45 protein-coding genes (1 of these 45 running past the window's edge) are annotated in these 57671 nt (G+C 49.3%); 27 read left to right on the top strand and 18 right to left on the bottom strand.

Features of this window, described 5'->3' with window-relative positions; translation table 11 throughout:
* The first annotated feature begins 72 nt into the window (after positions 1 to 72).
* A complete protein-coding gene (locus CBR65_RS07640) occupies positions 73 to 1977 on the top strand; it encodes a lytic polysaccharide monooxygenase (RefSeq protein ID WP_232461385.1) in 1905 nt (634 codons plus the stop codon).
* 284 nt (positions 1978 to 2261) lie between these two features.
* Entirely contained in the window at positions 2262 to 3575 is a 1314-nt protein-coding gene (locus CBR65_RS07635) for a sensor domain-containing diguanylate cyclase (RefSeq protein WP_087466306.1), read from the top strand.
* Here the strand turns inward: CBR65_RS07635 and CBR65_RS07630 are convergent.
* From CBR65_RS07630 to mobA, 6 genes are all read right to left on the bottom strand, one after another.
* Complete coding sequence (locus CBR65_RS07630) at positions 3572 to 4177, bottom strand: DUF1287 domain-containing protein (protein ID WP_087466305.1); 606 nt, start codon at positions 4175 to 4177, stop codon at positions 3572 to 3574. The two genes, CBR65_RS07635 and CBR65_RS07630, sit on opposite strands and share 4 nt — an antisense overlap.
* Before the next feature lie 13 nt (positions 4178 to 4190).
* A complete protein-coding gene (locus tag CBR65_RS07625) occupies positions 4191 to 4490 on the bottom strand; it encodes a TraR/DksA C4-type zinc finger protein (protein WP_087466304.1) in 300 nt (99 codons plus the stop codon).
* A gap of 153 nt (positions 4491 to 4643) precedes the next feature.
* A complete protein-coding gene (locus CBR65_RS07620) occupies positions 4644 to 5024 on the bottom strand; it encodes a VanZ family protein (RefSeq protein WP_232461384.1) in 381 nt (126 codons plus the stop codon).
* 8 nt (positions 5025 to 5032) lie between these two features.
* Complete coding sequence (locus CBR65_RS07615) at positions 5033 to 5887, bottom strand: universal stress protein (protein WP_087466303.1); 855 nt, start codon at positions 5885 to 5887, stop codon at positions 5033 to 5035.
* Positions 5888 to 5900: 13 nt separating this feature from the next.
* Positions 5901 to 7385 carry a SulP family inorganic anion transporter gene (locus CBR65_RS07610; protein WP_087466302.1) on the bottom strand — a complete coding sequence of 495 codons (1485 nt, stop codon included), beginning with the start codon at positions 7383 to 7385 and terminating at the stop codon, positions 5901 to 5903.
* Between the two features lie 313 nt (positions 7386 to 7698).
* Positions 7699 to 8319: a molybdenum cofactor guanylyltransferase MobA gene (gene mobA / locus CBR65_RS07605; RefSeq protein WP_087466301.1), complete on the bottom strand. Its 621-nt coding sequence runs from the start codon at positions 8317 to 8319 to the stop codon at positions 7699 to 7701.
* Between the two features lie 377 nt (positions 8320 to 8696).
* On the opposite strand from mobA, the gene CBR65_RS07600 reads away from it, so the two are divergent.
* The 17 genes from CBR65_RS07600 (at position 8697) to tadA (ending at position 34541) form a co-directional block, all read left to right on the top strand.
* Complete coding sequence (locus CBR65_RS07600; protein ID WP_087466300.1) at positions 8697 to 10148, top strand: catalase; 1452 nt, start codon at positions 8697 to 8699, stop codon at positions 10146 to 10148.
* A gap of 187 nt (positions 10149 to 10335) precedes the next feature.
* Positions 10336 to 10980, top strand: a complete 645-nt coding sequence (gene pdxH / locus CBR65_RS07595) for a pyridoxamine 5'-phosphate oxidase (protein ID WP_087466299.1) — start codon at positions 10336 to 10338, stop codon at positions 10978 to 10980.
* Between the two features lie 74 nt (positions 10981 to 11054).
* Positions 11055 to 12038 carry an NAD(P)H-quinone oxidoreductase gene (locus CBR65_RS07590; RefSeq protein WP_087466298.1) on the top strand — a complete coding sequence of 328 codons (984 nt, stop codon included), beginning with the start codon at positions 11055 to 11057 and terminating at the stop codon, positions 12036 to 12038.
* A gap of 21 nt (positions 12039 to 12059) precedes the next feature.
* Positions 12060 to 13265 carry a CaiB/BaiF CoA-transferase family protein gene (locus CBR65_RS07585; protein WP_087466297.1) on the top strand — a complete coding sequence of 402 codons (1206 nt, stop codon included), beginning with the start codon at positions 12060 to 12062 and terminating at the stop codon, positions 13263 to 13265.
* A gap of 23 nt (positions 13266 to 13288) precedes the next feature.
* On the top strand, positions 13289 to 14452 hold the full coding sequence (locus CBR65_RS07580) for an AraC family transcriptional regulator (protein ID WP_087466296.1): 1164 nt from the start codon (positions 13289 to 13291) through the stop codon (positions 14450 to 14452).
* A 180-nt stretch (positions 14453 to 14632) separates the two neighbouring features.
* Positions 14633 to 15676: a glycosyl hydrolase family 18 protein gene (locus CBR65_RS07575; RefSeq protein ID WP_087466295.1), complete on the top strand. Its 1044-nt coding sequence runs from the start codon at positions 14633 to 14635 to the stop codon at positions 15674 to 15676.
* An 86-nt stretch (positions 15677 to 15762) separates the two neighbouring features.
* The gene (locus CBR65_RS07570) at positions 15763 to 17208 is read left to right on the top strand and encodes a sulfotransferase (RefSeq protein ID WP_157672010.1); all 1446 of its coding nucleotides are present in this window, start codon (positions 15763 to 15765) and stop codon (positions 17206 to 17208) included.
* Between the two features lie 585 nt (positions 17209 to 17793).
* Positions 17794 to 21036: a TonB-dependent receptor gene (locus CBR65_RS07565; protein ID WP_232461383.1), complete on the top strand. Its 3243-nt coding sequence runs from the start codon at positions 17794 to 17796 to the stop codon at positions 21034 to 21036.
* Positions 21037 to 21147: 111 nt separating this feature from the next.
* Positions 21148 to 22659, top strand: a complete 1512-nt coding sequence (locus tag CBR65_RS07560; RefSeq protein WP_087466293.1) for a tryptophan halogenase family protein — start codon at positions 21148 to 21150, stop codon at positions 22657 to 22659.
* A gap of 10 nt (positions 22660 to 22669) precedes the next feature.
* Positions 22670 to 23686: a cupin-like domain-containing protein gene (locus CBR65_RS07555; RefSeq protein ID WP_087466292.1), complete on the top strand. Its 1017-nt coding sequence runs from the start codon at positions 22670 to 22672 to the stop codon at positions 23684 to 23686.
* 36 nt (positions 23687 to 23722) lie between these two features.
* Complete coding sequence (locus CBR65_RS07550; RefSeq protein WP_087466291.1) at positions 23723 to 25225, top strand: tryptophan halogenase family protein; 1503 nt, start codon at positions 23723 to 23725, stop codon at positions 25223 to 25225.
* Between the two features lie 505 nt (positions 25226 to 25730).
* Positions 25731 to 28847, top strand: coding sequence for a TonB-dependent receptor (locus CBR65_RS07545; protein ID WP_157672009.1), 3117 nt, complete (start codon positions 25731 to 25733; stop codon positions 28845 to 28847).
* A gap of 77 nt (positions 28848 to 28924) precedes the next feature.
* Positions 28925 to 30451, top strand: a complete 1527-nt coding sequence (locus tag CBR65_RS07540; RefSeq protein ID WP_087466289.1) for a tryptophan halogenase family protein — start codon at positions 28925 to 28927, stop codon at positions 30449 to 30451.
* Between the two features lie 21 nt (positions 30452 to 30472).
* Positions 30473 to 31570, top strand: coding sequence for an acyltransferase family protein (locus CBR65_RS07535; RefSeq protein WP_087466288.1), 1098 nt, complete (start codon positions 30473 to 30475; stop codon positions 31568 to 31570).
* 356 nt (positions 31571 to 31926) lie between these two features.
* Positions 31927 to 33591: a glycosyl hydrolase family 18 protein gene (locus CBR65_RS22265; protein WP_198300902.1), complete on the top strand. Its 1665-nt coding sequence runs from the start codon at positions 31927 to 31929 to the stop codon at positions 33589 to 33591.
* A gap of 160 nt (positions 33592 to 33751) precedes the next feature.
* A complete protein-coding gene (locus tag CBR65_RS07525; protein WP_087466287.1) occupies positions 33752 to 34006 on the top strand; it encodes a DUF1653 domain-containing protein in 255 nt (84 codons plus the stop codon).
* Positions 33999 to 34541 carry a tRNA adenosine(34) deaminase TadA gene (gene tadA / locus CBR65_RS07520; protein WP_087466286.1) on the top strand — a complete coding sequence of 181 codons (543 nt, stop codon included), beginning with the start codon at positions 33999 to 34001 and terminating at the stop codon, positions 34539 to 34541. The genes CBR65_RS07525 and tadA overlap by 8 nt, the downstream gene beginning before the upstream one ends.
* Positions 34542 to 34671: 130 nt before the next feature.
* Here tadA and purB read toward each other — a convergent pair whose 3' ends face one another.
* The 5 genes from purB to CBR65_RS07495 all read right to left on the bottom strand — a co-directional run bounded on the left by purB (position 34672) and on the right by CBR65_RS07495 (position 39349).
* Positions 34672 to 36051 (bottom strand): adenylosuccinate lyase, encoded by a 1380-nt coding sequence (gene purB, locus CBR65_RS07515; RefSeq protein WP_087466285.1) that lies wholly within the window; start codon positions 36049 to 36051, stop codon positions 34672 to 34674.
* Positions 36052 to 36142: 91 nt separating this feature from the next.
* Positions 36143 to 36793 (bottom strand): high frequency lysogenization protein HflD, encoded by a 651-nt coding sequence (gene hflD, locus CBR65_RS07510; RefSeq protein ID WP_087468968.1) that lies wholly within the window; start codon positions 36791 to 36793, stop codon positions 36143 to 36145.
* 17 nt (positions 36794 to 36810) lie between these two features.
* A complete protein-coding gene (gene mnmA, locus CBR65_RS07505) occupies positions 36811 to 37926 on the bottom strand; it encodes a tRNA 2-thiouridine(34) synthase MnmA (protein WP_087466284.1) in 1116 nt (371 codons plus the stop codon).
* An 86-nt stretch (positions 37927 to 38012) separates the two neighbouring features.
* Positions 38013 to 38453, bottom strand: a complete 441-nt coding sequence (locus CBR65_RS07500; protein ID WP_087466283.1) for an NUDIX hydrolase — start codon at positions 38451 to 38453, stop codon at positions 38013 to 38015.
* 137 nt (positions 38454 to 38590) lie between these two features.
* Entirely contained in the window at positions 38591 to 39349 is a 759-nt protein-coding gene (locus CBR65_RS07495) for a pseudouridine synthase (RefSeq protein ID WP_087466282.1), read from the bottom strand.
* 260 nt (positions 39350 to 39609) lie between these two features.
* On the opposite strand from CBR65_RS07495, the gene CBR65_RS07490 reads away from it, so the two are divergent.
* A complete protein-coding gene (locus CBR65_RS07490) occupies positions 39610 to 41835 on the top strand; it encodes an NADP-dependent isocitrate dehydrogenase (RefSeq protein WP_087466281.1) in 2226 nt (741 codons plus the stop codon).
* Between the two features lie 255 nt (positions 41836 to 42090).
* On the opposite strand, the gene cspD is transcribed toward CBR65_RS07490, so the two are convergent.
* Positions 42091 to 42330: a cold shock domain-containing protein CspD gene (gene cspD, locus CBR65_RS07485; RefSeq protein WP_087466280.1), complete on the bottom strand. Its 240-nt coding sequence runs from the start codon at positions 42328 to 42330 to the stop codon at positions 42091 to 42093.
* 336 nt (positions 42331 to 42666) lie between these two features.
* On the opposite strand from cspD, the gene clpS reads away from it, so the two are divergent.
* Entirely contained in the window at positions 42667 to 43041 is a 375-nt protein-coding gene (gene clpS, locus CBR65_RS07480; RefSeq protein WP_087466279.1) for an ATP-dependent Clp protease adapter ClpS, read from the top strand.
* A gap of 62 nt (positions 43042 to 43103) precedes the next feature.
* Complete coding sequence (clpA, locus tag CBR65_RS07475) at positions 43104 to 45398, top strand: ATP-dependent Clp protease ATP-binding subunit ClpA (RefSeq protein WP_087466278.1); 2295 nt, start codon at positions 43104 to 43106, stop codon at positions 45396 to 45398.
* Between the two features lie 94 nt (positions 45399 to 45492).
* Here clpA and infA read toward each other — a convergent pair whose 3' ends face one another.
* The 4 genes from infA to ppnN all read right to left on the bottom strand — a co-directional run bounded on the left by infA (position 45493) and on the right by ppnN (position 48951).
* Complete coding sequence (infA, locus tag CBR65_RS07470) at positions 45493 to 45711, bottom strand: translation initiation factor IF-1 (RefSeq protein WP_049722125.1); 219 nt, start codon at positions 45709 to 45711, stop codon at positions 45493 to 45495.
* Between the two features lie 118 nt (positions 45712 to 45829).
* Complete coding sequence (locus tag CBR65_RS07465; protein ID WP_087466277.1) at positions 45830 to 46537, bottom strand: arginyltransferase; 708 nt, start codon at positions 46535 to 46537, stop codon at positions 45830 to 45832.
* 206 nt (positions 46538 to 46743) lie between these two features.
* Positions 46744 to 47481, bottom strand: coding sequence for a leucyl/phenylalanyl-tRNA--protein transferase (gene aat, locus CBR65_RS07460; RefSeq protein ID WP_087466276.1), 738 nt, complete (start codon positions 47479 to 47481; stop codon positions 46744 to 46746).
* A 48-nt stretch (positions 47482 to 47529) separates the two neighbouring features.
* Positions 47530 to 48951: a nucleotide 5'-monophosphate nucleosidase PpnN gene (ppnN, locus tag CBR65_RS07455; RefSeq protein ID WP_087466275.1), complete on the bottom strand. Its 1422-nt coding sequence runs from the start codon at positions 48949 to 48951 to the stop codon at positions 47530 to 47532.
* Positions 48952 to 49225: 274 nt separating this feature from the next.
* Between ppnN and CBR65_RS07450 the strand changes: the two genes are divergently transcribed.
* The 3 genes from CBR65_RS07450 to CBR65_RS07440 are packed head-to-tail and all read left to right on the top strand — an operon-like array spanning position 49226 to position 51593.
* Positions 49226 to 49585 (top strand): helix-turn-helix transcriptional regulator, encoded by a 360-nt coding sequence (locus CBR65_RS07450; RefSeq protein ID WP_087466274.1) that lies wholly within the window; start codon positions 49226 to 49228, stop codon positions 49583 to 49585.
* Entirely contained in the window at positions 49572 to 50918 is a 1347-nt protein-coding gene (locus CBR65_RS07445) for a type II toxin-antitoxin system HipA family toxin (RefSeq protein WP_087466273.1), read from the top strand. The genes CBR65_RS07450 and CBR65_RS07445 overlap by 14 nt, the downstream gene beginning before the upstream one ends.
* Positions 50919 to 50936: 18 nt before the next feature.
* Entirely contained in the window at positions 50937 to 51593 is a 657-nt protein-coding gene (locus tag CBR65_RS07440; RefSeq protein WP_087466272.1) for an alpha/beta hydrolase, read from the top strand.
* Between the two features lie 79 nt (positions 51594 to 51672).
* On the opposite strand, the gene CBR65_RS07435 is transcribed toward CBR65_RS07440, so the two are convergent.
* Together CBR65_RS07435 and CBR65_RS07430 are read right to left on the bottom strand one after the other, a co-directional pair.
* Positions 51673 to 52839: a glycoside hydrolase family 105 protein gene (locus CBR65_RS07435; protein ID WP_087466271.1), complete on the bottom strand. Its 1167-nt coding sequence runs from the start codon at positions 52837 to 52839 to the stop codon at positions 51673 to 51675.
* Between the two features lie 146 nt (positions 52840 to 52985).
* Positions 52986 to 54065 (bottom strand): beta-N-acetylglucosaminidase domain-containing protein, encoded by a 1080-nt coding sequence (locus tag CBR65_RS07430; RefSeq protein ID WP_087466270.1) that lies wholly within the window; start codon positions 54063 to 54065, stop codon positions 52986 to 52988.
* Positions 54066 to 54463: 398 nt separating this feature from the next.
* On the opposite strand from CBR65_RS07430, the gene pgi reads away from it, so the two are divergent.
* Positions 54464 to 56119, top strand: a complete 1656-nt coding sequence (gene pgi, locus CBR65_RS07425; RefSeq protein ID WP_087466269.1) for a glucose-6-phosphate isomerase — start codon at positions 54464 to 54466, stop codon at positions 56117 to 56119.
* Between the two features lie 331 nt (positions 56120 to 56450).
* A protein-coding gene (gene edd, locus CBR65_RS07420) for a phosphogluconate dehydratase (protein WP_087466268.1) crosses the window boundary here: on the top strand, positions 56451 to 57671 show its 5' portion. It continues 597 nt past the right edge of the window; 1221 of the gene's 1818 nt are visible here — the first part of the coding sequence; it begins with the start codon at positions 56451 to 56453; its stop codon lies beyond the right edge, outside the window.

Here is a 57671-nt window from a genome sequence, read left to right as displayed (position 1 = left end):
ACTACGACGTGTGCACAAGGAATGGAAAGCGGCTTCAATCATCATTCATTAAAACAGAAGAGGATAACGAAGATGCTAGAAAAAAAAATAACACTCGGGCTCTTGTCTCTCGTGCTGTCCGGCACGGCCCTCGGTCACGGTTTGATGTCAGAACCGGCCTCGCGTAACTGGTTATGTGGTGCTATCACCAAACCGGATCAGGCCCCCGCTGGTAGTGCGTGTGCGCAAGCATTCGCCAACGACTCCAACGGCGGCTATCAATTCATGAGCGTGTTAACGCACGATATTGGCCGCAAAGGCGGACGCTCAAATAACGTGTGCGGCTTTGACAGCGAAACCTGGCAAGGCGGTGCAACTCCCTGGGACAACCCCATCGATTGGCCGACGCAACCCGTGTCTGCCGGCCCACTGACTATCACCTGGGATATTTCCTGGGGGCCACACTTTGATGACACAGAGGTGTTCAGTTACTGGATTACCAAACCTGACTTTCAATATCAGGTAGGGCGTGCATTGACCTGGGATGATTTCGAAGAAGAACCTTTCTGTGATCTGCCTTATAACGATGCCAACCCCAATGGCAACCCTAACGTTACGCCGGATAAAGGCGCTGCCTTGTTCCATACCCAATGTAATATTCCGGCTCGTTCCGGTCGCCATGTAATCTACGGCGAATGGGGACGCAACCAGTGGACCTATGAACGTTTCCACGGTTGTATCGACGTGTCTTATGGTGGCGGCAATCCCAATCCGGTGGTTGCGGATATCAGTGCTACGCCATCTAACTCAACGTTTGCCGGTGCTGGCACAATCTCATTGAGCGCCGCAGGTTCATCGGGTAGTAACCTGTCTTACCAATGGAGCATCGATGCCGCAAATCCATCGCTTTATAGCTTCAGCAGCACCACGTCGGCCACCACGACATTGACGCTGGCTGCGCCCGCAGCACAAAGCAATGTCACCGTGCGTTTACAGGTAACCAGTGGCAGTACTACCAGCAACGATTCATTTACCTTTACCCATGTTCCTGTTGCTGGCGCGAGCTGGGAAGATCTCGGTGCCTTGACGGCGACGTCCAGAACCTTGGCTGTGGGCGATCGTGTCAGTGTGCGTTTGGTGCGTGATGACGGTACTGATGTTTACTTGCCAGCTTCACCGCTGGTGATCAGTTCTGCCACCACATCGGCGACTGCCTGGCCTTATGCGTTGGCGCAGGCTGTTAACAACGCTGCGGATGACGTACAGGTTGGCGCGTTGAATTCCAGTGGTGACGTGGTGCCGCAACAAAGTGCAACAGGCAACCGTGTGTATGCTGAAACGCCTTCTGTTTACGCCAATGCCTTCCTGCAAGTGGAGAGCACTAACAGCAGCTCAAGCGTGAGCTCCTCCAGTGCACCGGCATCCAGCAGTTCCAGTGCCGCTACAGGCAGTCAATGTAACTGGTATGGCACCCTTTACCCGCTGTGTACCACCACGCAAAGTGGTTGGGGTTGGGAACAAAACCGCAGCTGTATCGCCGCCAGCACCTGTAGTTCACAACCGGCGCCTTACGGCATTGTCGGCGGTGGTACTTCATCGACGCCCGCTTCAAGCTCGCCGTCGAGTTCGGTTGCATCCAGTGTTGCAAGTAGCGTTGCCAGCAGTGCCGCAAGCAGTTCTACCGGTAACACAGGTGGTAATTGCGAATATGTGATCACCAACGAATGGAGCGATGGATTCACCGGTGCTATTCGCATTTCCAACGATGGCAGCAGTGCCATTAATGGATGGAATGTCAGCTGGAATTACACCGACGGTTCACGCGTAACCAGCAGCTGGAACGCGAATGTATCGGGCAGTAATCCCTACACCGCCACCAACATCAGTTGGAACGGTGCGATTCAACCGGGGCAAACTGTAGAGTTTGGTTTCCAGGGAACCAAGGGCGGTTCCGGTAATGCCGCTACACCGACAGTAACTGGCTCAGTGTGCAACTAAACCTGACGGTTTGAAAAAACTCCCGCTCCGGCGGGAGTTTTTTTATCCGGGCACAACAAACTCGCAAAGATTGTTAAATTTTCCGACAACGAATTTTCGTTAATAGAAAAATACATTAACTCAATCATACGCTTAGCTCACTCCGCTGCATTTGTTAAAACGCGGGGCGTAACTTAAGAGTTCTCATAGATCCTCAAGATGATTATGATTGCCGGAACAATCAGTAACAGACGGTAGCAGGCTTACTGATTTTTCCACCCAGCGGTGAAATGGAATCATAGCGATTGAGACACTATTCAGAACCCGGCTTTATCTTCAGTATTCCTATCATTGTTTTTGTGATCGTTGTGTTATTGGCTGAGATTATGCTTTCGATGCATCAGCATAGTCTGGCAAAAAGCGATCGCATTGACGCATTGGCTTTTGCCACCGATTTGCGCACCCGCAGTGAACAACACTTAAATCGTGTATTGCATTTAACCAGTGGCTTAAGCAGTTACTTCGCTGTGCGCCACGACAACCTTAAACAAACTGAAGTAGAAGACATCCTGCGTATTGCCTACCAGACCACATTGCATGTGCGCAATTTCGGCGTTGCTGTGGGCTATAAGATCACCTATCTCTATCCGCTCGAAGGCAATGAGCAGGTGGTTGGTATGGATTATCGCTCGCAACCGGATCAATGGCCGGCGGTAGAGGCTGCCATTGTCAGTCGTAAAGCGGTCATGGATGAACAGGTTAAATTGTTACAAGGTGGCCTCGCCATGATTTATCGCGAGCCAATTTTTATTGAAGGTAATTATTGGGGATTGCTATCTACCGTCATAGACTCCGATTCGTTCCTCGCTGATACCTTTGGAAAAATTAATCAAACCACATATCAATTTTCTGTCAGCAGTTCGAAAGGACACAGCCTGTGGGGCGATGCCAGTTTATTTAAAGACGCAGATGCCGTTGTCATCACCTCTGAACGAGGGTGGCGTTTTGCCGTGAAGACACTTAACAGCGAAGGACGTCTCTCCGACGGATTGTTGCGTCTTGCCGGTTGGGTATTCGCGCTGATGATTACGATTGGTTTGTACAGTGTGCTCGCACATCGACGCACCTTGGCACATCTGGCATTGCATGATCCGGTCACCGGCTTGCCCAATCGCACCTTGCTGAATGATCGCATTGAACATGCGATGTTATTGGCTCGCCGTAAACCGGAAGATGGTTTGGTGGTGGTGTTTATTGATCTGGATGATTTTAAAATTATCAACGATACCTACGGCCATCGTACCGGTGATTACGTGTTAAAAACGGTGGCGCAGCGTTTGGAAACCTGCGCACGAATAGGGGATACCACCGCACGTTGGGCAGGCGATGAGTTTGTGGTGTTGGTAGAAAGTTTGAATGGCAGCGAGATTGATCCCTTGCTGGAGCGTTTGGCCAAGGCTATTGCTGAACCGATTTATCACGACGGGCATCGTTTACAAATCTCAGCGTCTTTTGGTTATGCTGTTGCATTCAAAGATGCCGATACCGCCGCTGATCTGGTGTGGGCCGCAGACCGGCGGATGTATGCGCACAAGACCCGGCGCAAGCAGCGTATCTAATAGGTGGTGTTATCTACACCATAGCGATAACGACCGGTAATGTCATAACGAAACAGGACATCTTCCAGCTGCGGGCCGGCGCCGACATTGTGCACAATTAACGGCCGCTCACCATCGGCTGAGAATTGATTAACCACAATACCGATATGCGGCAAATTGCCTGGTAACATCCAGGTAACAAGGTCGCCCGGCTGATAGTCGCGGCCGTGTGTAGTGATGGGTAAAACTTGCCCGTGCCGGGTAAAAAACGTTTGCAGGTTGGGCACGCGGCGGTGATCGATGTTACGGTCTGTGCGCGTTTGGTTCCAGATACGTTTGGCGGGGTATTTGTGGAAATAATCGCGCATGTCTTCATGAACCAGACGTTGCAGATCAATGCCTAATTTGCGATAGCTGCGGATGATGACATCGGTGCACACGCCATACTGCGAAGGCACGTCGCCGTTAGGGTATGCGATTTTGAAATAGGCACCGTTGTAAGTAACCTGGTGTTGAGTTCGCGCTATGGCGGCTTTGACGAAAGCATCAGTTAATTCATTGGCCATGACAAGCGGGCTGAACGTGAAAGCCACTATCAACAACCATGAATAGGGTTTTACCATAAAGTGTTGCCGGTTATTTGGTGCACTGGCTGCAGTGGGTAATCGAAGGATTTGTTTCCAGACGACGCATATCAATATCCTCATTACATTGAACGCAACGACCATAACTGCCATTAGCAATACGTTGTAATGCCGCGTCAATTCTGGCGAGCTCCTGCGTGCGACGAGATTGTGTTCCCTGAGCCATTTGCTGTCCCTGGGTAGCATCCATCCCAACAGTTGTTTGATCCAGCTGGGCTTGTTCTAATTCTTGTAATTCCTCCTTGTGTGCCAGCAGCATAATCTTGAAACGGGTTTGTTCTGCAATGTTCATGGTCTACCTCTTGATTATTTGAAATGGCTAGTTGAAGCGGTACTTCAAATGGCTACCTCAACTTGAAATGGCTACTTCACGAAGTTGTTTCAAGTAGTTGTTTCAAGTAGTTGCTTCAAATAGTTACTTCATTTAGTCACTTCATAAACTCGGCTACCTCACAAACGGTTTTGCCCAGACCGGAGCAATACGTTTCAGCAACATGAATAGTACCAGGCCCGCGACTATACCACTGAAGTTGGCAAGAATATCCAGAACACTGAATGTCCGTGGTGGTAAAAAATGCTGGCCAATCTCAATAGCGATGGAATAGCCCAGTAAAAAAACAGCGCGTTTCCAATAAGGTGTGGTAGGCCAGGCAAAACTAATGGACACGCCCGCCACCAGATAACCACAAAAATGCATCAACAAATCATTGAATACTGGAACCATGCTGCCAGGATTGGAACTCAAACCCAGCACCGTATAAATAGCCAACATAATCCAGAACTGAATGTGACACAGCGGACGCCATATCCTTAATAATATTTCCATACCCATCCCTAGCGCAAAATCATCAGTGAGATACGTGTTTTGCGAATCATCGCGGTGGTCGTGCTGCCTACAATCATGTGGCGAATGCGTGAGTGACCATAGGCGCCCATCACGAGTAAATCAATAGCCTCGCGTTCCTGATATTCCACCAACACGACTTCCGGATCACCGGGGATAATATCAGCGTGAGTGGTAAAACCCGCTGCATCTAATTGTTGTTGTGCATCAGTCAGTGACGCGCGCAATGCGTCGTCTTCATTGCCGACCATGACCAGGTGACAGGGCAGCTCGCGCAGTAAGGGGCTGGCGGCGATCATGTCGACGCCTTTGCGCATCGTCGCGCTGCCATCGAAAGCCAGCATAAAATTTTTCGGTGGAATAAACGTTTGCTGCGCAATCAAAATCGGTTTGTGCAATGCACGAATCACATTCTCTACATGGCTACCGATATGGCCATGGGCAGATTCCGTATCGGCACCACGTTTGCCAATCACCAGCATCCGAATTTCTTCTTCAATATCTTTTAAGGTGCTGAGCAAGTCGCCATGGCGCTGGCGGGTTTCTATATTCTGGATGCCCAGCGCCAGGATTCGTTCCCGGGCTGCGGCTAATAAATGTTTGCCTTGTTCCATGGCGACTTTTGCCCGCTTCTCATCAAGCAGTGCCAACTCCTGCAATAAAGCTTCCTGCGCACCAAAACCAATACTGCCGCTCAGGTTCTTGCGACCTTCACCGTGGGGTTCATCGAGGGCATGCAACAGGGTCAGGGGCGCTTCCATCCGGTGGGCGGACCAGGCGGCATAATCGCAAACGGCTTCTGCGTAACAGGAGTCGTCGATACAGGCAATAACATTCAAAGACATGGCTTTTATCCTTTTAATGACCCATCAGGCGTTCAACTGCGTCGGGCTTATCGTGGACAGCGAAACGGTCAACTAGCGTCGCGCTGGCTTCATTCAGACCAGTGATTTCGACGTCAGTGCCTTCCCGGCGAAATTTTATAACGACTTTGTCCAGCGCGCTGATTGCGGTGATATCCCAAAAATGCGCGCGATGTAAATCGATGGTGACGTTATCAATGGCTTCCTTAAAATCAAAACCGCTGACGAATTGTTCAGCCGAGGTAAAAAATACTTGCCCGATGATCTGATAAGTCCTGTGGCTGCCATCTTCCGACAGGCAGGAACCGACATACAGGATATCGCCCACCTTGCGTGCAAAAAACAAGGCGCTCAGCAAAACCCCCACTAACACACCTTGCGCCAGATCATGGGTCATAACCACAACGATAACGGTGGCGACCATCACAATGCTGGAGCTTTTGGGGTGCTTGCGCAAATTGCTGACAGATGACCAGCTGAAGGTGCCGATGGATACCATAATCATCACCGCGACCAATGCGGCCATAGGAATCCGGGCAACCCATTCATCCAGAAAAACCACCATGATCAACAACAGCACGCCAGCGGTGAAGGTAGATAGCCGCTGACGTCCGCCGGATTTTACATTGATCACCGATTGTCCGATCATCGCACAACCGGCCATGCCACCCAGCAAACCGGAACCGATATTCGCCACACCCTGACCGACACACTCACGGTTTTTATTACTCGATGTATCGGTCAGATCATCGACAATGGTGGCGGTCATCATGGATTCCAGCAAGCCCACCACTGCGAGGGTCATTGAAAAGGGAAAGATGATGGTGAGGGTTTCCCAGGTGAGCGGTACATCGGGCAGTAAAAATACCGGCAGGCTATCGGGCAGTTCACCCATGTCGCCCACGCTACGGATATCCAGCCCCATGTACATGGCGACACCCGTGAGCACGACAATGCATACCAAGGGTGACGGAACGGCTTTGGTGACGTAAGGAAAGCCGTAAATAATAACCAGCCCGGCCGCCAGCATGATGTAGACCGGCAGAGTTGCGTTCTCACCGGTAATCTCTGGTAACTGCGCGAGAAAGATCAGGATGGCCAGCGCGTTTACAAACCCCGTAACAACCGAGCGGGAAACGAAGCGCATCAGACTGCCCAATTTTAATAAGCCCGCGATAATTTGTAATACGCCGGTCAACAACGTGGCGGCGAGTAAGTATTGCAGTCCATGTTCCTTCACCAGCGTCACCATCACCAGGGCCATGGCACCGGTAGCGGCTGAAATCATGCCGGGACGGCCACCGACAAAGGCGGTAACCACCGCAATACAGAACGAGGCATAAAGACCGACTTTAGGGTCGACGCCAGCGATGATAGAAAATGCGATAGCTTCGGGAATCAGGGCCAGAGCAACCACAATACCGGCGAGCAGATCACCACGGATATTAGAAAACCAGGTATTTGATAAAGCAGTAGACATACAACATCCAGAAAATGAATTAAATCGGTTCAAAGCCCGGCGGCGCAAATCATGCGTGGCGGAGGAAAACTCGACGCAGCGGAGCGTCAGGCAGCGATCAGATTTTTAGAATGACAAAAGACAATACGCGCGGCGTATAACCGAGCGATGACAAGAGAGGGCAGTGCAGAACAACTCAGGGCGGAGTAACAGCCGGCATGAATAAAATCTCTTTCGAAAACGGATGCCAGTGGCAGGCAGATAAAAACGGGCGCGATTTTAACGGAATTAATGGGGCATGTCAGTCAGAAGTTGACCGGCAATGGCATTGCCGTTACTGAACGTGGATCAATTGCGCTTCTGCGCTGTACAAGTCTTGCGGCGTATTGATATTAAAAAAAGGATCGTAGCTCGCAGAGGAAAAATCTACATATACGGGAGCAAAATCCTCTATCCACTCCTGTAGACGGGGTGCATCGCCTTTTTGCAGTCGCTGTTCCACTTTGCCCAGCATGGAGGCGTGCCACAGCGCAAATATCGGATGCACGCGACCATTGGAGCGGGCGACGACCAGTCGTGAATCCCCGGCTGCAGCCAACAGTTGTTGCACCATGTCTCGCGGAAAAAAGGGTGTATCACAGGCGAAACTGGCGAGCCATTCGTTATTCGGATTGCGTTCGTCCATAAAGGTTAACGCAGCGTGGATGCCGGCAAGTGGGCCGGGGAAATTGGCGAACAGATCGGCAATAACGGGCAAGCGGCTGCGCGCAAAGCGCAGGCTGTTGCCATTGGCATTAAGAATAAGTTCACTGACCTGGGGTTGAGCGCGCTCAATACTGCGTTGCAGAAGCGTTTTTCCACCGAGGGGCAAAAGACATTTATCCCCGCCTCCCATGCGTTTGGCGAGGCCTCCGGCGAGGATCACGCCTGTAATCAATTGGTTATTATCTGTCATGGAAAGCTTCTATTACCGCACCGCAATGGTGATGAATTGCACGCCATGATTATAGTATGGCTCTGTCATCAAGTGTAGCTGGATAAGCGCAAGTGTATCCTTATCCATGTGCTTCAGATCAATATTTTCACTTTTCTTTCCCTGGCCTCGTATAAAGATTGACTTCGCTTTTGCCTTGCGATCAGCGAGCCGCTATACCTTTTCTGTTGGCAATCACTCGCAAGCATTCATCAGCAAAAACTATCTAAACGATACTTATTATTAATTTTTATAAATACAACCCAAGCCGTAGGATGAGTTCGTCAGACACAACTCTGTTTAGCAATGCAGGCGACTCCTATGAATCCATCAATCCAGGCAACCGTAAGGATATGACCATGAGTAAAACGACCTTAACGACCTCGTCAGGCGCTCCCGTAGCCGATGACAACAACAGCATCAGCGTGGGTGAGCGTGGACCATTGACCTTTGACAATCACTATTTATTTGAAAAGCTCGCGCACTTTAACCGCGAACGTATTCCGGAGCGGGTGGTGCATGCCCGGGGGACCGGTGCCTACGGCCAGTTTACGCTGACCAGGAGTTTGAGCGACTACAGCATCGCGGACTTTTTGCAGAAGGTCGGCGAGAAAACTGAGGTATTCCTGCGTTTTTCCACCGTAGGTGGTGGCCAGGATTCCAGCGATTACGCCCGTGACCCGCGCGGCTTTGCGGTGAAGTTTTACACCCGTCAAGGCAATTACGACATCGTGGGCAACAACACGCCGGTGTTCTTCCTGAATGATCCGATCAAATTTCCGGATTTTATTCACTCGCAGAAGAAAAACCCGCGCACCAACTTGCCCGACCCGGCAGCGGCCTTTGAATTCTGGGCCAACCACCCACAATCTTTGCATCAGATGACCATCCTGATGTCTGATCGCGGTATTCCGGCGTCTTACCGTCACATGCATGGCTTTGGCTCGCACACCTTGAGCCTGTGGAATGCCAAAGGTGAGCGTTACTGGGTGAAATGGCACTTTAAAACCAACCAGGGTATTAAAACCCTGACCGATGAAGAAGCGAGCACGTTACCGCCCTTCGGTGCGCAGAAAGATTTGGTGGATGCGATTGATCGTGGAGATTTCCCGAGCTGGGCCGTAAAGATCCAGATCATGCCGGATACTGATGCAGAAAAGTATCACTTGAACCCCTTTGATTTGACCAAAGTCTGGCCTTACAAGGATTACCCCTTGATTGAGATCGGTCAGTTGGAATTGAACCGCAATGTGCAGAATTACTTTGCCGAAACCGAACAAGCTGCCTTTGCACCGAGCAATCTGGTGCCGGGAACCGGTGCTTCGCCGGACAAGATGTTGCAGGCCCGGTTGTTGGCCTACCAGGACGCACACCGCTACCGCGTGGGTGTAAACGTTAATCAAATCCCGGTAAACGCGCCCCGTTGCCCGGTGCACCATTACCAGCGGGACGGCTTTATGGCCGGCTGCCCCATGAGTAACGGCAGCCAGATCCAGACCAGCGGTGCGAATTATTATCCGAATGATCGGGCAGAGCAGGGTGATCCGGCGCCGAATCCGGCCTACCGTGAACCACCGCTGCATTTGTCTAAAGGTGCGGTGACCACCTATGACCAATCGGACGTGGATTACTACTCCCAGGCGGGCGACCTGTTCCGGGTAATGAATGCGGATCAGAAGCGCCAGTTGGCCAACAACATTGCAGGCGGTTTATCCCAGGCTAATGCTTCTATCCAGGAGCGGATGCTGGCTTACTTGAATAAGGCCGACCCTGAATACGCTGCGATGGTAAAAGCCGCGCTGACTGCCTGACCCCTGTTCTATCGACGAGCCTTTGGGCGCACTTGCAAGGGTGCGCCCTTTTTTAAAAGGTGCGCCCTTTTTTATTGGGCGTGATAATTTTCACTGAAACAGAGCAAGTCTCTGTGCGGCACCGATTGGAATTTGCCGGGCAAGGCGATTACTATGCTGGCTTCATTCAGAGTGAGGCAGGTAAGTAATGGATGTCAATCTGGAAAATTTGCGCCGTGAATATCTCAAGGGTGGCTTGCATCGCGATCAATTAGCCGATGATCCGATTGAACAGTTTGAGCGATGGATGACTCAGATTATCGCCACAAATATTCCCGACCCCAATGCCATGACAGTGGCAACCGTTGATGCTGATGGCCAGCCCTCCCAACGTATCGTTTTATTGAAAGGCCTCGATCAGCGCGGGTTTGTGTTTTACACGAATCTGCGCAGCCGCAAAGCGCAGGAATTAAAACAGAATCCGCGTATCAGTTTACATTTTCCCTGGCATTGTCTTGAGCGCCAGGTGAAAGTCTGCGGCCTTGCCGAGCCGCTTTCTACAGCCGAGTCGTTTAAATATTTTGTCAGTCGCCCGCGCGACAGTCAGTTAGCGGCTTGGGCTTCACAACAAAGCCGACCCATTTCGTCGCGTGCATTGTTGCTGCAACAATTTGAGGCCATGAAAAATAAATTTGGTAAAGGTGAAATTCCCTTGCCGGATTTCTGGGGCGGTTATCGCGTTAAACCGCAGCAAATTGAATTCTGGCAAGGCGGCGCCCACCGTCTGCACGACCGTTTCCAATACACCCGTCAAGCCGATAATAGTTGGTCCATCGAACGCCTCGAACCCTAACGAACTGTAGGTCGGATTAGCCAACGGCGTAATCCGACACCTCAACCGCCTAACTAATATAATTCAACACTGCCATGAAATATATTCATTTCCAAAACCCCGGCGATGCCGATGTTTTACAGTTAAGCGATATGCCCGCGCCCACCCCGACCGCTGGCGAGGTATTGATTCGTGTTGCTGCTGCGGGTGTTAATCGCCCGGATATTTTGCAGCGTCAGGGTATGTATCCGGCGCCTCGGGGTGCATCGCCTGTATTGGGTTTGGAAGTTGCTGGTGAAATAGTTGCGTGTGGCGAAGGTGTGACCCAATGGGCGGTGGGCGACACGGTTTGCGCGCTGGTAAACGGCGGGGGTTATGCAGAATATGCACTCGCACCCGAAGCACAATGTCTGCCCATTCCTGCGTCGTTGTCGCTGCAGGAAGCCGCTGCCATACCGGAAACGTTTTTTACGGTATGGCACAACCTGTTTCAGCGTGCGCGCTTGAAGGAAGGCGAAACATTATTGGTACACGGTGGCAGCAGCGGTATTGGCACCACGGCGATTCAACTGGCTTATGCAAAAGGTATCCAGGTTTTTGCAACCGCCGGTAGCGAGGAAAAATGCGCGGCTTGCGAGCAATTGGGGGCCAGTAAAGCGATCAATTATCGCGGCGCAGATTTTGTTGATGACATCAAACAATTGACGAATGGACGCGGTGTCGATGTGATTCTCGATATGGTGGGCGGTGATTATATTCAACGCAATATCGCCGCCGCTGCCCATGACGGTCGGATCGTCAACATTGCCTATCTCAAGGGCAGTAAAGCCACCGTGGATTTTATGCCGGTGATGCTAAAACGGCTCACCTTGACAGGCTCCACCTTGCGCGCACAATCACCGGCTGTAAAAGACACAATTGCGCGCGAGTTATTTGAATTCGTGTGGCCGTTAATCGAAAGTAACAATATCAAACCTGTAATTGCGGTAAACTTTCCATTGGCGCAAGCCGCTGCGGCACATCGATTAATGGAGTCGAGTCAACACATCGGCAAGATTGTGTTGTTCAATCAACAATAAAAATTTTCCGGACGCTTCATTATGACAACAACCTCTCGCCGTCCGCTCGACGGCATTCGCGTGATTGAAATGGGTCAACTGCTGGCAGGGCCTTTTGCCGGTTGTATGCTAGCTTATTTCGGTGCGGAAGTGATCAAGATTGAGCCACCAAAAACCGGCGATCCTATTCGTGGGTGGCGAGTCGTTGAAGAGGGGACATCACTCTGGTGGCGCAGCCTGGGCCGCAATAAAAAAAGTGTGACACTGGATTTGAAACAGGATGCCGGGCGCAAACTGGCGAAGCAGTTGATCGACGGTGCGGATGTGGTTATTGAAAATTTCCGCCCTGGTGTCATGGAAGACTGGGGCCTGGGGCCGGCAGACTGCAAGGAAAAGAATCCCGGCCTGGTGTATGCGCGCATCTCCGGTTACGGACAGGATGGACCCTATGCAAATAAACCCGGCTTTGCGTCTGTGTGTGAAGGTATCAGCGGTTTTCGATACGTGAATGGTTTTCCGGGGGATGCGCCAGTTCGCCCCAACTTGAGTATCGGGGATACCATTGCCGGCATTCATGCCGCTCTGGGAATCACCTTGGCGTTACTCGAACGGGAGCGTTCCGAGGAGCACACCGGACAGGTGATTGATGTTGCCTTGTATGAAGCCATGTTTAACCTGATGGAAGCCGTTGTGCCGGAATATGATGGCGCAGGTGTGGTACGACAAGCGTCCGGGACAACCGTGACCGGTATTGTTCCGACCAACACCTATCGCTGTCGCAATGGTAAGTATGTCGTGATCGGTGGTAACGGCGATTCTATCTTTCAACGGTTGATGCAAATCGCCGGTCACCCGGAGATGGCAACTGACCCGCGTATGGCCAACAATGCCGGTCGCGTTGCCCATGAAAAAATCATCGATCAAGCCCTGGCAGACTGGTGTGCGCGTCACGACTCGGAAGATATTCTTGCATTGTTGGAGCAGGCAAGGGTGCCTGGTGGGCCTATTTATAATGTGGAAGATATGGTTGCCGATCCGCACTTCAATGCGCGCGGGCTTTTTGAGCAGGTTGAAATCAATGGCAAGCCGCTAAAAATTCCTGCCATACTCCCCAAACTTGAGCGCACACCAGGGCGCACCGACTGGCCGGGTGCAGCCGTGGGTAGTCATACCGACCATGTGTTGCGCGACCTTTTGCAATTGGAAGAAGCAGACATTCAGGCATTGCGCGCGGGAGGTATTATTTAACCTGCCGTTACTGGAAGAGAGTGATGATTGAACTAACGCTGTTTAATATTAATGATATTACCGTTATCTTCGGCGGCTTTCTGTCGTTGGTGCTGGCATTGTTATTGGCGTGTCAGCGTCACGAAGGGAGGATTAAAAAGCGTTACTGGATGTTGCTGGCTGCGTTTTTTATGCTCAGTGTCTTCCTCGCTGTTGATACCTTGATGTACTGGAACATCAACATCCGCACCTTCTTATCTTCCGTCTCTACTGATTTTTTCTTTTTGTTCGGTTTTGCTTTTTTCCTGCAAGGTCCCTTGTTGTATTGGTTTACCCGCGCCGCCATCTATCGCAATTTTTCCTTGAAGGCTTATGACGCACTGCATTTGATTCCTGCACTGGCTTATCCCTTTTATGTGTATGCGATTTATCACCAGTATGATCATGACGCGAAGCTGCGCTATGTTTATGACTGGTCATTGGTTACCTCGGACCCTTACTTCGAAGGCCTGGTATGGGCGCAGCGTTTGACGGTTTTTTTCTACAGCGTGTTGTGTGTGTTGCAGTTGTATCGCTATGTGCGCCGTCTGAAAAGTACCCACTTTTCGCTCAACCAGGTGGATCTGCAGTGGCTCAAGCTGTTATTGATTGGCTTTCTTTGTGTGAATGCCTGGGTTGTGCTGACCTTGCTGGAATCACGTTTTACAAACCTGGGCTTTGATAGCCCTATGGGTATAGCGGAGAGTTACATCCGGTTTATTTACGTTAGTGTATTGATTGTGTACCTGTTGCAAAACTCGAAAGGCTTTGCCGAGATTCAGGTTGAGCACACCATCAGCGATGCGCCGGTGATCGATGTGCCTCATCAGCAGCAGTTGCTGGATAAGTTGCTGCAGTATATGGAGACCCAGAGGCCCTATCTTGAGCCCACGATAACCGTCGAACGTTTGGCGCAACGCCTACAGGTATCCCCCAAGCTGTTGTCGAGTACCATCAACAGTCAGTTGCACAAGAATTTTTTCGAGATGATTGGTTCCTATCGCCTTGATGAAGCGAAGAAACAATTAGCCGATCCGCAATACCGTGACCTTTCCATCAGCGAGATCATGAAGAACTGCGGCTTTAACAGCAAATCGGTGTTCAATCAGGCCTTCAAAAAGAATGTCGGGGTCACGCCCAGCCATTATCGTCAGCAATACCTCAATTAGCTTGCTCTTCCGCCTCAGGCTGTTCTATCGCGCAGGTAATACTTTCGGTTTTCGAGGTTCTAGTTTCGGCTGCGTCTGGCGAGCCGCTTGATTCTGATGTTATGGTTTCTCGCAGACGCACTGGTGGGGCTATGGCCACCAGAAAGTTTTTCTCGAAGGCGGTTACCTCGGAGGCTGTACATGATAAAAATGATCATAAGAACACTGGGCTTGGTGGCAAGTATGGTGATACCGCTGCATGGATCGGCGGATGTGCGGGTCATTGGCTATATGCCAAGTTTCAAAAACCTCACGGCAACAGTTGATACAACAGACCTCAGCAAGCTGACCCACATCAACATCGCTTTCCTGAATCCTGATGTGCAAGGCCAATTGGTTGCCGATGGACATATGCGTTGTATGCCAGGCGTCGATGGTGAAAGCACACCGGTTGAAGACATTCATTATCTTGTTGATAAAGCACATCAAGCGAAGGTTCAGGTGCTCGCCTCGGTAGGTGGCGGTGTCATTCCCGCGTGCTCGGGAGACTGGATGACACAGCTGGAGCCCAAAAATCGTAAACAGCTGATCCAGAATCTTGTCGACTATGTGGAACAGTTCAAGCTCGATGGATTGGATATCGACCTGGAAGGTGCGCTGCTAACGTCGATAGACAACGCTGGCAATTACACCCCTTTTATTCAGGCATTGTCGGTCGAACTTAAGAAACGCAACAAGCTTTTGACCTGCGCTACTGCATCCTATGACGGTGGGATGGTTCCCGTTGATTCCTTGCCGTATTTTGACTTCGTCAATCTGATGTCTTACGACGCGATCGGTCCGAGTTGGGGTACCCCCGGTATTGAACATTCCAGTTATGACCAGGCTGCCGGGCACATCGCTATCTGGAAAGCGCGTGGATTAACAAAAGACAAACTGGTATTAGGTGTACCTTTTTATGGATACGGCTTTGGTCGCTTTCGGTCCGATTATGCTTACAAAGATATCCTCGCCCAATTTGGTACAGACGCAACGGCGTTGGATCTCGTCGGCAAAGCCTGTACAGGTTGCAGTTACATTACCTACAACGGCAAACCTACCATTCGTAAAAAGACTCGTCTCGCGTTGAAAGAAGGGGCGGGGGTGATGATTTGGGAGATGTCCCAGGATGTGCAAGGTAAACACAGCTTGCTAAAGATAATTGATGATGAAATCCAGCGTTATCACGCTGATTCAGCACAATAAGCCCGTCACTGATGAAGCAGTCTTCGGTAATGGATTGGCAGCAACTCATATTATTCAGGTTATCTGAGCAGGGTAGGGCTGTGCGAATGCCGTTACACCAGGCTTTCAGTTTGGCAGAAAAGGCTGTCGCGGAAGGCCGTCGTGAAGCAGAAATTTTTATCTACCAACTTCTTAAGCAGCAGCCCGGTTTCAATGAAGCATACGCCGTCTATGTTGACCTTCTGGAGCAGGCGTCACGACATGACGATCAGGTCGGTTTATGCCGCCGCTGGATCAAGGAGTCACCACAACACATCCCTGCCTATATGAGCCTGAGCCAGGCAATGCACCGATTGGGAAACCACGCCGGTGCGATTCAGGCGGCGGAAGGTGCCTTGGGTGTGAGACCGGATGATGTGCGTTTACTTAATCATCTGGGTGTTCTGAAAAAGGAAGCCGGTGAATTGGATGAAGCCTTAACGATTTTTAATCGCTGTATCGCGCAGCAATCGGACTTTGCTCCAGCCTATTGGAACAGAGCGGATTTATATAAAACTATTTCATCCGGAGAAGTGGCTGAAATGGAGGCTTTGTATAGCCGTGCGCATTTGAAGGATGAAGATAGGATTTATCTCTCTTATGCCCTGGCGCATGGATTGGAACGGCTGGAGGACTTCGAGAGAAGTTTTTACTACCTGACAATCGGTTCCCGACTCAAGCGCCAGTCCCTGACATACAACCACGCGGCTGCGATAAAAGAACTAAAAGATATTCCGCAATACTTCGCCCCGTCATTATTTCACGATCAGCAATCTAATTTGAAAACGGCGGCACCGATTTTCATCTGCGGCCTGCCACGCTCCGGTACCACATTGGTTGAGCAGATTATTTCCAGTCACCCCGATGTAACCGGTGGTGAAGAATTGATGGCTTTATCCAGGGCCGTTGCCAGTGTTCTGCAAACCAAAGTAATGAATTTACGTTATCCCTTATGGACGACGCACTTCAACGCAGAGGACTGGAAACAGATTGGCATAGAATATCTGGCATTGACGCAGCGCTTACAAAAAACAAAACACTTCACCGACAAAATGCTGATGAACTACAAAGCCTTAGGCGTAATTCATCTGGCTTTACCCAATGCAAAAATAATTCACTGCACCCGAGACCCGCTGGACAATATGTTCGGCTGCTACAAACAGTTGTTCGACAAAGGGCTCCGATTCACTTACGACCTTGACGAACTGGCCGATACTTACGAGGCCTACGCCCAGGTGATGGCTCACTGGAAAACGCTGTTTCCGGCCAACATCATTGATGTGCGTTATGAAAGCCTCGTTACCGACCCGGAAACTGAAACACGCCGTCTGCTCGATTTTATCGGCCTGCCATGGAACCCGGCATGCCTGGATTTCTATAACAATAAACGCCCTGTCTACAGTGCCAGCAACAGCCAGGTTCGCCAACCCATCTTTACCTCATCCATAGGTCAATGGCGAAACCATGCGGAAGCATTTTCCAGTATAAAAAATCGACTCAACCTACCCGATTGAGGTTGCTGATAGGGTTTCGTTAAGGTGCATCGACCAAAAAGAGTGGTGCACCAAACTCGTACAACATTATCTCGAATGTCTCTTTTTGAAGCACGTCGAGTGCTTACTATATTTGTAATCTTCTTTTTTCATAGGCAGCAATTAGTTTGTTTTCAACTTCATTCGTTGCAGTTGGTAACACTGCTTGTAGAGAGTGCGCTTACGCTTTTTTTGCACCAAGTTACAACGTTGTCCGTTTGACAAACTATTTCTTCATTAAAATTTCCACATCCTAAAATTAATTTGCATATAGCCTCATACAAACTACGCTAATTCAAGGGATTTGATGCGACCATTCACTCGCAAAGCCGTTCCATAGCGTCGCAATATTCCTGTTGACAACGTTGTCCGTTAGGGGGTAAAACTACAAGAAGTGATTGTGATGACAAAGTTTTCGTTTTCATGAAGCTCTGTTTGTCACCGCCCACTGTTAAATGTTTCCAATCGTAGCGGCGGGTAACACTAAGGTCTGACAGAAAGTTTGGGGGCGCCTTGGTCGAATGACTGAGAGCAATTATTAAAAAAGTTAGATTTATAGGACCAACTATGGCTATGCAATTTAAAAAAAACCTGCTCAACCTGGCTGTCTGCTCCGCAGTCGCCGGTTTGGCTCCGGCAATGACATTCGCTCAAGAAGCAGAAGTCGTTGATGAAATTGTGGTTATGGGAATGCGCAGCAGTATCGAAAGCGCCCAGGACCTGAAACGAAATGCTGACACCGTCAAAGACGTGATCACCGCCACTGATATCGGTGCACTGCCCGATAAATCAGTAACCGAAGCATTGCAACGTGTGCCCGGTGTGACGATTGAACGCTTTGCCTCTTCTGATGACCCCAAGCACTATGCCGATGAAGGTACTGGCGTATTGGTGCGCGGTCTTGATCGTGTTCGTTCAGAAATTAACGGTCGCGATGCATTCAGTGCGAACCCTTGGGGTGGCCTGAGCTACGAGGATTTTCCCGCAGAATTATTGGGTGCAGTGGAAGTTGTTAAAAACCAGACTGCCGACCTGATCTCTGGTGGTATTGCGGGTACTGTTAATCTGATTACCCGTAAGCCGTTTGATTCTGATGAACAAATTATTTCATTCAATGCAAAAGCCAACTATGGCGATTTTCGTGAAGAAGTTACGCCGTCGTTCTCTGCACTTTTCTCAGATAGTTGGGAAACGAGTGCGGGTAATTTTGGTTTCTTGCTTGCAGGTTCGCATTCCGAATATAAAACTCGTGGTGACGGTGTTGGATTGGGTAACTTCCAGTCGCGCGGGGTTGATACAACCACCGTTTATGATGAATGGGGTACTCCTCAAGTAGGTATTACGCCCGGCACTTACTCACACCCTTGTGTTCCAAACTCCTCTGATTGGCGTAATTGCGATAACCTGGGGTACCCTGATGGTATCCAATATTCTGCTGCTGATGCGCCTTATGAAGGCACAGGGCTTACGGGTCAACCGGAGGGGGTAACTTGGTACACGCCTTCTCAGTATCATATGAGTACCGCTGAGAATGACCGCGAGCGTACCGGTTTTACCACCTCGCTACAGTGGGCTAACACCGATGAAACCATTGTTGCCACTCTGGAGCATATCAACTCCAAAGCCTCGTTGGAGTATGATGAGCGCCGTGTCGGTCACGCTGCCCAAGGCTTCAAAAGCTTTATGGGGAGTTCGCATGATTGGCTGGATCAACCGGGTGAGGGGCGTCCCAGAACCTTCGATGCCAATAATCACTTGACGTCGGGTGTGGGTGTAAGCAGCAATGCTGAAGTACCACTCTTTTATATCACTCGTTGGAACTACACCGAAAATACGGTTGAAGATACGTCGTTCAATCTGACCTTAAGGCCTAATGATCGCCTGACAATCGGCCTTGATTATCAGCACATTGATTCTGAAAAATTAGTTCATAACTACAGTTTGTCCGGTCAGACGCGCGGCGGCGCAGCTGCTTCGGGTACGCTGTTACCCTTCTTCCTCGATTTGCGTGGCGATCTCCCCACTATCGAGTACTTGAATAATACGGATTTTACCGGCTGGATCAATGAAGGCGCTCTGGAACCGGAAGTGTTTATCGGTTCGGGCATGCAACAGGAAGAACTCAATACTGCTAAATTAGACAGCTTTAAAATTGATGTGGAATATGCCCTGGATGGTGTCGTCACTGCTGTTAAAAGCGGTGTTTATTACTCCGATAAAACACTGACAGTGCGTGATACCGAGTATGCTGGCTGGTCAGCCATTGCCACCCCTTGGGTTAATGATCAACGTCCTGCGTCAGCTGCGGTAAACCATCCTGAACTGTACGAAAGAATTGACTTCTCAGATTTCTATAACGGCGAAGTCCTACAGGGTGATCTACAGAGCTTCCTGTTCCCTCGCGTCGATTTGGTAAAAAACTACGCCCAAACACTGCGCGACGGTTGTGCAGCTGGTTGGTCTACCGTGGGTGATGTTAACGGTAACGCTGCGGACGGGAGCGGCGGCTGTGCCATTCCTTATGAAGATATGGCAAGTCGTAACGGTACTCATTTTGCGCCGTATGATATAAGCGAATCGAACGAGGAGCGTACAGAATTTTACCTGCGTGGTGATTTCGAGTTTGCGGATCTTGCCGTACCTGTTAAAGGTAATGTTGGTCTTCGCTATGTTAACTATAAGCTGGAATCTACCGGTTATACGGTGTTGCCGCCCGAAACCAGTCGCGGTAATGCGCAAACGGCCGCAGCCCTGCTAGCCGAATACCCGAGCGTTTATAACCTTGCTGGTGGTGAGGCGCAATTAAGTACGGTTGACGGTACAGACTACGATACGGTTTTACCGAGCTTGAACCTGACCTTTGGCATTACTGATGATGTAGTAGTTCGCTTCGGTGTATCCAAAGGTTTGTATTACCCAAGCCTGGTGGATACTCGCAACCGGGTGATCCTCGGCCTGGATGTTGATCCGCTGCTTCAAGATGAGTCTCTGCCGGAAGAAGAGACCACCAACCCGGTTATTGGTATCGAAAGTGTGTCTCTGACCGCTCAGGCCAGTAACCCCTATCTGGAACCGGAAGAGTCAGTCAACTTCGATTTGAGCACTGAATGGTACTTCGCTCCGGCGGGCTCAATGAGTGTTGGCTTGTTCCACAAAGACCTGGATAACATCATCCGTAACAGACAATTTGATCTAGGCTTCACTCACGAGGGTGAAGAGAACATTGTTTCTGCCTATGGTCCGGCGAATACCGGGTCGGGTACGATCCGTGGTGTGGAGTTCTCCTACTCGCAGTTCTACGATATGTTGCCAGGTGCCTGGAGTGGTTTAGGTTTGCAGTTTAACTATACCTACATTGACCAAAATGATCTGGAAGATCCTAATGGTGCGATAGCGCCGACCACTCGCTTTAACGCCGCTGGTGAGCCGATTGTTGATGAGCGCAATACCTTCCGTGTATTTAGCGGTTTGCCGTTACAAGGTTACTCTGACGAAAACCTGAATATTGTGGGTATGTATGAATACAACGATATCTCATTCCGTCTTGCGTACACATGGCGCTCTGAGTACCTGTTGACGTTGCGCGAGTCTGAGGACTTCGCACCTGTTTACGCCGAGGCGTCAGGCATGATGGATGCGAGCTTGTACTACACCATCAACGATAACTGGAAAGTCGGTATCGAAGGCAGCAATTTGCTGGATACTGAAACAAAAACCAGGTATCAGATGAACCAGGAAGGCTTAGAAACTGATGCGTTAAGCTTCACCACTGACCGTCGTTACGCCTTGAGTGTCCGTGCAACTTTCTAATCTGTTATTTTTAATAGATTAGAAATTCGGTAAAAAGCGCGCAGTAGCAATACTGCGCGCTTTTTTGTCATAATCGCCACAGATAAATAGTTCGCCGAGTGGAAGCAGGCTATGCAAAAAAATCCCCTGAGCTCCATCTGTATTGTCGGTGGCGGCACTGCCGGTTGGATGGCTGCCAGCTTGCTGTCTTCTGCCTTACAGGGTAGTAATATAAAAATCACCCTGATCGAATCGCCGGATATTGCCACCATAGGTGTCGGTGAATCCACTGTGCCTTCGATCATGGATTTTCTCTACACCTGTCAAATTAATATCAGGGAGTTTGTTGAGGCGACGTCGGCAACTTTTAAGCTGGGTATTCGCTTTGATGATTGGCTAAAACCGGGTGAGCAATTTTTTCACCCATTTGGTCGTGTTGGGCAGGATGTTAATGGCTTTGAGTTTTATCAGCTGTGGTTAAAAAATGTAATGGATGGAAAATCCACCCGTTGGCTTGACCATTCTCCTTGCGCGATCATGGCAGAAAACCAGCGTTTTATGCTGCGCCAGCCCCCGCAGAAAAATTGGGTATTGAACAGCTACAGTCATGCCTTACATTTGGATGCGCTGTTGGCTGCTCGTTATCTGCGTGATTTTTCGCAAAAGCGCGGTATAGAAAGAGTGGAAGCAACTGTTAATAAGGTTGTGATGGATGAGCGACAATTTATTCACTCACTTGAATTGGATAATGGGCAAACTGTTGCCAGTGATTTTTTTATTGATTGTACCGGCTTCAAGGGACTATTAATTGAAGGTGCCCTTAACATTGGCTATGAAGAGTGGACGCATTATTTACCTTGTGACCGCGCCGTTGCCGTGCAAACAGAAAATGCGAGTGGCTTGCATCCGTTCACTATAGCGACTGCCCGAGAGGCAGGTTGGACCTGGAAAATTCCATTGCAGCATCGCACAGGCAATGGTTACGTGTTTTCAAGCCAATACTGCACGGATGACCAAGCGATTGATACTTTGTGTAAAGCGGTCACAGGGAAACTACTTGGTGAGCCGCGAGTCATTCCATTTACCACCGGGCGGCGCAACAAAATATGGCACAACAACTGTTTGGCCTTGGGGCTTGCATCGGGTTTTCTTGAGCCGTTGGAATCTACCGCCATTCATCTGGTGCATAAAACGCTGGTTCACTTTATTCGACATTTTCCCGATCGGGATTTTGAATCCTATACAGAACAGGCGTTCAATCAAAAAATTAATATTGATTATCAAGAAATTCGCGATTTTATCATTTTGCATTATTGCACCAGTGGGCGTGATGACACTGAATTCTGGCGTTGGTGTCAGACTATGCCGGTACCCGATTCCTTACATGAAAAAATCAGTTTATTCCGCGAGCGCGGTCAGATAGAGCATGTGCCCGGTCAGCTTTTTACTATTGATAGTTGGTGTTCTATTCTGGAGGGAATGAAGGTGCGCCCAAAGAAATATCACCCCTTGATTGATGCATTTAATGAGCAATATTTAGCTGCGTTGATGCAAGAGAGTTCGCGTAACGTCCGTGAAACCGTTATAAATATGCCAAGGCATGACGATTTTATCCGGCAGCACTGCGCCGTAAAACTCCGGTGAGGAAATGGCTATGACGGCATATAAACGAATTCCAGAATACCAACAGCTTGATGCTACCCAGTTTTTTGAGCAGATCGCCCCTGAGCAAAAACCGGTGGTTATTCGTGGATTCGCCAAAAATTGGCCACTAGTAGCGGCAGCGCAAAAAACACCGCAGGATTTTTCCGCCTACCTCATGCGCTTTTACACGGGTAAAAAAGCCCGTATTTTTGTTGCGCCACCCGCTGCCAACAAGCGCTTTTACTATAACGACGATATGACCGGTGTGAATTACCTTGGCGGTGAGGAACGCGTGGATTTATTTTTGGGACGGCTGTTGGAATTGATAGACCGAGACGTGTATCCCGCCATTTCCATGCAAAACTCCTTGCCCAAAGAATTGTTGCCGGGCTTGGTCGATGAGAACCCCTCCAGCTTTTTCCCTGAGATGGAGCCGCGCCTGTGGATAGGCAATGAAGGCATCGTCAGTGCCCACTATGATGGTTCTGACAATATTGCTTGCGTTGTCGCCGGACGTAGGCGCTTTGTGTTGTTTCCGCCGGAACAGGTCGGCAATTTATATCCGGGCCCGTTGAATTTTACTCCTGCTGGTGCACCTACCAGTATGGTCAATTTGAACGAGCCGGACTTTGATCGTTATCCCAGGTTCAAAACCGCACTGGCTAATGCCTACTTTGCAGAACTTGATCCAGGTGATGCGATTTTTATCCCCATGCTGTGGTGGCATCATGTTGAGTCACTTGAAAAAGTTAATGCGTTGATGAACTACTGGTGGAACGGTTCTTCTGCCAAAGGCTCAACACCACCAAGCCCAATTGACAGTTTACATATTGCCCTTCTGGCTATGCGTGATTTGACTCCTAAACAGCGCAACGCTTGGCGCAGCATGTTTGATCATTATTTATTTAGGCAGGGTGTTGATCCGGCTTCCTATATTCCTGAGCACCAGCAGCATGTCCTGGGAAAAGTGTCTCCAGAGTATGTCAGAGCTATCAAAGATAACTTTATTGAGAAGTTAAAAAAATAGTGGCTGTGTTGAGTGCCCAATCGTGAGTTTTAGAATATGACCATTGAAAATAAAAAGCCTGAAAAAATTCTCATTGTTGGTGGCGGCACCGCAGGTTGGATGGCTGCAAATTTATTGGTTTCCCGTTGGAAGGATGTAGAAATCTATCTATTGGAATCCACAGATATTGGCATTATTGGTGTGGGCGAGGGGTCTACACCGCATCTAAAATTCTTCTTCGATGCGGCAGATATTTCTGAGTCGGAGTGGATGCCTCGCTGTAATGCCACTTATAAAAATGGAATTTCATTTGTTAATTGGTCGTCCATCCCCGGGTTTGAATCCTATTTCCATCCGTTTCCAGCGCAAACGGATGATATTTTCACTGTCCCGGTGTTCTTTAATAATATTAAAGCGCGGATGCAGGGCAGTAACGCGAATGTACATCCAGATCACTTTTTTTTGGAAACTTATCTTACAAGAGCAAATCTTGGCCCTATTCCTGCGGAGACTTTCCCATTCGGAGTGGCCTATGGTTATCACTTTGACTCTACGCTCTTGGGGCAGTTTCTCGCCGAGAAGGCTACTAGCCGAGGCGTTAAAAGGATCTATGGCACATTAACTGAGGTGTTACATGATTCGGATGGTGCATTAACCGCAGTTAGGTTGGATGATGACAGCCTTTTGGACGCGGATTTTTTTATTGATTGCTCCGGATTCAAGTCGTTGCTTCTGCAGGGAGCATTGAAAGCCAGCTTTAAAAGCTTTAAAGAGAATTTATTTAACGATGCGGCAGTTGTGATGCCGAGCGCGATGTCGGAAGTCATACCGCCAGAGACAAGATCAACAGCGCTGTCCAGCGGTTGGGCATGGAAAATTCCGCTAACGAATCGTTACGGTAATGGCTATGTGTATAGCGCTGATTACATCTCACCAGACCAAGCTGAAATAGAACTAAGGCAACACCTGGGTTTACTTGATAGTGATGTTGCTGCCAGGCACCTCCAGATGAAAGTCGGTCGCGTTGAAAAGCATTGGGTGAAAAATTGCGTAGCGGTAGGTTTGTCCCAAGGGTTTATTGAACCATTAGAAGCCACTGCATTGGCGTTGTCTTTTGATACTATTTCACGGTTTATGACGTATTATGAGAATGGGTTATATACCAATAAATATCAGGATGAGTTTAACAAGGAAATTAACGCGAAGTTCGATGGTGTCAGAGACTATATTGTCTGCCATTACAAGGCTAATCAAAGGCAAGATACCGACTATTGGCGGGATAACGCGGCCAATACTAACTTATCGCAAAACCTGAATAAAATATTGCACTTCTGGAGCAATAGTAAAGATTTTGCAAAGGACATGTATATGAATAATTTGGTGCTAAGTTATCAGCCAAAGTCGTGGGCCTGCCTGTTGGCCGGTTATGGTGTTCTCCCTCCATTGGGGGATAGTGAAGAAAATGCGCGCTACAAGTCATCACAGGATATGGATCAACTCGCTGATTTTATTCGCCGGTGTGGACTAAACTTTAAAAAGCATAACGAGCTACTTATTTAATCGGGTTATTTGGTCGTAGTCACAGGTATCATAGGTAGCTGATATCTACTGATTGAAATCATAGTCGATCAAGGTTCAATTGACTTGAACCTTGATTCAGCCATATTGGTTTACCCCCCTTCGTAATTCTCCCCCTTTATTTAGCATTTATCTCATAACCAGGAATGAATGCTAAATCATCCTTTACGAATTAAATCCGACAACGGATTCAGCTGTTCCGAAGAACGGTTCTGCATCGTTTATATGTTCGGCAGGCGAAAAGTACGACTTTCGGAAGACCAGGTACGACTTTCGGATGCCTGTAGAACCCCCAAAAAGCCAGTGATAGATTCAAAAACACCCTCAAATCTCCAATTTCAGCATCTCGTTTGCTCCGCTTTTACCTGGTTGCATTTGGGGGCGGTATGAGGAATGTGTATCTCCTTCTATCAATTCCACTAAGGCGTCGTTAAAGGGGTTGGATATGTTGCACCACAAAAATCAAGATAGGGCGGCAACGAAAGGCATGAGGTTTAAAAAATCATTGCTGGCAATGTCGGTCATGGCATTAAGTGCACCTTCATTTTCGCAAGTAGCGAATGAGGGTGAAGGTCTGGAAGAAATTGTCGTTCTCGGGATGAAAACCAGTCTCGAAAATGCACAAGACATTAAACGGGAAGCGGCAACGGTCAAGGATGTCATTACCGCGTCCGATATCGGTGCATTACCCGATAAGAGCGTGACGGAAGCACTGCAACGGGTGCCGGGCGTTACCATAGAACGATTTGCATCTTCGACGGACCCGAATCATTTTGCAGCGGAAGGGCGGGGGGTTATTGTCCGTGGTTTAGACAAAGTCAGAAGTGAATTTAACGGCCGCGATTCCTTCAGTGCGAATACCAGCGGTGGGTTGAACTTTGAGGATATTCCGCCGGAGTTATTAGGCTCTGTGGAAGTGGTGAAGAACCAAACGGCTGATTTGATTGCTGGTGGCATTTCGGGAACCGTTAATTTGATTACCCGTAAGCCGTTTGACTCGAACGAACGTATTGTCTCGTTTACCGCCAAGGGCAGTTATGGCGATATGGTGGATGATATTGCGCCGGCATTTTCGGGCTTGTTCAGTGATTCCTGGGAAACTGGGGCTGGTGAATTTGGCTTTTTAATCAGTGTATCCGAATCGGAGTTTACCGCCCACGGCGATGGAGTTGCGGTTGAGAATTTTTATGAGCGCAGCGCGACCCAGACAGAATTTCCCGCCTACGGCTCTACCGAATTCGTGTGGATAGATCCTGCCGACAGCACCAATCGCATGACTTATCGCCCGGGCGAAACGCTGTACATGCCACACGGCGCGCAGATCAATACATCGGATTCGGAGCGTGATCGCACCGGTGTGGCAACATCATTGCAATGGCGAAATCCCTCGGAAACTGTGTTGGCAACAGCCGAATTTATTCGTTCCGACTCTTCGGAAACCTGGCGCGAACGCGTGGTATTTCCCGGTATTCAAGGCTTCAATGCCAATGTCAACGGCGCAAAATTACTGGATCTTGATACGGCAACGCCGGGTATCCAATCCGATGCTGTGTTCGACAGCAACGGTTATTTTGTCAGTGGCAGTATGACCTTTGATGATCCGTTTATCGCTTCTTCGCGCAGTCACCAGGTCGACAATGTTATTGAAGATCTGAGCTTTCACTTGACGTTGACCCCGACGGATAACCTCAAAATAGATCTGGATGCCCAGCGTGTCGATACCACGGCAGATGTGGTAAACAACACCATCAGCAATGCCTTCAGAAACAGTCATATGTATCTGGATGTGAGTGGCGATATTCCCAAAGTTCAATTCCTGCAAGACACAACTGCACTCGACCCCGCTGCACCGGATCGCTATTACCAGGCGTCCATCATGGACACCGAAATTGCAGCAAAAGGTGATCTCGAATCTTTCTCGGCGGATGTAGAGTATACGATTGACCAAGGCTGGTTTAAATCGGCATCTGCCGGGCTGTATTACTCAGAGCGTGAACAGACCATTCGCGACGATGATTATGCCAACTGGGGTGGCGTGTCAGCGACCTGGGCGGCGACCGGATTGCAATCCGCGTTGATAGATCGGCCAGAGTTGTATGAAGCGCACACCTTTGGTAGTGATTTTTTTGATGGCGAAGGTTTGATGGGTAATAACCGGACATTTTTATTTCCGCGTTTGGAGAATACCTTCGATGTCGTAGCCTATGATGAATACCTCGTCGGTAAAGGTATCAGCAATATTGATCGGGTAAATCGCCGCAATCGTGATTTTAATGGCGACGGCATTCCCGACACGGATGCCGATGGCTATCTACCTTATGAAAAGACCATCACCGGTGAAGAGCGTCAGGAAGCTTACCTGCGGGTTGATTTTGCCAACGAAGAATTAAGCATGCCCGTTAAAGCGAATATTGGTATGCGTTATGTTCGTTATGAAGTTGAAGCAACTGGCTCATCGCGTTTTCTGGAAGTGGTGCCGGAGACCAATGAAAACTTCTATCCTTTTTACGCGGCGACTTACCCTGAGCTGGCGACCTTTTTCGATAATACCGGGTCACTTGCCGAAACCAATAGTGCAGAACCTTATTCAACGGTGTTGCCCAGCTTGAACGTAAGCGTCGGGATTACGGATGATTTCATCATGCGTTTTGCGGCCTCCAAAGCTTTATATTTTCCGCAGATGCGTGAGCTGCGCAACACCGGGACCTATCGCGGTTCATTCACCGAACAATGGTTATACGACGACTTGTCGAAAACCACCGCCTCCTGGGCATGTGATACCTGGAGTGAGCCAGGTGTTACCCGGTGTAATGAGCCAGTGGGCGTCACAGGTGTTGGCGTTGCAGGTTTTCGTGGAAATCCGGAACTGGAACCTGAGAAAGCGACACAATTTGATCTGACCGGCGAATGGTATTTTGCGGATGTCGGTTCATTAACGCTGAGTCTTTTCTATAAGGAAATCGAGGATTTGATTCGCGAGCAAAATTTCCAGGAGACAATTGTTAATCCGAACTCAGGTCTGGAATTGGAGATGAGTGTACGCAGACCGGTAAACGAAGGTGAGGGAGAGGTTAAAGGGTTTGAGATTGCCTACCAGCAATTTTATGACTTTTTACCCGGTGCCTGGAGTGGTCTGGGGTTACAACTGAACTATACCTACATCGATCAGAAAGATTTGAACGATGAACGCGGTGACCTCGGTGCGCCTAACGACCTGTCTGCCTATGGCGACACCCGTAACTCGTTCCGCAACTTTACCGGCTTGAGTTTGCCGGGGCTATCCGAAGAAACCTTTAACATCGTCGGTATGTATGAGTACAACGACATTTCTGCGCGCATTGCTTATAACTGGCGCTCGGAATATCTGTTGGCTCGACGTGATGCCAACTCGTTCTCGGCTATTTATGCCGATGCAACCGGCTTTATGGATGCATCAATTTGGTATGCCATTAACGAGAATTTTAAAGTAGGCATTGAAGCGGCAAACCTTACCGGTGAAGTGGTTTCTACCACAACGCAGTTAAATCAGGCGGGTGTAAAAACGGAGAAATCCAACTTCCTGACTGACACACGGTATGCTATTTCATTGAGGGCAACCTTCTAGCCTGGCGTTGCCGATCAGTGGTACAGCACACCGCTGATCGGCAATCTTCACGTTATTTAATTCTCCCGGAAAATATTATGGCTGAAGAGCTTTCCGAAGGTAAATCTATAAGCGATGTTCTGATTGTTGGTGGTGGAACTGCAGGGTGGATGACAGCTGCCGCCTTAGCGAATGTATTCAGTAAAACCCACTGCCGTATTCGCCTGGTGGAATCCGATCAGATTGGTACGGTGGGCGTCGGTGAGGCGACCATTCCGGTTGTGCTGAAATTTAATCAAATGCTGGGTATTGATGAAGATGATTTTTTGCGAAGTACCCAAGGTACTTTCAAGTTAGGTATTCAGTTTGTTAATTGGGGCAGTCTGGGCAATCGCTACATCCATCCCTTTGGTTCCTACGGAACCCCTATGGGAAGCTTATCGTTCTATCACTACTGGTTGAAGTATCACCGTGAGGGGAAGTCCCGGGATATCGGCGAGTTTTCCATTGCTGTACAAGCTGCGTTAAACGGAAAGTTTATGCGGCCGGCCAATATGCCTAACTCGCCGTTATCGCAAATTGCTTACGCGTATCATTTTGATGCCGGATTATATGCACAATACCTGCGCAGCTTTTCAGAAAAGAAAGGTGTGGAGCGCATCGAAGGTGAAATTGTTGATGTTGCTATTCGACCTGACGATGGTTTCATTGAGTCGGTCAATTTAAAAAATGGTGAAAAGCTCAGCGCAGATCTTTATATCGATTGCACTGGCTTTCGTGGCTTGCTCATCGAGCAGGCATTGAACACCGGTTTTATTGATTGGAGTCATTACCTGCCATGTGACAGAGCCGTCACCGTTCCCAGTAAAAACATCGGGCCACCGGATTCATTCACTCGTGCAACAGCACACACTGCCGGTTGGCAATGGCGTATTCCGTTGCAGCATCGAACGGGTAATGGACATGTTTATTCCAGTAAATATATGAGGGATGAAGAAGCCAAAGATATATTGTTGAAAAACATTGAAGGCGATACCTTGGCTGAGCCCAAATTTATTCAGTTCAAAACGGGTATGCGCCAAAAATTCTGGAATAAGAATTGTGTGGCTATCGGTTTATCCAGCGGGTTTCTTGAGCCATTGGAATCCACCAGCATCCATCTCATCCAGTCAAGCATTGCGAAGCTGCTGGCTTTATTTCCTACAGCAGATTTTGTTCAACCGGTTATCGATAAATATAACCAGATAATGTGTTCAGAGTTTATCGGTGTGAGGGACTTTATCATTCTTCACTATAAAGCAACCGATCGCAGCGACTCGGCATTCTGGAACTATTGCCGTCATATGGATATTCCGCAGAACCTTGCGGATAAAATTGAGTTGTACAAATCCAGCGGTAGACTCTTTCGCGATAACAATGAATTATTTGATGAAATCAGTTTGATTGCTGTTATGCATGGACAAGGCATTCGCGCACAGCGTTACCATCCGATGGTCGATGACATCAACGAGATTGAATTTGATCGATTAATGAAAGAAATAAAATCCGTTATTGATCATTCTGCCCAAGCCATGCCCAGGCATGGTGACTTTATTGCCAAACATTGTGCAGCGAAATTTGTGTAAATTTTGAGAATAAGGCCCTTTATGTCCATTGTGTCAGATCAACAACGTTACCAGGCTCTCGATGCGCTTCGGGGATTAACGATTGCATTGATGATTCTTGTTAATACGCCCGGCTCATGGAGTGATATATACGCGCCATTCCAACACGCGGATTGGCACGGCTGCACACCAACGGATCTGGTATTTCCCTTCTTTTTATTTATTGTCGGTGCGGCGATGTTTTTTTCGTTCCGCAAATCGGAATTTTCCTGGTCCAACGCATTGGGATTGCGGATTATGCGCCGGTTTGTCGTCATTTTCAGTTTGGGATTGTTACTTAATGCTTTCCCTTTTAATGAACCCCTGGAACAGTTGCGCGTACTGGGTGTTTTGCAGCGCATTGCACTAGCTTATCTTCTGGCAGCTGTTGTTGTTCTGAATTTCAGGCGTCCTGGCATCATCGCCATCAGCCTTATCATTCTTTTGGGATATTGGTTGATGCTCTGGTTATATGGCGCGGATCAAGCCTACAGTCTGGAAGCCAACCTCGTGAGACAGTTTGATCTGCATATCCTGGGGGCGGATCATCTTTGGCGCGGTAAATCCCTGGCCTTTGACCCGGAAGGTTTGCTCAGTACCTTACCTGCGCTAGTCAATGTGTTAATCGGGTTTGAGATCGCGCGTATGATCACGCAGCAGCCTACATCTCGCGTGTTGAAAAATTTATGTGTAACTGGCGGGATCGCACTGGTCGTGGGTTTGCTTTGGAATTTGGTTATGCCCATCAATAAGTCTCTCTGGACCAGTTCGTTTGTTATTTATACCGCCGGTTATTTTGCGCTGGTTTTGGCGCTCTTTATCTGGTTCGTTGATGTCCGGGGCCATCATACGTTGGCAAAACCGCTGATAATTTATGGTAGTAATCCATTATTTATTTATGTGTTATCCATCTTATGGGTGAAAGTTTATTACCTTGTCCCCCTCGGTGCTTCAGGAAATCTATATCAATCATTCTTCGTTATGCTAAATCAATCGATGGATGCCAGGAACGCCTCTTTGCTGTTCGCAATAATCCACGTCATATTATTCTGGTTTATCAGCGTTTTACTGTTTAAGCGAAACGTTTTCATCAAAGTATAAATAGTAAAAATCAAAGATCATCCTGATTTAAAAGTGTGAATCAGTCGATATTTTGTTTTTTTATTGCATGTGTTGGATGTGTTTTTTCACGGTGTTATTTTCGGAAAAACAGTCGCGCTTTGATTGAAAAAAGTGGGACTCTGGTTTTATTCATTAATAACCTGGCCGCTGAGCTGGCGAATTAACCGCTTGTCGAGTGTTGCGCTGGTAAGTCGTTCGACTTTTAGTAGTAAGGGTACGGATACCAGCGCGTTGTTGCACCACGTTTTTGCGAGTGTTAGCTTTCTGTTGCACGCAGGTAACAGTGCAAACCAGACAGGCAGTTATGTTAACAATAATAGGTTGGAGATAATCCTATGAATTTTTTTCGGCAGAAAAATCGGTTAAACCCGCGTTCAAAATCGCTGGTCTATGGTGTGTTAGGCGCATTTGCCTTTGGCGCTTTTGCCCAGATAGCCAATGCGCAGACCAAAGTGGTTGGTTATATTCCTTCTTACAAAAATATGACAGCGGTGGTCGACAGCATCGATCTCAGTAAGTTAACGCACATCAATATTTCATTTCTGAATCCCAATGCCAGCGGTACAGTTATGAGTGGTGGTGATCCCGTGTGTATGGCGGGCGCTTTCGGCGGTAACGCTGCGGGTTCTGAGTTGACCTATGTGGTGCAAAAAGCTCATCAGGCTGGTGTAAAAGTATTAGTATCCGTGGCGGGCGGTGTTATTCCGAGCTGTTCCGGCAATTGGGCAACGCTGCTGCAACCCGCTAACAGAACAACCGTCGTCAATAATCTGCTGCAATTCGTGAATTATTTTAATCTGGATGGTCTGGACGTCGATATTGAAGGAGCACTGCTGACCAACATTGATAATGCCGGTAATTACACGCCGTTTATCCAGGCGCTCCGCAATGGTTTGCCCGCTGGCAAATTGTTAACCTCGGCAACGGCGTCTTATGTTGGCGGTATGGTGCCAACGTCTTCGTTACCCTATTTTGATTTCGTGAACATCATGTCCTACGACGCCATAGGTCCGAGTTGGGGAACACCGGGTATTGAACATTCCTCTTACAGCCAGGCGGTTTCCCATATCAACACCTGGAAAGCGCGTGGGTTAAGCAAAGACAAACTGGTACTGGGTGTGCCTTTTTATGGTTATGGCTTTGGCAGTTACGCAGCTGATTACAGTTTTGCGCAAATTGTCAGTCAGTTTGGTGCATCGGCGGCGCAAAATGATGTTATTGGCAGTGTGTGTGCGGGTTGCAGTTACATCACTTACAACGGTATTCCCACCATTCGTAGTAAAACCCAACTAGCACTGCAAGAAGGTTCGGGCGTGATGATTTGGGAGATGTCGCAAGACGCTACTGGCGCTAACAGCTTGCTGTCTGCCATTGATAACGAGATCGGGCAGGGCGGCGGTTCTTCTTCCAGCTCCAGTTTCAGCAGTTCATCAAGCTCCAGTGTGAGCGGGCAGCAATGTAATTGGTGGGGCACCATATATCCCATTTGTACACATATCACCACGGGTTGGGGCTGGCAGAATAATGCGGATTGTGTGGGTATTAATACCTGCGCAACGCTCTCGCCGCCCTATGGTGTGATTGGCGGTTCATCAAGTTCCAGCTCTTCAAGCGCAGGCTTTACCCAACTTATTCAGGCGGAAGCATATTCGAACATGAGTGGCGTTCAATTGGAGTCAACGACAGATACTGGCGGTGGCCAGAATATCGGCTGGATCGATGCCAATGATTGGTTGGCCTATGCCAATGTGAGTATTCCCACATCCGGTACCTACCGCGTGGAATATCGCGTGGCCAGTGTCAGCGGTTCATTGTTGTCTCTGGATTTGAATGGCGGGCAAATTCAATTAGGCCAGGTTCCGGTTCCGGCCACTGGCGGCTGGCAAAACTGGACCACGGTTTCCCATGATGTTCAGTTGTCGGCGGGTACGGTCAGTATCGGTATCTACGCCCAGCAGGGTGGCTGGAATCTGAATTGGTTCCGCATTACCCGATTGTGATGTGTCAGATGGCCAGCGCGGTTGGCCATTAATGAGTTGTATAGTCGTCCCCTTGCTCGATCTTATTGATCGAGCTTTTTTATTTTCTGGCTGCGCGATTTCAACTTTCATCCCAAGCAGATTAAAATGGCAACGCCATTTTTTTCGCAGGATCATTCCCATGCAAGTGCAAACCGGTATCTATCGCCATTACAAAGGTAAGGAGTATCAGGTTTTTCAGATCGCCACTCACAGTGAGACTCTGGATCAGTTTGTCGTCTATCGCTGCCTTTACGGGGATTATTCCTGGTGGGTGCGTCCCCTGAGTATGTTCACGGAAACCGTCACGATTGCCGGTGAAACCCTGCCGCGCTTCCAGTTAATCAAAGCACTGGAATGTGAGTTGGAGTTGCCGGTGCAGAATAAACATGACTGATCTTGTAAGCGAACAGGCAAAACAGGATGAATTCTGGATGCGCTATGCCATAGATCTTGCCGCTAAAGGTGAGATGGCAGGCGAGGTGCCTGTAGGCGCGGTCATCGTAAAAGATAACCAGATCATCGGAGAAGGTTGGAACCAACCCATCAGCAGCCACGATCCAACCGCGCATGCCGAAGTTGTTGCGATTCGGATGGCAGCACAGGCGCTCAACAACTATCGCCTGCCGGGTTGCACGCTTTACGTCACGCTTGAACCCTGCACCATGTGCGTTGGTGCATTGGTTCATGCGCGTGTTGAACGGTTAGTCTATGGCACGACAGAGCCCAAAGCCGGTGCTATTCAAAGTCAATCCAGGCTGCTGGACAGTGTCTGGTTTAATCATCGGGTGAATTATCAGGGCGCGGTGCTGGCTGGCGAGTGCCAGCATCAGTTGAGTTATTTTTTTCAGCAGCGCCGCCAGCAATTAAAAGCGTTACGGCAACAACATACAATAAACGTTGATGATGAAGATATTTCATCAGGGGAATAAGTTTGCAGGGAAAGATAATGAGACAGATGGCGTCTGGTGCGTAGTTTTTTACGAGATTAATTGAGGCCAGTATTAAATGCCAGCAACGAAAGCGGTACCGTGTATCACGCTTTCGTTGCTGCTGCTCAGATCAAATAGCCTTCGCTTGCTCAACGGCGTTGCCGATATAATTCGCCGGTGTCAGTTCGCGGATCGCTTGTTTTGCCTCTTCCGGAATATTCAGTGTTTCCACAAAATTTGCCAATACCTCGCGGGTAATCGCCTGGCCGCGCGTCAGCGCTTTTAATTTCTCGTAGGGCTCTTCGACATTGTAACGACGCATAATGGTTTGAATCGGTTCGGCGAGGACTTCCCAGCTGTTGTTCAAATCTTCCGCGAGACGTGCGCGATTGATTTCCAGTTTGCCGATCCCTTTTAATGTCGAACCATAAGCGATCATGCCATAGCCAAAACCGACACCCATGTTGCGTAAAACGGTGGAGTCGGTAAGGTCGCGCTGCCAACGGGAAATCGGTAATTTCTGCGCGAGGTGTGTGAAAATCGCGTTGGCGATGCCGAGGTTACCTTCCGAGTTTTCGAAATCAATCGGATTCACTTTGTGCGGCATGGTAGAAGAACCAACTTCACCGGCAACGGTTTTTTGTTTGAAGTAACCGAGGGAAATGTAGCCCCAGATGTCGCGATCAAAATCAATCAGAATCGTATTGAAACGCACGATGCCGTCGAACAATTCGGCGATGTAATCGTGGGGTTCAATTTGTGTGGTGTAGGGGTTCCAGGTCAATCCCAGACTTTCCACAAACAGCTTGGCATTGGTTTGCCAATCGACATCCGGGTAAGCAGATAAATGTGCATTGTAATTACCTACCGCACCGTTGATCTTGCCGAGCAATTCCACGTTTTCAAGCTGGGCTAACTGGCGACGCAGGCGCGCGGCGACGTTTGCCATTTCTTTTCCGACCGTCGTGGGGGATGCCGTTTGGCCATGGGTGCGGGAGAGCATAGGGTCAGCCGCATAGTCGTGAGCGAGTTTGACGATTGCATCAACAATCGCTTGTGCATCCTTAACAAAAACCTCGCGGCCGGCTTTTAACATCAAGGCATGGGACAGGTTGTTGATGTCTTCACTGGTGCAGGCAAAGTGCACAAACTCCAGCACGGCTTCCAGCTCTTTATTACCGACAAATTGCTTCTTCAGAAAATATTCCACCGCCTTGACGTCGTGGTTGGTGGTGCGCTCGATGTCCTTGATGCTCTGGGCCTGCTGTTCGTCGAAGTTGGCAATGATGGCATCCAGTTGCGCGTTGGTGGCGTCGCTGAATGTCGGCACTTCGGGAATACCAGCGTGGCGGCTCAGTTGTTGCAGCCAGCGCACTTCCACCTCAACCCGGCAGCGGATCAGACCGAATTCACTGAAGATACCGCGCAATGCGACAGTTTTACTGCCGTAGCGGCCATCAACGGGGGACACGGCGTTAAGCGGGGAGAGGGTGGCAAATGCGGTTTCCATGGGCGGAGGTCTCTTTCTGCGATCAGGTTAAAAGGCCGCCATGATACCCAAAAACCGGGCTTTTTTCAGAGGTTTGTGTCCTCAGTTGTAGCTAGTGCAGCGGAATTGAGCGCAGGAGCTTATCTGCCGCTTCGGCAATTTTCTTGCGGTGTAGCAGCAGTTGCCAGCGGTTCCCACCCAATTGTCGCCAGAGGGTTGCGGCGCGAATACCGGCCAAAAGCAGGGCGCGCACCTGGTGGGCAATGCGTTGTTGTTGCAGGTAATTGTAGTCACCGGTTACCTGAATGCGGAACCGGAAGGTGCTGATGGTTTCGGTATAGAGTCCGCCGATATTAGCGATCACATTTTCGTGGGTAGTAGAAAAATGTTCCGCTTGCTGGGCTGCTTGTTTCAAACGGCTGCCCACAACACCGAGCATATCCTTACGTCCGCTGAGTTTTTTCTGCAAATGCAATATACCCAGGCTATAGCGCAAAGCATCGGCGTGTGCATGCTGTTTTTGTTGGCCGATGCTCGCGTGTTGTAGCACATCGCGCAGGATCGTCAGCCCGAAATGCAGATTGGCAATATTGCCCCCGTAAACCGCAAGCGTATCGGCCGGGTTAAGCTCAAACAGGCTTTCAATACTGCTTTTATAGCTGTCGGTGGGTACATAACCCGTCTTTGCCAACTGCTCGACGAGCCCCGTCGCCTGAAACAAACCGGCGAGGGCGATACTGAGGTCATTCCAATTTTTACTCACGAGGATGGTTTCCGCCTTTACCACTGAACGTTATCGGTAGCTTCAATGACTGCACCGCCCAGGCATACATCACCCAGATAAAAAACGGCAGATTGGCCCGGTGTAATTGCGCGCTGCGCTTCATCGAACACCACCGTTAGCTTGCCGTCTTGCTCCACCGTTACCAGGCAATCCTGATCTGCCTGACGGTAGCGTACTTTTGCGGTACAGCGAAACTGATGTGAGGGCGGTGCGCCATTAATCCAATGGGCTTGCTGCGCGATCAGTCGGTTATTGAATAACAGGGGATGATCTGTGCCTTGGGCAACCAGCAGGACATTACGTACCAGATCTTTGCCCACCACAAACCAGGGCGCTTCACTGGCTCCTTTAACGCCACCGATGCCCAACCCTTGCCGTTGGCCGATGGTGTGATACATCAAGCCGCTGTGCTCGCCAATCACCACACCTTCCGGTGTTTCGATGGTGCCCGGTTGGGCGGGTAAATACTGTTGCAGGAAATCCTTGAAGCGGCGTTCACCAATAAAACAGATGCCGGTGCTGTCTTTTTTGTCGTGAGTTACCAACCCATGTTGCTCGGCAAGACGGCGAACGTCCGGCTTTTCCAACTCGCCCACTGGAAACAGTGACCGGGAAAACTCGGCCTCGCCCACGGCGTGCAGGAAGTAGCTCTGATCCTTGTTGGGGTCCAGGCCTTTCAATAAATAGGTATGCCCATCGCGATCCGCGCGGCGGGTGTAGTGCCCGGTGGCAATCAGCTCGCCGCCAAGCATCTGCGCGTACTCCAGGAATACCTTGAACTTGATCTCACGGTTGCACAGGATGTCAGGGTTAGGCGTGCGTCCCGCTTTATATTCCGCCAGGAAATGCTCAAACACATTGTCCCAATACTCGGCGGCGAAATTGGCCGTGTGCAGGGTAATTCCCAGTTTTTCACATACCCGCTGTGCATCGGCTAAATCAGCTTTGGCGGTGCAGTATTCGGTACCGTCATCCTCATCCCAGTTCTTCATGAATAGCCCTTCCACCCGGTAACCCTGTTGCTGAAGCAGCAACGCCGAGACCGAAGAGTCCACACCGCCGGACATGCCGACAATAACCAATGGATGGGAAGACGAGGTTGAAATAGACATAGCTCACTACAGAAGGGAATTTAACGGTCGCGTATTTTACCCATCCAGTGGGCTGGTGGCACGGATTAATTGGCTTGACTATTCGATCACGCCCCAATCACATCCATCGGAAAGCGGCGTCCTGCACGATATTCATCAATGATTTGCAATGTCATGGGGCTTCGTAGTTGGGCACGACGCTCCAGAATTTCCTCATAGGTCAGCCACACGGCTTCGATAATACCGGTATCCAATGAACGTTCGGTATCCTGATTAAGTGCCTCTGCAATGAATGTAGTACGCAGATAAGTCACGCCGTTGCTCGGCGCTTCGTAAAGGTTGACGCCCACCACACCGGTCAATGTCACATGCCAGGCCGTTTCCTCAAGGGTTTCCCGAATAGCCGCTTCCTGCAAGGTTTCATTAGGGTCGAGGTGGCCAGCAGGCTGGTTGTACACCTGTTTGCCATCGGCTTCTTCGTATACCAGCAGGAATCGGCCATCGCGCTCGACGATGGTGGCAACAGTGACATGCGGGGCCCAATTCATGTGTTTCTTCCCATATTCATCAGTTCTAACGGCTGCTCATCCTACCAAATACTGTCTTCCTGTGCTTACTGTGCTTTTTGAGGAAGCTTAAAGTATTTGGTTGAATTTTAATGCTGTGCCACGCGTGCATGATGTGATTATTTTTCCTCGGGTGAGCGCTTCGGTTTATGAATGATGACGGTTTTAGGCGGAGCTTTGGCTTTCGCGGCATTGGCTTTGTTGGTGTTATCCGTTCGCTTTGTGTGTGGTGCTTTTGGTGCTCCTCCCGCAGAATTTTCCCGCTTTTTAGCTGGCACTTTGTTGCCTCTATTCCGAATTGATGGGCGGGTTGAAGTTCGTGCTGGTACTTCAGGTGTATGCACTGTTTCGGTGATGTATTTACCCGGTTCTATATTCTCAATATTCCAGTTGCCGATCTTTATCCGCACCAGACGCAAGGTGGGATGCCCCACGGCTGCTGTCATACGGCGCACCTGGCGATTGCGCCCCTCGCTGATCACGATCTCTATCCATTGGGTGGGAATATGTTTGCGTTCGCGAATCGGCGTCTCACGTGCCCAGAGTTTTGGCGCCGGTATGAGTCTCACCTGCGCAGGCAGGGTAATGCCATCATTCAGCGCGACACCTTGACGCAATTGTGTCAACGCATAACTGCTGGGTGCTCCTTCAACCTGGACCCAATAGGTTTTGGGTAATTTATGCATCGGGTGCGAAATCTGGTGCTGCAATTGCCCATCATCCGTGAGCAGCAATAAACCCTCTGAGTCATGATCCAGCCGGCCGGCCGGATAAACGCCGGGAAGCTTGATGTACTGCGCCAAAGTGGGGCGATTTTCCGTGTCGCTGAATTGCGATAACACGCCGAACGGTTTGTTAAATAAAATCAGTTTTGCCATATAAGAATGTTTATCGAATGGTTAAAAAGCAAGCTGCCAAGGTTCGCGAATGCGAAAAGTTTACATCACTGTTATACTGCGCGCGATTTATCGGACCGGCTTCTTTCTGAGCGGTTTTCAGCATAGCCGTTGTCCCACTCGGAGCCCTGGCTCGGAGTTTCCCTCTTCTCTCCCTACGCAAGGGTGCCTGTCGGCGGGTTCGTTGGCGTGGCGCGCTTTATATTTGCTCGACAGCATGACTAACGGAGTTAACGTAAAAAATGACTGATTCAAAGATTATCTATACCGAAACCGACGAAGCCCCAGCCTTAGCAACCTATTCCTTACTCCCGATTGTCAAAGCCTTTACCCAGTCTGCCGGCATCCAGGTTGAAACCCGTGATATTTCCCTTTCTGGCCGTATTATTGCCAGCTTCCCTGAATACCTTACTGAAGAGCAGCGTATCGGAGATCACTTGGCGGAGTTGGGTGAATTGGCTAATAAGCCGGAAGCCAACATCATCAAGCTACCAAACATCAGTGCTTCTATTCCGCAATTGAAAGCGGCCGTTAAAGAGCTGCAAGGCAAAGGGTACAAACTGCCGGATTATCCGGAGGAACCCAAAAACGATACAGAAAAAGATGTGAAGGTGCGTTACGACAAGATTAAGGGAAGTGCGGTAAATCCTGTGTTACGCGAAGGTAACTCTGACCGTCGGGCACCATTGTCAGTAAAAAATTATGCACGCAAAAACCCGCACAAAATGGGTGTATGGGCCGCTGACTCAAAATCTCACGTTGCCCATATGAGCGGCGGTGACTTCTATGGCAGCGAAAAATCCGCATTAATAGCAGAATCTGGCAGCGTCCGAATTGAATTGCTTGGTGCTGATGGCAGCTCTCAGGTCTTGAAAGAAAAAACTGCTGTTATCAAAGGCGAAATTATCGATGCGTCGGTAATGAGCAAGAAAGCGTTGCGCGATTTTATTGCGCAGGAAATTGACGATGCCAAACAAAAAGGCGTTTTATTTTCGTTGCACTTGAAAGCCACCATGATGAAAGTGTCAGACCCAATTATCTTTGGGCATGTGGTTTCTGTTTTTTATCAGGATGTGCTGAGCAGGCACGCGGATACATTGAAATCCCTTGGTATTGATTTTAATAACGGTATTGGCGACCTCTACGCCAAGATTAAGAATTTGCCAGCTGAAAAGCAGGCTGAAATTGAAGCAGATATCAAAGCCGTTTATGCCCAGCGTCCATCATTGGCGATGGTAAATTCTGATAAGGGTATTACCAACCTTCACGTTCCCAGTGACGTCATTGTCGATGCATCCATGCCGGCCATGATTCGTGACTCCGGTAAGATGTGGAATACCGACGGCAAACTTCAGGACACCAAGGCAGTTATTCCAGATCGTTGTTATGCCGGCGTATATCAGACGGTGATTGAGGATTGCAAACAACACGGTGCGTTTAATCCGGCCACTATGGGCAGCGTACCAAACGTAGGTTTGATGGCGCAAAAAGCAGAAGAATACGGCTCTCACGATAAGACTTTTGAAATCCCGACTAACGGTACTGTGCGCGTGGTAGATGCGACAGGTAAATTGCTGCTGGAGCAAATCGTTGAAGCTGGCGATATCTGGCGTATGTGTCAGGTAAAAGATGCACCGATTCAGGATTGGGTAAAGTTGGCCGTCAATCGCGCGCGCGCTTCCAATACCCCTGCGGTTTTCTGGCTCGATGCTGCACGGTCTCATGATGCCTTGTTGATTGAAAAAGTGAAAACTTACCTCAGAGACCACGACACCAGTGGTCTGGAGATTCACATCATGTCACCGGTAGAGGCTACCCAATTTTCCCTTGATCGGATTCGCCAGGGCAAAGACACCATTTCCGTGACCGGCAACGTATTGCGTGACTACTTGACCGACTTGTTCCCTATCATGGAGCTGGGCACGAGTGCCAAGATGCTGTCCATCGTACCCTTGATGAATGGTGGTGGTCTGTTTGAAACCGGCGCAGGCGGCTCAGCACCGAAGCACGTGCAGCAGTTTGTTGAGGAAGGCCATTTGCGTTGGGATTCATTGGGTGAGTTTCTGGCGCTGGCTGAATCGCTTGACCATTTGGGGACTACTACCAATAACACCAAAGCCAAGGTATTTGCTAAAACACTGGATCAGGCGAACGGTAAATTTCTGGATAACAACAAGTCTCCAGGTCGTGCGCCGGGAGAACTGGATAATCGCGGCAGCCATTTCTATCTGGCGCTTTACTGGGCCCAGGCTCTTGCTGAGCAAAATGAAGATTCCGACTTGAAAGCACGTTTTGCCGGTCTGGCTAAAGCGTTGGCAGATAACGAACAGGAGATTGTTGGTGAACTGATTGCCGCCGCAGGCAAACCCGTTGATATTGGTGGCTATTATCGCCCTGATAGCAACTTAACATCCAAAGCCATGCGTCCCAGTCACACCTTTAACGAGGCGTTGGCTTCGCTGGGTTAATTGGAATTGATTGCTCTGCTCTTATAAAGAAACCCCGGCTAATGCCGGGGTTTCTTTTTCTCCAGACCTTTACCAGACTTCAAGCCGTCAAAATATTTTTTTGTCTTAACACTGGTTCGGTATTGAAATCTGTATCAATCTCCCAAACTACCAAGATAATGGTTGGAAAGATCCAATACCTTTATAGCCCAGGGTTATAAACAGATTCAGGCGGCAGAAATTATTAAGCGACAAGCAATAAGTCCTTGATGTTATTTACGCAAGGGCAGCTTTTGCAGCCTTGGATTCGGTGACTACCGCTGTGATGTTGACAGCATGTAGGCCTTTATCGCCCTTGGTGATCTCAAAGGAAACTACCTGACCGGCTTTTAATGTTTTATAGCCGTCCATCTGGATGGCTGAGTAATGCGCAAAAAGGTCTTCGCCCCCCTCGTCAGAGAGGATAAAGCCATAACCCTTTGCATTATTGAACCACTTGACTGTACCTGTAGGCATGATTAAATCCTTCTGCCCCGGCACAAGAGTTTTAATAACCCCTGCACCTTATCGTTATTATTTTCCAAGGAAAAACTGTTCAATATCTTTACTGCTGGATGGCGATACCGAGCGAGTTTTATAAAACCCTTGGCGTGTTTTTTGGGTGTTGGTTAAACGTTTTGGAATAATGCCGTGCAAAATGATGATTATTTGAGCGGCGACCATGTGTTTTATCCAACAATTGAACCAAAGTCAAGTCTTCGCCCGTATATAGCCCCGTTAGTGTGAGCGGTATACCATTGGGTTAGAATGGCGCTTAACCGCTAGAACACTTTCAATTTCTGTTGATTCACTATGAGAAATCCAGACTACCTTCAGCTAACCTTAAGTAAAGACGAAGATTCCGACAGCAATGAATTCGATGGGAATCTTGCGGTCCTAGAGGCGAAGCCAAAGCTCAAGCGTCCGCCAATGTACAAGGTGTTGATGCTGAATGATGACTACACACCGATGGACTTTGTGGTGGAAATACTTGAGCTATTTTTCGCAATGTCACGCGAGAAAGCAACCCGAGTGATGTTAACTGTACATATTCACGGCAAAGCTGTTTGTGGCGTCTATACTCGTGATATAGCGGAAACAAAAGCCGCTCAGGTTAATCAGTACGCCAGGGAGCACCAGCATCCGCTACTGTGTGAAGTAGAAGCAGTGGAAGATGAAGAGCGGTAATCCTGTTGCAGCAAGTTTCTGTGTGCTGCGTCCAAGTTGCTAGCTTCCAGAGGTTGAATGCGATGTTAAGCAAAGATTTAGAAGTAACCTTGAATCTCGCCTTTAAAGGTGCTCGCTCCAAGCGCCATGAGTTCATGACCGTTGAACATTTATTGCTAGCGTTGATTGATAACGATTCTGCAGCAAGTGTGCTGCGCGCCTGTGGTGCGGATCTGACAAGTTTGCGTAAAGAGTTGATTGAATTTGTTGACTCTACGACGCCGCTTATTCCCGAAAATGATACCGAACGTGAAACCCAGCCGACGCTAGGCTTTCAACGCGTTTTGCAACGCGCTGTATTCCATGTGCAATCGTCCGGTAAACAAGAAGTTACTGGGGCTAACGTACTGGTGGCAATCTTTAGTGAGCAGGAAAGCCAGGCGGTTTACTATCTCAAGCAGCAAAATATCGCGCGCATTGATGTGGTTAATTACATCACCCATGGTATTCATAAAGTGGCCGGCCATTCGGAGCACGGCAACGACGCCGGCCATTCTCATGAACAGCAAGATGAAGATGCGATTGGTGGTGATTCCGCTTCGCAAAGCCCGCTGGAAAGTTTCGCAGCCAACCTCAATGAGCTAGCCATGCAAGGGCGAGTTGATCCCTTGGTCGGGCGCGAGTTTGAGGTCGAACGCGTTTGCCAGATTCTTTCACGTCGCAGGAAAAACAACCCATTATTAGTGGGTGAATCCGGTGTAGGTAAAACGGCAATCGCTGAAGGTTTAGCCAAGCGTATTGTGGATGGCGATGTTCCAGAACCGCTGGTTAACAGTGTTGTGTATTCGCTCGACATGGGTGCGTTATTGGCGGGAACCAAGTACCGTGGTGACTTTGAGAAGCGTTTCAAAGGTTTATTGACGGAGCTCAAAAAACAAAAGAATTCGATCCTGTTTATCGACGAAATTCATACGATCATCGGAGCTGGTGCAGCATCCGGAGGCGTGATGGATGCATCCAATTTGCTGAAACCGCTGCTGTCTTCCGGCGAAATCCGGTGTATGGGTTCGACCACCTATCAGGAATATCGCGGTATCTTTGATAAGGATCGCGCCTTGTCGCGTCGCTTCCAAAAAGTTGATGTTAATGAGCCGTCTGTGGACGAGACTTATCAAATTTTGAAAGGGCTCAAGAGCCGTTTTGAGAAACATCACAATTTGCGCTACACCGATCCTGCATTGCGTGCAGCGGCAGAGTTGGCTGAGCGTTACATTAATGATCGTTTTTTGCCGGATAAAGCGATCGATGTCATTGATGAAGCGGGCGCGTATCAACAGTTGCTGCCGCCAAGTAAACGGAAGAAAACCATCGGCGTTGCCGATGTGGAAAATGTAGTGGCCAAGATCGCGCGGATTCCGCCGAAGAGTGTGTCTTCTTCAGATAAAGAATTGCTCCGTAAGCTGGATGAAAATCTGAAGATGACTGTCTTTGGTCAAAACGAGGCGATTGATACATTGGCCACGGCGATCAAGTTGTCGCGTGCAGGATTGAACTCGGTTGAAAAACCGATAGGTTCCTTCTTGTTTGCCGGCCCTACCGGTGTAGGTAAGACAGAGGTTTGTCGCCAGTTGGCTAAATGCATGGGGCTTGAGCTGTTGCGGTTTGACATGTCCGAGTACATGGAGCGCCATACGGTGTCACGTTTAATCGGTGCTCCACCGGGCTACGTTGGTTTTGATCAAGGTGGATTGTTGACTGACGCCGTGACCAAGCAACCGCATTGCGTTGTGTTGTTGGATGAAATTGAGAAGGCGCACCCGGAAGTCTTTAACCTGCTTTTGCAAGTGATGGATCATGGGACGTTGACGGACAACAATGGTCGCAAGGCAGATTTTCGCAATGTCATCCTGATCATGACGACCAATGCCGGAGCGGAAATTATGAGTCGTCCGTCCATCGGTTTCACGCATCAGGATCACACCACCGATGGTATGGAAGCGATTAAAAAGATGTTTACACCGGAATTCCGTAACCGTCTCGACGCCATTGTGCAGTTTGCGCCGTTGACTATTGGGGTCATTAAAACAGTTGTGGATAAATTCCTGATGGAGTTGCAAACCCAGCTGGACGACAAGCATGTCACCCTGGAGATTTCCGAGGATGCGCGTGAGTGGTTGGCTGTTCATGGTTACGATGAAAAAATGGGGGCTCGTCCGATGGCCCGTTTGATTCAGGAAAAACTCAAGAAGCCGCTCGCGGAAGAGATATTGTTCGGTTCTTTATCCAGCGGTGGGGGTGTAGTAGAGGTAGAGCTTGATCCCTACAAGGATCAATTGGTATTGGATATCAAGACCAAGCAGGAGCTTCAACCAGCCTGATTGTCACTTCCACGGACTCGATGCCTGTAACAACAAAAGCCGCTTAGCGGCTTTTGTTGTTTATGGAATAAGGGAATTCAAAGCCCCGGATAGATTAGCGGGCGCGGTAGGTGATCCGACCTTTGCTGAGGTCGTAAGGGGTCATCTCGACTTTGACTTTATCCCCGGTCAGGATGCGAATATAGTTTTTGCGCATTTTGCCGGAGATGTGGGCGGTAACTACGTGGCCATTTTCCAGTTTGACCCGGAAGGTTGTGTTGGGCAGTGTATCGATTACTTCGCCTTCAAATTCAATATTGTCTTCTTTTGCCATGCGGCAGTGTCCTCGGTGTCCTAGCGGATGGGGGTAAAAATAGGTGCGAATTGTGCCTGAAATACCCGGTTGCGCCAAGTGAAAAGCGGGACAAAAGAAGGGTTTAGTCGGTTTTGCACTAATTTAAGCGCATCCACCGACGGTTTATCAGAAGTTCCAGGGGGCGATACTGGATTTTGTAGCGCATTTTTTCGCACTGTTTAATCCAATAACCCAGGTAGAGATTCGATAGGCCCAGCGAACGCGCCTTATCGATTTGCGCCAAAATGGCATAAACGCCCAAGCTGCGCCGCGTTTCATCAGGATCATAAAAGGTGTAAACCGCGGAAAGGCCATCGTCCAAGCGGTCGCAGACAGATACACCGATTAATTTTTCCCCCTCGCGAAACTCAAGGTACTGCGTTACGCCCCATTCGCTGGTCAAAAAAGCCTCATACTGCGACTGGGAAGGGGGAAACATGTCGCCATCGCTATGACGCCTGATAATGTAATCGGCATAAAGGTTGTAATGCTCATCGGTATTGATGTTGGAGACTACCGCGACCGTCAGATCCTGGTTGCGCTGCCAACAACGGCGTTGGCTGCGGTTAGGGTGAAACAGGTTGACGGGAATTCGGCAAGAAATACATGCCTGACACAGCGCGCATTGCGGGCGATACAAATGGCTGCCGCTACGCCGGAACCCCAATTGAGATAATTGGCTGTATAAGGTGACGTCCATCGCCGCATCCGGATCAACGAACAGGGTGGTCGCTTCCTGACCATCCAGGTAGGAACAAGGATGAGGCTGGGTTGTGAACAGTTTTAGGGTCGAGAGATCGGTCACATCTGTCTCCTGATACCTGAGCTGGTGGCAATCATTGTCGGCACGATTAATTTATAGCTTATCTATCGCAGGCGGCTGTAGCCAGTGGTTTGATCACAAGCGGTCTATCTCGCCGTATTATCGGATTGAGTCTGGCGAGTCTGATCAATCTATTATGTCCATGGAGTGGCGCCTTGAACAAAAGTTCGCTTAAAGCTAATGAGATATCAGGTGTCGCCCCATGCGGGTTTTATCGTGCTCCAATCATTGCCATCTGGCCCATTAGGGGGATGGTCGGTTAAATCCAGCAAACTTTTTTGAAAAGTCTCGCGCGCAATTTCCCTGGCACCCAGGCTAAACAGGTGATCATTGGCTACCTGGCAGTCGATGATTTCAAAGCCCCAGTCGTGCAGATGGTGCACCAGATGCGCGAACCCGACTTTGGAGGCATTGTCCGCTTGGCTGAACATGGATTCGCCGAAGAACACCCGTCCCATAGCAATACCATATAACCCACCCACCAGCTGCGGCGCTTGCCCGGGTTGTGGCAGCCACACTTCAACAGAATGAGCGAGCCCCATCCGATGAAGTTCGGTATAGGCTGCAATCATAGGTTCGCTGATCCAGGTTCCGTCTGCATAAGCTCGGGGCGCTGCACAGTGACGCATGACTTTTCCAAAGGCTTGGTCAAAGGTGACTTGGTAAATGCCTTTGCGAAGAACTTTGCGCAGACTGCGGGAAATGTGCAGATGGTTCGGATAAATCACAGTCCGCGGATTTGGACTCCACCATAAAATCGGGTCGCCGGGATTGAACCATGGAAAGATGCCTTTTCGGTAGGCGGCAAGAATGCGTTGGGGTGAGAGGTCACCGCCAACGGCCAGCAGGCCATTGGGATCTTCCAATGCCAGAGAAACCGGTGGAAATTGGAGGCTATTTGGGTCTAACCAATGCACTTGCGTCATAGTGTTTTAACAAACAATACCTGGCGCCGGAGCGCTAGGTATGCGGGATTATTTAACGATGCGATAGCAGGGTTTGTAATTGCGGCCCGGTAACTTCATCCTGCTTTGTTCGGCGAACGAAGTAAGCAGCGCATCTACGGGTTGCATGATGCTGATATCACCGTGTAGTTCAAAATGTCCGTGCTCCTCGATTGCCCGTATCCCTTCATCTTTCACATTGCCGGCCACGATGCCCGAAAAAGCGCGACGCAAATTAGCGGCGAGCAGGTGACTTTCCTGGTTTTTGTGCAATTCCAGATTGCGCATATTGGTGTGCGTTGGGGCAAAAGGTTGTTGAAAATCCGGACTGATTTTTAGCTGCCAGTTGAAATAATAAGCATCATCCGTTTGTTTGCGGAATTCGCGCACGGTTTTAATGCCCTTCAGCATGTCCCGAGCCACTGCCTCCGGGTCATTGATGATGATCTTGTAGCGGTTTTGCGCATCAGCGCCAATGGTGTCACCGATAAACTGGTGAATATGGTCGAAGTAATCTGCCGCGCTGGCGGGTCCAGTGAAAATCAATGGAAAAGGAATATCGCGATTATCCGGGTGTAGCAGAATGCCGAGAATATACAGGATTTCCTCTGCCGTCCCGGCGCCGCCGGGAAAAATGACGATGCCATGACCGGTGCGCACGAATGCTTCCAGCCGTTTTTCAATGTCCGGCATGATGGTTAATTGGTTAACAATAGGGTTGGGGGCTTCGGCGGCAATGATGCCGGGCTCGGTGATGCCCACGTAGCGACCACCGCTGATACGTTGTTTGGCGTGACCGATGGTTGCGCCTTTCATCGGGCCTTTCATGGCGCCTGGGCCGCAGCCGGTGCAGATATCCATGCCTCTCAAACCCAGCGCGTAGCCGACTTCTTTGGTGTAATCGTATTCTCCGCGACTGATGGAATGGCCGCCCCAGCAAACCACGAGATTGGGGTCGCGTCCGGGCTGTAGCAAGCTGGCATTGCGCAGCATATGGAATACGGCGTCAGTGATACCTTCGCTGGTGCTCAAGTTAAATTTTGCATTGCCGCGAAGTTCATCGCTGGCGTAGATGACATCGCGTAACACAGTGAATAGATGTTCGCTAATACCCTTGATCATCTTTCCATCGACAAATGCGCTTGCCGGAGCGCCGCGTACATCCAGTTTTATGCCACGCTCTTCCTGAATGATGCTGATGGAAAAATCGCTATAACGCTCCAGCAGTTCTTTCCCGTCATCCAGATAATTCCCGCAATTGAGTACAGCCAGGGAGCAGCTGCGGAACAGGTTGTATAAACCGCTCTGGCTGGCGTCCAGCAGTTTGGATACCTCGATTTTGGAAAGAATATTTAAAGGCCCCATGGGGGAGATGATGGCATCGATGGTTTCGTAGTTACCGCTTTCGTGATGAGTGGAGATATAGGGGTTGTTGCTATAGCTGTTTGTCATGCGCGTCTCTTCTACTGCCGGTTTCAGGAGGTGTTATTGTCAGTTTAGTGTTATTTCGGTTGGCTTGGTGTGATTTATTTATAGATTGCTAGCCTTATTGTGTCTTAATATGGTTTCTTATAAGAGATTTAATTGATTTTTATATGTTTAAAATATCTTTTAAGATATTTTATTGGGTTTCTGTTGATATTTTGGCTCATAAATGATACTTAAGCAGTAATATCGTCTTTTATGGTTCATGTAAGACACTTTTGTCATCCTGATGGGGGTGAATATGGCACTGGCGTTCCATCAATTAAGTGATCAGCACATTCATGATGAATTGTGTAGCCGCCTTAAGGCGGCACGCCTTGAGATCAATATTACTCAGGCGGAGTTAGCGGAGCGGGCCGGGATCAGTCTGATTACCGTAAAGCGTGCGGAATCTGCCAAGGGCAATATTACCCTGATGACGTTGATTGCCTTATTGCGCGCGTTGGGGCGACTCGACCAATTGGATAACTTCTTGCCTTTACCTGCCTTGAGCCCCTTGCAATTAAAAGCTGTTGGCGGGCAGCGGCGCCAGCGAGCCTCTGCGAGTCGTGAGGTTAATGAGCCGGCTTCTGGCTGGAAGTGGGGGGATGAGCGTGAATAAGGTTGTAGAAAAAAGACATTCCAAAGTCGATGTGGCCGATGTGTTTATTTGGGGTACACGCGTTGGGGCTGTGGCTTGGGACGATGAGCGGGAGCTGGGCTTTTTTGAGTACGATCCGACATTTTTACGGGCGCCGGCCGAGTTGGCACCATTGATGATGCCGCGCGCGCGGACTATCTATAGCTTTCCTGAGCTTGATCGCCAATCCTATAAAGGTTTACCGGGCATGTTGGCCGATGCTTTGCCGGACAAATTCGGCAATCTGTTGATTGATCGCTGGCTTGAGCAGCAGGGGCGGGATCGGGCGAGTTTCAGTCCGGTGGAGCGCCTCTGTTATATGGGGGAGCGCGGCATGGGTGCACTGGAATTCCGACCGGCGATCAAGCGTGTACAAGCGAGTCAGCCGCTGGAAATAGCGGAATTGGCTGCACTGGCCAATCGGGTTTTGTCAGCTAAAAGTCATTTGCAGGAACAGCTCACGGATGACTTAAGCGATCAGCGTTCGGCATTGGGTCATATCCTCGCTGTGGGAACTTCCGCGGGTGGTGCGCGAGCCAAGGCCGTAATTGCCTGGAACCCGGAAACGGGAGAAGTCCGTTCCGGCCAGATTTCTGCGGGGCAGGGTTTCGAACATTGGTTATTGAAGTTTGACGGTATTGCTGAAAATGCAGATAAGGAGTTGAACGATCCCCAAGGGTTTGGGCGCATTGAATACGCTTACTATCTAATGGCAACAGCGGCAGATATTGAAATGTCTGAAAGCCGTTTGCTGGAAGAGGGTGGCCGTGCGCATTTTATGACGCGTCGTTTTGATCGGCGCGCCGATGGGGACAAGCTGCATATGCAATCCCTGTGCGCCATCGCGCATTATGATTTCAATATTGCCGGTGGTTATAGTTATGAGCAGGCATTGCAGGTTATCAAACGCCTGAATATGGACAGTGAGAAAGAGGCGTTGGAACAGCAATATCGGCGCATGGTATTTAATGTGATAGCACGCAACCAGGATGATCACACCAAAAATATTGCATTCCTTATGGATCGGCAGGGTAATTGGCAATTAGCGCCCGCCTTTGATGTGATTTACAGTTACAATCCACGCGGCGAATGGACATCACGTCATCAAATGACAGTGAATGAAAAGCGCGATGACTTTATGCTGGATGATTTATTGGCGGTTGCGGTCCACGGCAATATAAAAACGATTCGGGCCAAAAAAATCATCACGCAGGTTGTTGATGCGGTCAGTGAGTGGAAGACCTTCGCAACACGCGCCGGTGTTTTTGCTGAATGGCGCGAAGAAATTGCACGGCACCACCGTCTGGTGTGGTAATTGATCTGGAGTTTATGCATGACGTATTTACCTTGTGTGGAAATTGAGCCAAAACAGCAGGCCGATAGCGCCGTTATCTGGTTACATGGTTTGGGGGCGGACGGCCATGATTTCGCCTCGCTGGTTCCGCAGCTTGATTTTCCGAAAAAAATATCAACACGTTTTATTTTTCCTCACGCGCCGAGCATGCCGGTTACTATTAATGGTGGCTATGTCATGCCGGCCTGGTATGACATTCTGGAAATGACCATCGACCGCAAGGTTGATGTGATGCAGTTGGAAAAGTCTGCCGCAGAAGTTGTTAAATTAATTGCGCGGGAAAAAGAGCGCGGTGTGACAAGTGACCGTATAGTGTTGGCCGGATTCTCTCAAGGTGGTGCAGTGGTTTATCAGGCGGCGTTGTCGCACCCTGAGCCATTGGGAGGGTTGTTAGTTCTATCAAGTTATTTTGCGACGCAAGAAACTCTCCAGGCACATTCGGCCAACCAGCAGTTACCTATTCTGATTCAACATGGTACGCAGGATAATGTTGTGCCGGAAGCCTTGGGGCAGCGCGCGTTCCAGTTGCTGCGTGAGCGTGGATATCGTGTTGATTATCAGAAATATCCTATGGCGCATACATTGTGTGTACCCCAACTGGACGATATTAATCGTTGGTTTGGTCGGGTGTTGTAGTTATTGCCGCGTGAACATGTTACGCAAATCCATTGAGGTTGTCGGATAGGCAGCCTCAATGGATTTTAAGAAAGCAGTCTTACAGTTTTATCATTTCTGATGCGGCCAGCAATAAAGCACCTACGCCATAAAGCTGTGTGTCTCCAGGAAGAATTTTTTCCGGAGATGCGCCTACCTGTTGCACCCAGCCCAGTTTGCCAGAATTATCAACGGCGCTTGCCAGTCCATACCATCCAGCATTAACAGCAGGCAGGTATTGGTCGTGAGGCAGTAGGCCGTTGTTTATGCCCCAGGCTAGCCCGAAGGTCATAAAACCTGTGCCGCTGGTTTCCGGTACATCAAACTCCGTACTATCCAATAACGAAGAGGGCCAGAAGCCGGAAGGTTGTTGCAAGGTGATAAGTTTGGCCGCCATGCGTTGGAAAAGTTTTTCATATTTTTGTCGGCGTGGATCATTACCAGGTATTTGTTCCAGTAGTAGCGGTAAACCAGCGAACACCCAGCCGTTGCCTCTGCTCCAGAAAATCTTTTTACCATTTTTGTTGCGCTGCGTCAGAAAGCGGCCGTCGCGGTAGAATAAATCTTCTTCTTTATCAAACAGGTAGTCGATAGTTGCCTGATACTCTTCATCGACATAATCCAGATATGCCGGATCACCGGTTAATTTTCCTACTGCCGCCCACACGGGTGGTGCCATGAATAATGCATCGCACCAGCACCAGCGCCTTTGGCAGGTTGCCTCACCTTGGTGGGTTGGATCAGAAAAATATTCCAGACTATTGGTTGCGCGATTGGCCAGTATTTCCTGAAGTGCTTGCTGTGTGGGCTGCACCAGCGACAAGTCATTTTTTCTTGCGGCAACAGATGCATAGGAAAAAGCAATGACCTGATCGTCAGCATGCCAGGTTTTTTCTCCCGGCATCCACTGATTCATTTCGCCTTTGGCGATAACTGCGTGTTGATAACGCGTGTTATGTGTTGTGTTGGCCCAGCGATCCAGTCCAACAAAAAGCGCGCCCTGAATCCAGCCGCGGGAATATTCGGTATGATCCTGGAATGTTCGCACATAATTAAAGGAACCCATGTGCGCCAGTTGCCAATCGGCCACGCGATTGGCTGTATCGATTACTTGTTCGGTATCTGGCTTGTTTGCTGCCTTATCCAGAATATTGCATGCGCTTAAACACGTAAGACTCAGCGCAATGATCCAAAGGCTGGCCTGATAAGAGAACACTTTCTTCTTCATGACACCGTTTCCTTATTAAAGATAAATTTTAGTATCTATCTCAAACTAACTTTCTCTTATCTGCGATGCATAAGTGTTATTCGAAGGTAATGAAAGTTTGAGATGAGTTCTGTATGCATTGTTTGTTGTTATGAGTGTCAGGATTTTTATTCGGTTAAACATGCTGGATCAAATTGGTAACCACCCTGTAGCCAGTCAACTATTTCTGCTGCGTAAGGATTGTTTGCGAAAGCCTGGTACTTTTTAACAAGCTCTTGCTGCTCTGTTATAGAAAAACTATTCAATCCAATATCTTGTAATAACGCAATATCTTCAATTATCTGGTTTGCCAGTAAGGGATCGCAAAGTTGATGGCAAGCATCAATAAAAGCTTGCTGAGGGTTGTAAGTACTGCTTTCCCGGTAGGCTTTCGGTAGGGTCGCTAACGGAATTCGTGAAAGCCAGGGCTGGTTCATAGGATTGACGGCGTGACCGGCGACTTTACCTTGCAGTTGACTGTGCGGCTGATCAAATGCACGCAGCTGCAAGATCCTGGATTTTATGGCACCGTCATTGACCGGGTAGTTGTCCCACAAAAAGGGTTTGCGTTGCAGTAAGTCGGTAACTTTCTCTAAATGTTCCGGCGGGTATTGGATTGAGCAAACCTTGGGGCCAGTCCAGAAAATATTAACCTGCGGATCAATATGCTGTCCTAATGTCGCCCAATAATGTTCCGGGCGTGCGCCAAACACTTTTTCCAATACGGGATCGAAACTGTAGTACGTCGGGCAAAAAATAATGTGCTTGGCGTTGCTGTGATCGGTTGCGCACTGGACAAGTTCACATTGAATTTCGGCCAGTTGCGGTAGATCGCCACGCATGTCATCAAACAGTAAACATAAAATATCGGGTTCCAGTTGATTTAACCGGTTGATTTTTTTTATTAATTTGGAGTTGCGTTCCGGGTAGGGCTCACGGTATAGCTCGTAAGGGCTTAATCCGATACCGAAATCAATATGATATTGACGATAAGCATTGCGCAACGCCTGTAGCTGGGCAAATGTTTCAGTGGGCCAATCTTCTTGCCAGCGTTTGCGCAAAAAAGCGTCATCTTTTGGTGCATAAATATAATAATGATAGCCAGTGTTGGCTAAAAAAACGGCGTAATCCTGACGAGCTTGCCACGGCCAGCTGCGGCCAAAAAAACCTTCAATGATGCCGAGTTGTGACGGTGAATTTTTATTCACGTGAGAAGTGCTCCGTCAAATAATAGTAAGCACAGCATAATCAGCAGGTGTAATGAAATAAAGGAATCAGTAAACGAATACGAACGCCGTAGAAATTATTATCGGGAACCACCGCTACCTGACCTGGTCGACTTGAGAGCGAATTGACACTTAGGGACCATCTGCCTATGATAGCGGGCTTTTTGCACCGTCGAATTTTATGTCAGCCCTGCCTTTGAGGGGCCTTTCTTTACCGAGCTTTACCCGAATATCCAGCAGGTAAGCCCGGTCAGGGAGGTGGGCAGGGTTGCATCGCGCTATGTGTTTGTGAATGCCGCAAGGGGACACAGATCTACCCAACGGTAACCAGACCACTACAGGAATCAACCCAATGCAGACTTGTACTTACGGAGTGCTCCATGGCTAGCCGCACTGATTTACCGTCCTGGCAAGCGCTTGTTGCCCATGCGCAACAGATGAAAAAGCGCCATATCAAAGAATTGTTTAAAGAAGACGATTCCCGCTTTACCAAATTCTCCATCGAACTTCCGCACCTGCTGTTCGACTACTCCAAGAACCTGATCACCGAAGAAACCAAAGCTGCTTTATTGGCTCTGGCGCAAGAGACTGATGTGGAGTCCTGGCGCGATAAGATGTTTGCCGGTGAGCACATCAATCGCACAGAAGATCGAGCCGTTATGCATGTGGCCTTGCGCGATCAATCCAGTCGGCCGATCATGATTGATGGCGAAGACGTTCGTCCGGCTATTAATGCCGAGCTTGAGCGTATGCGTAAGCTCTCGGAGGAGGTTCGTTCCGGCAATTGGCTGGGCTATACCGGCAAACCTATTACGGATGTTGTGAGTATCGGCATCGGCGGTTCTAACCTCGGACCTCTGATGGTCACCGAAGCGCTCAAGTCTTACAGCGATGGCCGCCTCGCCATGCATTATGTTTCCAATGTGGACGGTGTGCAGGTGGCTGAAGTTCTGGCTCAACTGAACCCTGAAACCACGCTGTTTGTTATCTCCTCCAAGACGTTTACCACTCTTGAAACCATGACCAATGCCCGCACCGCCGAGCAATGGTTTCTTAAGGCAGCTAAAGAGCGCAGTGCTATTGCGCGTCACTTTGTGGCCGTTTCCACCAACCGCAAATTGGTTACCGAATTCGGTGTTGCGGAAGAAAATATTTTTGATATGTGGGATTGGGTTGGCGGCCGGTTTTCCCTGTGGTCTGCCATCGGCTTGCCTATTGTATTGTCTCTGGGGTATGAGCGGTTTAAAGAGCTGCTGCAAGGTGCTTATGAAATGGACCAACATTTCAAACAAGCTCCCCTGGCAGAAAACGCACCGGTTATGCTGGCCTTGATAGGCATCTGGAATCGCAATTTCCTGAATTATACCGCCCAGGCTTTGTTGCCCTACGACCAGTGCCTGCATCGCTTTCCTGCATACATGCAGCAGGCTGAGATGGAGAGCAATGGTAAGTCTGTAAATTGGGCAGGGGAGCAAATTTCCTACGGCAGTGTTCCGCTGGTCTGGGGTGAAGTGGGCATCAACGGTCAACATGCGTTTTACCAGATGCTTCATCAGGGCACCGATATTATCCCAGCGGATTTTATTGGATCTGTCGCCAGCAATATCGATGTGTCCGGCCACCATGATGCATTGATGGCCAACTTCTTTGCCCAGTCTCAAGCCATGATGCAGGGCATTGATGCTGAGCAAGTGCGGAGTGAGTTGAGTGCCAAAGGATTATCCGAAGCGCGCATTGAAGAATTGGTACCGCAAAAGGTGCATCGTGGCAATCGCCCCACCAATACCTTGTTATTAAACAAAGTGGATGCCCGTACCCTGGGTGCATTGATTGCGCTCTATGAACACAAGATCTTTGTGCAGGGCATTATCTGGGAGATTTACTCGTTTGATCAGTGGGGCGTGGAGTTGGGCAAGGTTCTTGCTGCGGGCATTCAGCCAGAGTTGGCAGCGGATAAAGCGGTCAGCGCCCATCACGATGCCTCTACCCGCAATCTGATAGACTACTACAAGCAAGCAAAACACAAACAGCAGTAATCTCGGCTGTTGGGAGTGAGAGAAGAGCTGGGATTATCCTGCGGCAATGTATCGCGGGAGGTCACAGCGGCTGTTTTGGCAGCCTTTAAAGATCACCAATATTGATCGCCAAGAGAAAAAGGTACTGCATGTAACCGATGCTCAAAGAGCGGTAGGTTGGTAGTGATACCAATTCACCTGATGAGCAGTAAGCGGGTTTAACCGGCGCCTGAGCGCCGGTGTTAAGGCTGATGATCCTGAAGCCAGCAGCTGACAGTACCTATGACTTTTGCAGTGGCTTTATCAACTGTCACTGCATCCCGTGGCAGCCTTATCGAGAAATGGTACCAACATGACCGACCCCAGACTCGTCGATATTACCGACCGAATCATTGAGAGAAGTCGCGCGACCCGTGCGGCTTATATGGAGCGAGTGGCCAGGATGCACAGCAACGGCCCCGCTCGCAAGCGTTTATCCTGCGGTAATCTGGCGCATGGTTTTGCCGCCTGCGGTCAAGACGATAAGCATGCTTTGGCAGAAGGCGATGCCCCCAATCTGGGCGTGGTTTCAGCCTATAACGAGATGCTGTCAGCCCACGTTCCCTACGGCACCTATCTGGAGCCCATCAAGAAAGCAGCCCATGGCATCGGCATGACCGCACAATTTGCCGGTGGAGTGCCGGCGATGTGTGATGGTGTTACACAAGGGCGCGATGGTATGGATATGTCGCTGTTCAGTCGCGACGTGATCGCCATGGCAACGGCCGTAGCGCTGTCGCACGACATGTTTGACGGTGTGATGTGCCTCGGTATTTGTGACAAGATTGTGCCGGGTCTATTAATAGGTGCGCTGTCATTCGGCCAATTGCCGACGATTTTCATTCCTGGTGGGCCTATGACGCCCGGCTTGCCCAATGCCGATAAAGTTCGCGTTCGCCAGTTATTTGCGGAAGGTAAGGTCGGTCGTAAAGAATTGCTTGAGGCTGAGAGTGCGTCATACCACGGCGCGGGCACCTGTACATTCTATGGCACGGCTAACAGCAATCAGATGTTGATGGAGATTATGGGGCTGCATTTACCTGGCAGTTCATTTGTTAATCCCGATACCCCTCTGCGCGATGCCTTAACCAATGCCGCTGTTCAACAACTGGGTAGCATTACGTCAGCAAAAGGCAACTACACACCGCTGGCCGACATTGTCGATGAAAAATCAATTGTCAACGGTATGGTTGGCTTGATGGCGACGGGTGGCTCAACCAATCACGCTATCCATATTATGGCTATTGCCCGTGCGGCGGGTGTTATTGTCAATTGGCAAGACCTCTCTGATATCTCTGATATTACCCCCCTGATGTGTCGCATTTATCCCAATGGCCTGGCTGATATCAATCGCTTCCAGGCTGTGGGTGGGATGGGCTATCTGATGCGCGAGTTGCGCGCCTCAGGTCTGCTGCACGATGACGTGAAGACTGTGATGGGAGAGGGTGGTTTGGCGCCTTACTGCAAAGAACCTTTCCTGGATAACGGTGAGATCGTCTGGCGCGATGCGCCTTCAGAAAGCTTGGATGATGCC

It is taken from the genome of Cellvibrio sp. PSBB006 (genome assembly GCF_002162135.1).
In the GTDB taxonomy this organism is placed as follows: Bacteria; Pseudomonadota; Gammaproteobacteria; order Pseudomonadales; family Cellvibrionaceae; genus Cellvibrio.
Note: the sequence above shows the minus strand (reverse complement) of the source record. Positions and strands in the feature narration are given on the sequence as shown.

Bases quoted from the DNA above. Each gene is read 5' to 3' on its own strand.
- CBR65_RS07570 (WP_157672010.1), top strand. From the start codon at position 15,763: ATGCCGTTACACCAGGCTTTCAGTTTGGCAGAAAAGGCTGTCGCGGAA.
- mobA (WP_087466301.1), bottom strand. From the start codon at position 8,319: ATGACAGATAATAACCAATTGATTACAGGCGTGATCCTCGCCGGAGGC.
- CBR65_RS07610 (WP_087466302.1), bottom strand. From the start codon at position 7,385: ATGTCTACTGCTTTATCAAATACCTGGTTTTCTAATATCCGTGGTGAT.
- CBR65_RS07550 (WP_087466291.1), top strand. From the start codon at position 23,723: ATGACCATTGAAAATAAAAAGCCTGAAAAAATTCTCATTGTTGGTGGC.
- CBR65_RS07600 (WP_087466300.1), top strand. From the start codon at position 8,697: ATGAGTAAAACGACCTTAACGACCTCGTCAGGCGCTCCCGTAGCCGAT.
- CBR65_RS07490 (WP_087466281.1), top strand. From the start codon at position 39,610: ATGACTGATTCAAAGATTATCTATACCGAAACCGACGAAGCCCCAGCC.
- CBR65_RS07640 (WP_232461385.1), top strand. From the start codon at position 73: ATGCTAGAAAAAAAAATAACACTCGGGCTCTTGTCTCTCGTGCTGTCC.
- CBR65_RS07560 (WP_087466293.1), top strand. From the start codon at position 21,148: ATGCAAAAAAATCCCCTGAGCTCCATCTGTATTGTCGGTGGCGGCACT.
- clpA (WP_087466278.1), top strand. From the start codon at position 43,104: ATGTTAAGCAAAGATTTAGAAGTAACCTTGAATCTCGCCTTTAAAGGT.
- CBR65_RS07435 (WP_087466271.1), bottom strand. From the start codon at position 52,839: ATGAAGAAGAAAGTGTTCTCTTATCAGGCCAGCCTTTGGATCATTGCG.
- ppnN (WP_087466275.1), bottom strand. From the start codon at position 48,951: ATGACAAACAGCTATAGCAACAACCCCTATATCTCCACTCATCACGAA.
- CBR65_RS07540 (WP_087466289.1), top strand. From the start codon at position 28,925: ATGGCTGAAGAGCTTTCCGAAGGTAAATCTATAAGCGATGTTCTGATT.
- CBR65_RS07580 (WP_087466296.1), top strand. From the start codon at position 13,289: ATGATTGAACTAACGCTGTTTAATATTAATGATATTACCGTTATCTTC.
- CBR65_RS07615 (WP_087466303.1), bottom strand. From the start codon at position 5,887: ATGTCTTTGAATGTTATTGCCTGTATCGACGACTCCTGTTACGCAGAA.
- aat (WP_087466276.1), bottom strand. From the start codon at position 47,481: ATGACGCAAGTGCATTGGTTAGACCCAAATAGCCTCCAATTTCCACCG.
- clpS (WP_087466279.1), top strand. From the start codon at position 42,667: ATGAGAAATCCAGACTACCTTCAGCTAACCTTAAGTAAAGACGAAGAT.
- CBR65_RS07450 (WP_087466274.1), top strand. From the start codon at position 49,226: ATGGCACTGGCGTTCCATCAATTAAGTGATCAGCACATTCATGATGAA.
- CBR65_RS07555 (WP_087466292.1), top strand. From the start codon at position 22,670: ATGACGGCATATAAACGAATTCCAGAATACCAACAGCTTGATGCTACC.
- CBR65_RS07620 (WP_232461384.1), bottom strand. From the start codon at position 5,024: ATGGAAATATTATTAAGGATATGGCGTCCGCTGTGTCACATTCAGTTC.
- CBR65_RS07525 (WP_087466287.1), top strand. From the start codon at position 33,752: ATGCAAGTGCAAACCGGTATCTATCGCCATTACAAAGGTAAGGAGTAT.
- CBR65_RS07585 (WP_087466297.1), top strand. From the start codon at position 12,060: ATGACAACAACCTCTCGCCGTCCGCTCGACGGCATTCGCGTGATTGAA.
- CBR65_RS07545 (WP_157672009.1), top strand. From the start codon at position 25,731: ATGAGGTTTAAAAAATCATTGCTGGCAATGTCGGTCATGGCATTAAGT.
- CBR65_RS07445 (WP_087466273.1), top strand. From the start codon at position 49,572: ATGAGCGTGAATAAGGTTGTAGAAAAAAGACATTCCAAAGTCGATGTG.
- CBR65_RS07440 (WP_087466272.1), top strand. From the start codon at position 50,937: ATGACGTATTTACCTTGTGTGGAAATTGAGCCAAAACAGCAGGCCGAT.
- mnmA (WP_087466284.1), bottom strand. From the start codon at position 37,926: ATGTCTATTTCAACCTCGTCTTCCCATCCATTGGTTATTGTCGGCATG.
- pgi (WP_087466269.1), top strand. From the start codon at position 54,464: ATGGCTAGCCGCACTGATTTACCGTCCTGGCAAGCGCTTGTTGCCCAT.
- CBR65_RS22265 (WP_198300902.1), top strand. From the start codon at position 31,927: ATGAATTTTTTTCGGCAGAAAAATCGGTTAAACCCGCGTTCAAAATCG.
- cspD (WP_087466280.1), bottom strand. From the start codon at position 42,330: ATGCCTACAGGTACAGTCAAGTGGTTCAATAATGCAAAGGGTTATGGC.
- pdxH (WP_087466299.1), top strand. From the start codon at position 10,336: ATGGATGTCAATCTGGAAAATTTGCGCCGTGAATATCTCAAGGGTGGC.
- CBR65_RS07565 (WP_232461383.1), top strand. From the start codon at position 17,794: ATGGCTATGCAATTTAAAAAAAACCTGCTCAACCTGGCTGTCTGCTCC.
- CBR65_RS07575 (WP_087466295.1), top strand. From the start codon at position 14,633: ATGATAAAAATGATCATAAGAACACTGGGCTTGGTGGCAAGTATGGTG.
- CBR65_RS07625 (WP_087466304.1), bottom strand. From the start codon at position 4,490: ATGAACATTGCAGAACAAACCCGTTTCAAGATTATGCTGCTGGCACAC.
- CBR65_RS07630 (WP_087466305.1), bottom strand. From the start codon at position 4,177: ATGGTAAAACCCTATTCATGGTTGTTGATAGTGGCTTTCACGTTCAGC.
- CBR65_RS07500 (WP_087466283.1), bottom strand. From the start codon at position 38,453: ATGAATTGGGCCCCGCATGTCACTGTTGCCACCATCGTCGAGCGCGAT.
- CBR65_RS07590 (WP_087466298.1), top strand. From the start codon at position 11,055: ATGAAATATATTCATTTCCAAAACCCCGGCGATGCCGATGTTTTACAG.
- infA (WP_049722125.1), bottom strand. From the start codon at position 45,711: ATGGCAAAAGAAGACAATATTGAATTTGAAGGCGAAGTAATCGATACA.
- tadA (WP_087466286.1), top strand. From the start codon at position 33,999: ATGACTGATCTTGTAAGCGAACAGGCAAAACAGGATGAATTCTGGATG.
- purB (WP_087466285.1), bottom strand. From the start codon at position 36,051: ATGGAAACCGCATTTGCCACCCTCTCCCCGCTTAACGCCGTGTCCCCC.
- CBR65_RS07495 (WP_087466282.1), bottom strand. From the start codon at position 39,349: ATGGCAAAACTGATTTTATTTAACAAACCGTTCGGCGTGTTATCGCAA.
- CBR65_RS07535 (WP_087466288.1), top strand. From the start codon at position 30,473: ATGTCCATTGTGTCAGATCAACAACGTTACCAGGCTCTCGATGCGCTT.